39 protein-coding genes and 2 pseudogenes are annotated in these 50,311 nt (G+C 41.0%); 24 read left to right on the top strand and 17 right to left on the bottom strand.

From position 1 onward, the window contains the following. The 3 genes from QVP90_RS15505 to QVP90_RS15495 form a co-directional block, all read right to left on the bottom strand. On the bottom strand, positions 1-356 hold a 356-nt coding region (locus QVP90_RS15505), incomplete at its 3' end, for an efflux RND transporter permease subunit (RefSeq protein WP_288204707.1). Between the two features lie 15 nt (positions 357-371). Beyond that, on the bottom strand, positions 372-1,463 hold the full coding sequence (locus tag QVP90_RS15500; RefSeq protein WP_021936935.1) for an efflux RND transporter periplasmic adaptor subunit: 1,092 nt from the start codon (positions 1,461-1,463) through the stop codon (positions 372-374). Between the two features lie 7 nt (positions 1,464-1,470). Beyond that, on the bottom strand, positions 1,471-2,736 hold the full coding sequence (locus tag QVP90_RS15495; protein WP_021936934.1) for a TolC family protein: 1,266 nt from the start codon (positions 2,734-2,736) through the stop codon (positions 1,471-1,473). A gap of 896 nt (positions 2,737-3,632) precedes the next feature. Between QVP90_RS15495 and QVP90_RS15490 the strand changes: the two genes are divergently transcribed. Together QVP90_RS15490 and QVP90_RS15485 are read left to right on the top strand one after the other, a co-directional pair. Further along, complete coding sequence (locus QVP90_RS15490) at positions 3,633-4,445, top strand: TrmH family RNA methyltransferase (protein WP_021936933.1); 813 nt, start codon at positions 3,633-3,635, stop codon at positions 4,443-4,445. Between the two features lie 175 nt (positions 4,446-4,620). After that, on the top strand, positions 4,621-6,174 hold the full coding sequence (locus QVP90_RS15485; protein WP_021936932.1) for an ATP-binding protein: 1,554 nt from the start codon (positions 4,621-4,623) through the stop codon (positions 6,172-6,174). A 109-nt stretch (positions 6,175-6,283) separates the two neighbouring features. Here QVP90_RS15485 and QVP90_RS15480 read toward each other — a convergent pair. Next, a pseudogene (locus tag QVP90_RS15480) lies at positions 6,284-7,092 on the bottom strand (class I SAM-dependent methyltransferase). Between the two features lie 359 nt (positions 7,093-7,451). Here QVP90_RS15480 and QVP90_RS15475 point away from each other — a divergent pair. Together QVP90_RS15475 and QVP90_RS15470 are read left to right on the top strand one after the other, a co-directional pair. Then, the gene (locus tag QVP90_RS15475) at positions 7,452-8,627 is read left to right on the top strand and encodes a hypothetical protein (protein ID WP_021936930.1); all 1,176 of its coding nucleotides are present in this window, start codon (positions 7,452-7,454) and stop codon (positions 8,625-8,627) included. A gap of 117 nt (positions 8,628-8,744) precedes the next feature. Continuing rightward, positions 8,745-9,413, top strand: a complete 669-nt coding sequence (locus tag QVP90_RS15470; protein WP_021936929.1) for an HAD family hydrolase — start codon at positions 8,745-8,747, stop codon at positions 9,411-9,413. Positions 9,414-9,566: 153 nt separating this feature from the next. On the opposite strand, the gene QVP90_RS15465 is transcribed toward QVP90_RS15470, so the two are convergent. From QVP90_RS15465 to QVP90_RS15455, 3 genes are read right to left on the bottom strand one after another with little or no spacing between them, the layout of a single operon-like run. Continuing rightward, positions 9,567-10,934, bottom strand: a complete 1,368-nt coding sequence (locus QVP90_RS15465; RefSeq protein WP_021936928.1) for a TolC family protein — start codon at positions 10,932-10,934, stop codon at positions 9,567-9,569. Continuing rightward, the gene (locus tag QVP90_RS15460) at positions 10,931-14,062 is read right to left on the bottom strand and encodes an efflux RND transporter permease subunit (protein WP_021936927.1); all 3,132 of its coding nucleotides are present in this window, start codon (positions 14,060-14,062) and stop codon (positions 10,931-10,933) included. Before QVP90_RS15460 ends, QVP90_RS15465 begins: the two co-directional genes overlap by 4 nt. Beyond that, complete coding sequence (locus QVP90_RS15455; protein ID WP_005931248.1) at positions 14,062-15,129, bottom strand: efflux RND transporter periplasmic adaptor subunit; 1,068 nt, start codon at positions 15,127-15,129, stop codon at positions 14,062-14,064. The genes QVP90_RS15460 and QVP90_RS15455 overlap by 1 nt, the downstream gene beginning before the upstream one ends. 165 nt (positions 15,130-15,294) lie before the next feature. On the opposite strand from QVP90_RS15455, the gene QVP90_RS15450 reads away from it, so the two are divergent. The 3 genes from QVP90_RS15450 (at position 15,295) to QVP90_RS15440 (ending at position 18,024) form a co-directional block, all read left to right on the top strand. Next, positions 15,295-16,170, top strand: coding sequence for a helix-turn-helix domain-containing protein (locus QVP90_RS15450; RefSeq protein WP_007481286.1), 876 nt, complete (start codon positions 15,295-15,297; stop codon positions 16,168-16,170). A gap of 49 nt (positions 16,171-16,219) precedes the next feature. Next, positions 16,220-17,128, top strand: a complete 909-nt coding sequence (gene bla / locus QVP90_RS15445; protein WP_021936926.1) for a class A beta-lactamase, subclass A2 — start codon at positions 16,220-16,222, stop codon at positions 17,126-17,128. Between the two features lie 182 nt (positions 17,129-17,310). Then, positions 17,311-18,024, top strand: coding sequence for a DUF3784 domain-containing protein (locus QVP90_RS15440; RefSeq protein ID WP_007481282.1), 714 nt, complete (start codon positions 17,311-17,313; stop codon positions 18,022-18,024). Between the two features lie 420 nt (positions 18,025-18,444). On the opposite strand, the gene QVP90_RS15435 is transcribed toward QVP90_RS15440, so the two are convergent. Next, the gene (locus QVP90_RS15435) at positions 18,445-18,993 is read right to left on the bottom strand and encodes a 30S ribosomal protein S16 (protein WP_021936925.1); all 549 of its coding nucleotides are present in this window, start codon (positions 18,991-18,993) and stop codon (positions 18,445-18,447) included. Between the two features lie 132 nt (positions 18,994-19,125). Beyond that, a complete protein-coding gene (locus QVP90_RS15430) occupies positions 19,126-20,016 on the bottom strand; it encodes a helix-turn-helix domain-containing protein (RefSeq protein ID WP_005931257.1) in 891 nt (296 codons plus the stop codon). Positions 20,017-20,231: 215 nt separating this feature from the next. Between QVP90_RS15430 and QVP90_RS15425 the strand changes: the two genes are divergently transcribed. From QVP90_RS15425 to QVP90_RS15405, 5 genes and pseudogenes are all read left to right on the top strand, one after another. Beyond that, on the top strand, positions 20,232-21,491 hold the full coding sequence (locus QVP90_RS15425) for a TolC family protein (RefSeq protein ID WP_044094045.1): 1,260 nt from the start codon (positions 20,232-20,234) through the stop codon (positions 21,489-21,491). 50 nt (positions 21,492-21,541) lie between these two features. Further along, positions 21,542-22,450: an HlyD family secretion protein gene (locus QVP90_RS15420; protein WP_005931262.1), complete on the top strand. Its 909-nt coding sequence runs from the start codon at positions 21,542-21,544 to the stop codon at positions 22,448-22,450. Between the two features lie 32 nt (positions 22,451-22,482). Further along, positions 22,483-23,943: pseudogene (locus QVP90_RS15415) on the top strand (ATP-binding cassette domain-containing protein). A 3-nt stretch (positions 23,944-23,946) separates the two neighbouring features. Next, positions 23,947-25,050: an ABC transporter permease gene (locus QVP90_RS15410; protein ID WP_005931268.1), complete on the top strand. Its 1,104-nt coding sequence runs from the start codon at positions 23,947-23,949 to the stop codon at positions 25,048-25,050. Between the two features lie 173 nt (positions 25,051-25,223). Further along, entirely contained in the window at positions 25,224-26,396 is a 1,173-nt protein-coding gene (locus QVP90_RS15405) for an ABC transporter permease (RefSeq protein ID WP_025819190.1), read from the top strand. A gap of 197 nt (positions 26,397-26,593) precedes the next feature. Here QVP90_RS15405 and QVP90_RS15400 read toward each other — a convergent pair whose 3' ends face one another. The 6 genes from QVP90_RS15400 to uvrB form a co-directional block, all read right to left on the bottom strand. Next, positions 26,594-27,022: an Hsp20/alpha crystallin family protein gene (locus tag QVP90_RS15400; protein ID WP_025819189.1), complete on the bottom strand. Its 429-nt coding sequence runs from the start codon at positions 27,020-27,022 to the stop codon at positions 26,594-26,596. A gap of 229 nt (positions 27,023-27,251) precedes the next feature. Beyond that, complete coding sequence (locus QVP90_RS15395) at positions 27,252-27,722, bottom strand: hypothetical protein (RefSeq protein ID WP_005931277.1); 471 nt, start codon at positions 27,720-27,722, stop codon at positions 27,252-27,254. 137 nt (positions 27,723-27,859) lie between these two features. Continuing rightward, positions 27,860-28,573 carry a hypothetical protein gene (locus QVP90_RS15390; RefSeq protein ID WP_021936922.1) on the bottom strand — a complete coding sequence of 238 codons (714 nt, stop codon included), beginning with the start codon at positions 28,571-28,573 and terminating at the stop codon, positions 27,860-27,862. Then, the gene (locus QVP90_RS15385) at positions 28,570-29,370 is read right to left on the bottom strand and encodes a hypothetical protein (RefSeq protein ID WP_021936921.1); all 801 of its coding nucleotides are present in this window, start codon (positions 29,368-29,370) and stop codon (positions 28,570-28,572) included. Before QVP90_RS15385 ends, QVP90_RS15390 begins: the two co-directional genes overlap by 4 nt. Before the next feature lie 357 nt (positions 29,371-29,727). Continuing rightward, positions 29,728-30,156, bottom strand: coding sequence for a hypothetical protein (locus tag QVP90_RS15380; RefSeq protein ID WP_021936919.1), 429 nt, complete (start codon positions 30,154-30,156; stop codon positions 29,728-29,730). A 373-nt stretch (positions 30,157-30,529) separates the two neighbouring features. Beyond that, positions 30,530-32,563, bottom strand: coding sequence for an excinuclease ABC subunit UvrB (gene uvrB / locus QVP90_RS15375; protein WP_021936918.1), 2,034 nt, complete (start codon positions 32,561-32,563; stop codon positions 30,530-30,532). A gap of 135 nt (positions 32,564-32,698) precedes the next feature. On the opposite strand from uvrB, the gene QVP90_RS15370 reads away from it, so the two are divergent. The 5 genes from QVP90_RS15370 (at position 32,699) to QVP90_RS15350 (ending at position 36,587) form a co-directional block, all read left to right on the top strand. Beyond that, on the top strand, positions 32,699-33,997 hold the full coding sequence (locus QVP90_RS15370; protein WP_005931297.1) for a phenylacetate--CoA ligase family protein: 1,299 nt from the start codon (positions 32,699-32,701) through the stop codon (positions 33,995-33,997). Positions 33,998-34,090: 93 nt separating this feature from the next. Then, complete coding sequence (locus QVP90_RS15365; protein WP_007481273.1) at positions 34,091-34,516, top strand: hypothetical protein; 426 nt, start codon at positions 34,091-34,093, stop codon at positions 34,514-34,516. Between the two features lie 317 nt (positions 34,517-34,833). After that, positions 34,834-35,637, top strand: a complete 804-nt coding sequence (locus QVP90_RS15360; RefSeq protein WP_021936917.1) for an outer membrane protein assembly factor BamD — start codon at positions 34,834-34,836, stop codon at positions 35,635-35,637. A gap of 15 nt (positions 35,638-35,652) precedes the next feature. Continuing rightward, entirely contained in the window at positions 35,653-35,988 is a 336-nt protein-coding gene (locus QVP90_RS15355; RefSeq protein WP_005931304.1) for a DNA-directed RNA polymerase subunit omega, read from the top strand. Between the two features lie 152 nt (positions 35,989-36,140). Next, complete coding sequence (locus QVP90_RS15350) at positions 36,141-36,587, top strand: DUF4293 domain-containing protein (protein ID WP_005931306.1); 447 nt, start codon at positions 36,141-36,143, stop codon at positions 36,585-36,587. A gap of 136 nt (positions 36,588-36,723) precedes the next feature. On the opposite strand, the gene QVP90_RS15345 is transcribed toward QVP90_RS15350, so the two are convergent. Continuing rightward, positions 36,724-37,434: a porin family protein gene (locus tag QVP90_RS15345; protein WP_021936916.1), complete on the bottom strand. Its 711-nt coding sequence runs from the start codon at positions 37,432-37,434 to the stop codon at positions 36,724-36,726. A gap of 1 nt (position 37,435) precedes the next feature. Further along, positions 37,436-39,220, bottom strand: a complete 1,785-nt coding sequence (locus QVP90_RS15340) for a LysM peptidoglycan-binding domain-containing protein (RefSeq protein ID WP_021936915.1) — start codon at positions 39,218-39,220, stop codon at positions 37,436-37,438. Positions 39,221-39,363: 143 nt separating this feature from the next. Here QVP90_RS15340 and QVP90_RS15335 point away from each other — a divergent pair, with 143 nt between their 5' ends. The 7 genes from QVP90_RS15335 to QVP90_RS15305 form a co-directional block, all read left to right on the top strand. Beyond that, positions 39,364-40,056, top strand: coding sequence for a gliding motility-associated C-terminal domain-containing protein (locus tag QVP90_RS15335; protein ID WP_005931312.1), 693 nt, complete (start codon positions 39,364-39,366; stop codon positions 40,054-40,056). Positions 40,057-40,063: 7 nt separating this feature from the next. Continuing rightward, positions 40,064-42,889, top strand: coding sequence for an excinuclease ABC subunit UvrA (uvrA, locus tag QVP90_RS15330; RefSeq protein ID WP_005931314.1), 2,826 nt, complete (start codon positions 40,064-40,066; stop codon positions 42,887-42,889). A 30-nt stretch (positions 42,890-42,919) separates the two neighbouring features. Continuing rightward, on the top strand, positions 42,920-44,827 hold the full coding sequence (locus QVP90_RS15325) for a tetratricopeptide repeat-containing sensor histidine kinase (protein ID WP_021936914.1): 1,908 nt from the start codon (positions 42,920-42,922) through the stop codon (positions 44,825-44,827). A 237-nt stretch (positions 44,828-45,064) separates the two neighbouring features. After that, positions 45,065-45,721 carry a response regulator gene (locus QVP90_RS15320; RefSeq protein WP_007481265.1) on the top strand — a complete coding sequence of 219 codons (657 nt, stop codon included), beginning with the start codon at positions 45,065-45,067 and terminating at the stop codon, positions 45,719-45,721. Between the two features lie 39 nt (positions 45,722-45,760). Further along, positions 45,761-48,088, top strand: a complete 2,328-nt coding sequence (locus tag QVP90_RS15315; protein ID WP_005931320.1) for a carboxypeptidase regulatory-like domain-containing protein — start codon at positions 45,761-45,763, stop codon at positions 48,086-48,088. Between the two features lie 198 nt (positions 48,089-48,286). Then, on the top strand, positions 48,287-48,766 hold the full coding sequence (gene ybaK, locus QVP90_RS15310) for a Cys-tRNA(Pro) deacylase (protein WP_005931322.1): 480 nt from the start codon (positions 48,287-48,289) through the stop codon (positions 48,764-48,766). A 74-nt stretch (positions 48,767-48,840) separates the two neighbouring features. After that, the coding region (locus QVP90_RS15305; RefSeq protein ID WP_288204696.1) for a peptide MFS transporter at positions 48,841-50,311 on the top strand (1,471 nt) is incomplete at its 3' end.

Raw genomic sequence — 50,311 nt, 5'->3', positions numbered from 1 at the left:
TCGTTCAGCAGGTTGTATACTTGCTGGCGGGCGGTGAAGTCGTCCACTTGATCTTCAAACATCACATTGATCACCGATAGCCCGAAGAGGGTGGTAGAGCGGATATCCGTTTTCTTCTGTACCGGATTCATGGCTATCTCGATAGGGATGGTGATGAACTTCTCCACCTCTTCGGCGCTTCGTCCCGGCCATTGGGTGATGATGGTGACCTTCGTGTTCGTCACATCCGGAAAGGCGTCGATCGGTGTATGCTTAAAGGACACGACTCCGGCGATAACGGCTATCGTGGTACAGAAAAAGATAAAAAACTTGTTCTTCAGTGAGAAGGCTACAATGTTATCGATAAACTTGTGCATCGTCTGTTCCTCCCTTTAATCTGCATTCAGTGCGTTATACACTAACAATACGTTTTTGTTCAGAATCCGGTCTCCTTCCTGTACCCCCGATGAGAGATAACACTCCTTGCTCAGTTGCCGGTATACTTCCACCTCTTTTACGGCGAGTTTGCCGTCGGCATCCACCGTCACTACAAAGTTCTTTCCGTTTTCAAACACGAGGGCGTGCGAGTCGATGCGGGGCAGTTGCTTGTCGGACGATCTGCTGATTACGGATACGTTGGTGAACATGCCCGGTTTCAGCAGGTAGTTTTCGTTGGTGAGCTTCACACGCACGTTCATCGTTTTACTTTCGTCGTTCAGCATGTTGTACACCTTGTCTATCTTTCCGGTGAACTCCTTGCCGGGGTAGGCGAGGGTGGTAATCCGTACCGGAGCGTTCTCGTGCACCTTACTGATGTTGCTTTCGTATACATCCGCCATCACCCACACGTTTTCCAGTCCGGAGATGACGAACATCTCATCGTTCTGGTCGGAACGTATCTGCATCTCCTTATTGATATTCTTTTCGATGATGAAACCCGATACCGGCGCTTTCACTATATAAAGGGATTTGCCGGCAAGGTGGTAGATGGAGAATATTTCCGTGATTCTCTTCTCTTCCGCTTCGGCATTGCTCAGTTCCTGGCGTGCTTGCAGCACATCGCGTTCCGATGCCATGCCGGATGCGAACATATCCTGCACGGATTGCAGGTTGCGCCGGGCGATGATGAGCTGTTGTTCGGCTTCTTTTTTCTGTTTCTCATAATCGGCTACCTCACCGCTCCGGATGACGGCAAGTATATCGCCTTTGTGTACATGGTCGCCGATTTCGGCAGAAACCTCGGTCACCGTTCCCCCGAAGATGGGGAATACGCGTGCCACTTGTTCCTGATTGAAAGTGACCCTGCCGTTAAGCGTCAACTCATCGGCCACTTCATGTATGTGTACGGTGTCCACCGATACTACGTTTTGTAAACTGTCTGTAAGAAAAAGTTCCCGGGTTGTTTCTTGGGGAGCTTCTGTTTGTCCGCCACAAGCACTTAATAGCGCAGCGCAGAGGCAGGCGGGTAGTAGAATGCGATTCATATTGAGTTTAATAGTTAAATACGGTTTGTCCGACAATTGTGTTCAAATTCTCCATAGCGAGGAATACCTCTTTTTTCAGTTCGTGCAGTTGCAGGCAGGTTTCTTTGTAACTCTGGTAATAGTCGATGAACTCGAGCATGCTGATGTTCCTTTTCCGGAAGTTCTCGTTCACCCCTTCGATGAGACGGCCGAAGTTATGTTCCAGTTCATCGTTGGACGAGCGGTACAGTTCCACTGCTTTCTGCAATCGGATGTAGGCGGCATGCAGTTCCATACGTGCTTTCTCTATGGCGTATTCCTCTTCCTTGCCATTTTGTTGTATGTCGAGTTTGGCCGATTTGATGTTTCCCTGATTACGGTTGAAGATGGGTACGGAGATGCTGGCTCCTATGGCGAAGTAGTTATCAATAAAGTTTCCCGCCCGGTCGTACATCCCTTTGATGGAGAACTCCGGTGCGGCCAGCGACCGTTGTAGTTTCAGGTTTGCCTGAGCGGCTGCGACGCTGGCATGAGCCATTTTCAGATCGGGACGGATGGAAAGCATCCGGCTCATATCCGTGAAAGAGACCGTTGCCGCATCCACCTGCTTCAGAATCTCATCATCCAGCAGTAATGTTACCTCTTGACCCGTAGGAAGGCTCAACAGCAGGTTCAATTCGCCGTGCAGGCCGACGAGATTGTTTTCAAGTTCGTTCTTCTCTTTACGGAGCGATAACAGTAAGGATTCCAATCGTGAACTCTCCAGCAGCGAGATGTTTCCTTTGCTCTGTTGCTCTTTAGTTGCCTGCATCAGCAGTCCGAGGGATTCTATCTCTTTGTCGTATATCCCGATGGAGCGGGTGGAGAAGCAGATTTCTACAAAAGTCCGGTTCAGTTCGCTGCGCAAAGTACGCAATACCTCTTCAAACTGATATTCGGCTATCTCCTTGTTTACCCTTTCCAGCCGTACCCGTTTGTTGCGTTGTCCGGCCAGGTTAATCACCTGCTCTATTTCGGCAGTGGCTTCCCCCTCTTTCCCCATATCGAAGTATTTGCCGTTCAGACGATTGTACACGTTTTGTTCCAATGAGATGACGGGGTTTTCGAATAATCGTGCCTGCGTTACTTGCGCCTGAGCCATATCGATGTTGTATCTTTCGGCAATCAGTGACAGGTTGCGTTCCAGAAATATCTTTTCCGCATCTTTCAGTGATAATTGTAAAGCCGTAGTTTCCTGTGCATGCAGAAATCCGTAAACGGATAAGAGCAATAAAATAATAATCAGCCTTTTCATTCTTACTTTTAATTTTGGGGCAAAAGTAAAACTCTCCTTCCGGAAGGCATTCCGAAGGGGATTATAATACACTCAGACGAGATTAGAAAGTGATTAGAGAGCTTTAGAAGCTGCCTGGATTTTGCTCAAAATAAGCTGATAAAAACTTTTAAGAGAAAATTTAAACAGGTCGCTAGGTCAGGCTTTGTGTGGATAACAATATAGGTGGCGGGACACTACATATATTGGTGGATGACATTACATTTATTGTTATTTCTTTTATATGTAATGGTACAGGAAAGAAATTTGTTTTTGTTCCTCTTTTGTAATATCATTCCTGACAGGTACATAATTGTTGAAAAAGCAAATATAAAATTTCTCGAGAGTTGGCGATGAGGTTGATTGTGCTTCTTTGCTATTTGTGTAATCGCTTGTTGTAGAGTGATATATGAGTGATTCTTCGGTCGTTGTAAAAGTATGCTCTTTTTCTTGTGTTAACTGTATACTTCTGACGTATAGGAGTATACAGTTTTGTAGGGGAATGATATATACTTTTAGATAGCCAATCTTTATTGTTAATTTGGAATGTTAATAATGGGTTTTCTTTTTAACTGTCTATCTTCTTTTGATAATTTGAATATGGTTAATTGTATTGATGGGGTGTACGATACATATCCGAAATTACGGACTTATATGTAATAGAACTTATATTGAATAAATAATAAAAGCATTCTTTTCTTTATCTTTGTGATTTAAAAAGTTTAATAGATGTATTACGACAAAATCTGTCACTGGTACAGTCTGGTTTTTGCTTTTACAGGGCTAATTCCTGTAGAGTGCGATACGTTACTGATAACTACCAAATACCATTTATAGTGAAAATCGTATTTACCGGATAATTACTTTTACTTAAGAATATGCCTATTATTGAAATATCTTCTTTATCTCATCCTGGAGTTGAGATGTTCTGTACTCTTACCGAGGCTCAATTGCGTAATCGTATCGAGCCTGACAAGGGTATTTTTATCGTGGAAAGCCCGAAGGTCATCATTAGAGCTTTGGATGCCGGTTATGAACCCTTAGCCATTTTGTGTGAGTATAAGCATATCACCGGTGATGCCTCCGACATTATTAAACGTTGCGAAAATGTGCCTGTCTATACGGGCAATAGGGAATTACTTGCTACACTGACCGGCTACGTTCTGACACGTGGTGTTCTTTGTGCTATGCGTCGCCCCGCAATACGCAGTATGAAAGAAGTATGCCGGGAAGCCCGGCGCATCGTCGTGATCGATGGTGTTGTTGATGCTACCAACATTGGAGCTATTTTCCGTTCGGCGGCCGCTCTCGGAATAGATGCTGTATTGCTGACACGCAATTCTTGTGACCCATTGAATCGTCGTGCAGTCAGGGTATCGATGGGGGCAGTTTTCCTTGTTCCATGGACTTGGTTGGACGGTTCTCTTAGGGATTTGGGTAAATTGGGTTTCCGCACGGCTGCCATGGCACTCACGGATCATTCTATTTCCATTGATAATCCTGTTTTGGCTTCTGAGTCCAAATTAGCTATCGTGATGGGTACTGAAGGTGACGGTCTCTCACCTGAAACGATTGCCGAAGCTGATTATGTAGTCCGTATCCCTATGTCGCATGGGGTCGATTCGCTCAATGTGGCTGCTGCGGCTGCCGTCGCTTTTTGGGAGCTTCGTGATACACGGTTCAAAGATTAGTATGCATTAGCGATACCGTTGTTTAGGCTGGATGAACTTTGTCCGGACATTAATGTATACACTTCTATTTTGTAATACAGGTTCTTTGATTGTGGAAAGAGAAAAGCATTTTCTTGAAAAGATTGAAAGTAAATAGAAAATAAGTACCTTTGTTGTTATAGAAAAGGAGAGGAATATGGGCAATAAAATTTATCCTATCGGTATTCAGAGTTTCGAGAAGATTCGTAAAGACGGTTATTTTTATATTGATAAGACAGCGTTGGTTTATCAATTGGCAAAAACGGGTTGTTATTACTTTTTGAATCGTCCCCGTCGTTTCGGTAAAAGCCTGCTTATCTCTACTTTGGAAGCTTACTTTCAAGGAAAGCAGGAATTATTTGAGGGACTGGCGATCGATAAGTTGGAAAAGGATTGGATAAAATACCCTATACTGCACTTGGATCTTAATATTGGAAAATATGATGCTCCGGAAAGTCTGAATCAGATATTGAACGATCATTTGACGCATTGGGAAGAATTATATGGAAGCCGCCCGTCTGAGGTTTCTCTTGCTTTGCGTTTTGCCGGTATCATTCAACGCGCTTGTGAGCAAACCGGACAACGGACCGTGATTCTGGTAGATGAATATGACAAGCCTATGTTGCAGGCTATTGGTAATCCGGAATTGCAGGAAAACTATCGTAATGCCTTAAAGCCTTTTTATGGGGCTTTGAAAAGTAAGGATGGGTATATTAAATTTGCGATGCTGACGGGAGTCACTAAATTTGGTAAGATAAGCGTATTCAGTGATCTGAATAATCTGGATGACATATCTATGCGTGAGCCTTATGTGGATTTGTGTGGAATATCCGAAGAGGAAATTCATGCGAATCTGGAAACAGAACTGCATGAATTGGCAGTGGCCCAAAAAATGACCTACGAACAGGCTTGTGCTAAGTTGGAAGAGTGCTATGATGGCTACCATTTTGTGGAAGATACAATTGGTATTTACAATCCGTTCAGCTTGCTTAATACGTTTAAGTATAATAAATTCAGTAATTATTGGTTTGAAACAGGTACGCCTACTTATCTGGTGAAACTTCTGAAACGACATCATTATAATTTGGAACGTATGGCAGATGTAGAGACGGATGCCGATGTGTTGAATAGCATTGATTCGGAATCTACTAATCCCATTCCGGTTATCTATCAGAGCGGCTATCTTACTATTAAGGAGTATGACTCTCGTTTTGGTATCTATCGATTAGGTTTCCCAAACCGTGAAGTAGAAGAAGGATTCATGCGTTTTCTGCTTCCTTACTATGCCAAAACTACTAAAGTGGAAGCCCCGTTTGAGATTCAGAAATTTGTTCGTGAAGTGGAATCCGGTGATTACGATTCTTTCTTTCGCCGTCTGCAAAGCTTTTTTGCCGATACTACTTATGAGATTATCCGCGAACAGGAATTACACTATCAGAATGTTCTTTTCATCGTTTTCAAGTTGATGGGCTTTTACACGAAAGTGGAATATCGTACCAGTGAGGGGCGTATAGACTTAGTTCTCCAGACCGATAATTTTATTTATGTCATGGAATTCAAATTGGATGGAACTGCCGAAGAAGCGTTGCAACAAATTAATGAAAAGCATTATATACAGCCTTTTCAGACAGATAGCCGTAAATTATTCAAGATAGGAGTGAATTTTAGCGGAAAGACACGGAACATAGAACGGTGGATCGTAGAAGAATAGATAAGTGCAGGTATTTTCTTTGTTTGAAGAATACCTGCACTGTTTAAGTTCGTATCAGCGATTTACCTTATGCTTACCTTTTCCGTCTACGAACATTGACAGGAATGAATTATAGTCCTGTCTTTTTTGCAATAAAGAATGTATAACCGTAGAAATCTTTATACTTACGATACAGTTCTTCTTCAATGGATTGAAGTGCACTGAATTCTTCGGCAATTTTATTTCCTGCATATTTCTCGAGAAAAATCTTCTGTGCTGGAATTTTTAGCGCAAGATAATGTTCCGTCCAGCAGGTGGCAGGTAGAATAAATGTGGCGACGGGAAGATACCCTGCTTTGTGTATCTTGGCCACTTGATTGGGAATTGTATCTATTTCCGGATACGCATCCACCCAGAAGTCATTGATTTTCGCAGGACGTTCGTCGGTAAACCACGAACTTTCGGAAACGGCAATATATCCTCCTTTCTTCAAATACTTGCGCCACTCATTCAGTCCCCGTTCGAACCCGATATTATAGATGGCTCCTTCCGACCAGATCAAGTCTAATTCCTCGCTCTGAAATGGAAGGTTATCCATTGAACCGACAATGCCTTTCACTCTATTTTGCAAACCGAGGTGTTTGGCATTACGGTTGAATATATCGATAAAGTCGGGAAATAAATCGAGTCCGGTGATCTGTCCCTGTAACTGCCGAGCCAATACCATTCCGCCCCCCCCCGCCGTCCTCCCCCAATTCCCTCCCCGCCTGTGCCGCACCCGATATCGGCGATGAGGGATTTGTCGGTGAGACCGTCTATGAAGCTTAATGCTTTTAGGGTTACTTCGGGGCTTCCGGGCCCTTGCCGTTCCATATTGGAAAAAAAGTCACAGATTAATTTTAGTTCGAAATCGTGAATGGTTTTATTTTCGTTACTCATTGTCTTAATGTATTTTGCATACACAACGAAGCATCACAAAGCTTTCGCCATTGTATGCAGATTAAAAATTGAAATTATAAGGGTATAAAAATCACTCCCGAAAAGAATGATCCGAGAGCATACGAAAGGACAATCTGTACGTGAAACACAGATTGTTTACAACACCAAATCCGATTTAATAGTCTTTGTCATGCGGCAAAGGTACATAAAAACGAGGTAAAACCAAATTTTAACCCTATGAGTTGGATACTCTCAAGAAATATATGATGAATAAAGCAATTAAAATTTTATATATACTTCTATCGATGGATGTAAAATTTTTCACTACATTTGTATATAGTATTTAAAAAACTAATGGTATGAAAAACAGAGTGTATTTTATTATTGTTTTTATCTTTTTTTCTTGTGTCTCTTATTCTGCAAACGTAGAATGGATGAAAGGATATGTTGTGACCAACGAATCTGATACTATTTATGGGGAATTGGGTTATCGTGATGGTACAGGAGACTGGAAAGAATGCTTTTATCGTCAGCAGGGAGAGGTAGAATATAAAGTTTATTCTCCGGAACAGATTACTGCTTATGGTTATGAATCAGGGCTTCTCTTTGTCTCTGAAGATATAAAACTATTCAAAATAAAGCAACGTGTTTTTGTTCAGTCGCTTCTTTCTGGTATAATAGATCTTTATTATTTGGATGTAAAAAAATGTACGGATTTTCCCAAGGGTTATGCTGCATATATTGTAAAAGAGGCTTCCGGAACAATGATGGAGTTGTCTGATCCTTCTAAATCTGACAATAGAGACATCATAAGGCGACAGAATAAAGCTAAATTGAATTATTTGTTTTCGGATTATCCTCAATTACAGGAAAGCATAAATAAAATAGATTCAGATAGAGATCAATGGATAGCATTGTTTCAGAAATATCATGATATTATTTGTAATGAATCTGTTTGCACTAATTATGAGGAAAAGAAGGTGGCTTCCCGTTGCTTTTTAACTCCTTATATAATAGGGAATTATTGTAAGGTGGGTTTTAATAACTTCGTTGATAGGAATAGCTTTGCGCCTGGAATAGGAGTTGCTTTTTCCAGAAGTATGAGTAAATATACAGATCGAAATTTAATTCATGTTGGATTGGAGTTTTCCGGAATCTCTATATCTTCACATGAAGAAGGCTCAGAACAAATGGATTTTTCTACGTTATCTTTTATAAATTACTATACTTATGAGAATCGTTTTACACTTGATAAAGTAGCTCCATTGTTGGAAGTGGGATTTTTTCATGGTCTACAATTTGCGTGTAAGAATAAATTAGAGAGCCACTATGATTATGCTAATGAAGTAGACTATAATAAATACTATTATGGTATTACTTTGGGAGCAGGTATAGCTATTAAAGTGAGAAAAACTTGGATTCCTGTGAAGCTCCAATATAGATATTACTTTTGGGGTACAAAAGTATTAGAGGGAGTTTCTCTTCAGAAAATTAATGGTGTTTCTTTATCTATTGGATATGATTTTAAATTGTAACCTATGGTGCCAATTTTATGTTTTATATTTTTAAGATAGCATCATTTTTATTTGTATCGTGTTACGGGATATATGGCAGATTTGCTTTATATTCGCGTAATATATAATAAAAGAAGAATGAAGCAATCATTTAATTTATTCTCGAAATACCAATACCTTTTCTTTGATCTGGATGGTACCGTTACCGACCCTATGCAGGGTATTACCCGTTCCGTAGCTTATGCTTTGAATCATTTTGGCATTGTTGTGAATGATCTCCGGGAACTATGTCCTTTCATAGGTCCTCCATTGAAGGATTCTTTTATAGAGTTTTATCAGTTTACGGAAGTGCAGGCAGAAGAGGCGGTGAAGAAATACCGGGAACGATATTCGGAAACAGGACTTTATGAGAATGAAGTGTATCCGGGTATGGCCGAACTTCTGGAACAAGCTCGGCGAAAAGGATATCAGTTGATGATGGCTACTTCTAAACCGGATGTTTTTGCCAAGCTTATTCTGAAACATTTTCATTTGGACGGTTATTTTTCCTTTGTGGGTGGTAGCGGATTGGATGGTTCGCGGCATACGAAGGCAGACGTGATAGAGTATGTGATACGTGAGAATGGAATTACGGACTTAAGTAAGGTAGTGATGATTGGCGACCGGAAACATGATATAATAGGTGCGAAAGCGGTAGGCATTGATTCTATCGGTGTGCTGTATGGATATGGTGACCGGGAGGAGCTGATGACGGCCGGAGCAGATTATATTGTAGAGGATATCGAGGAACTGATGTCTTTACTTTAATCATATTCTATTTTTTCATTTCTTTCGTCCCGCACAGATATGCAAAGATAATTGGATGAGGATATAAAAACGGTAAAAGCCCGTCGGGTTGCATGCATAGATAGTGCTGCCAGACGGGCTTTGGTAATTCTTTATTTGTTATGCTCTTTTCTTTCAGAATTTGTTTTGCAATGTTCCCGATGCTTTCAGGTATTCGATATAGCTTAGGTAGAGTTGGAAATGCGCATCTACTTTAGTCTCGTAAGCTTGTTGCCATAACGCTTGTGCTTCCAAATGGTCGGATAGGTTTTCAAGTCCTACTTCATATTGGCTTTTGCTTACTTTCATGTTTTCTTCGGCCTGCTCCAGAGCACGGTTAGAAAGTTCACATTCCAGACGGGCTTCATCCAGATTGTTGGCGGCTTGTGTCAATTCCAGCAGCATCTGCTCGTTCATATTCTCTTGTTCCAGCCGGGATTGTTCTAATTTGGCCTTGGAGGCACGCACTTTGTTGCTCCGTTCGCCAAAGTGGAAAAGTGGGATACTCACATTCAGAAAGACAGAAAAACTGCCTTTATCCAGTAGTGTCTGATCGTTCAGATCTAATCCGTGAACGTAGTCATAAGAACCTTTGATACCGACTTTGGGTAATAATTCACTGCGATTTAGTTTTACTTGTTGCTGTGCAATAGCTACTTGTTTGCTCAATATACTATATTCGGGGCGGGCGGCAATGTTTGTTATTTGAACTTCCACATCTTGCTCTATCTTTGGAAAATCAGCCGATACGGCTATATCCGTATTTAGTGGTTTCCCAATGAGGTGACAGAGGTTCATTGTGGCCAGTCGTAGTGCATTTTCCGCTTTCCGGATATTCAGTTCGCTTTCATTTAGCTTTACTTGTACTTTTAAAACGTCATTTTGGGGCTTTAGCCCGTGTTTATGTGCGCTTGCAACGTTCTTGTGTAACTCTGTAAGCACAGTATTGTACATGTCGGCTACTTTTTTTATTTCTTTGGCCTTTACTACTTGTGCATACGCTTGGTCTGTTTTTAGGATAACGGTGGTTGCAGTCAGTGTTTCATTCATTTGCGCCATTTCCTTTCCTAATACAGACATTTTATAGGCAGCACTGATTTTTCCTCCCATGTAGAGTGGTTGTTCCATTTGGATACCTCCCATGTAGATTGCTCCTATTTTGTAGTTCAAATCGATACCGGGAAAATAGGCAAAGCCGCCGTTAGGCAGAAATTGTCCGGTAGCATCCGGCAAGAAAACCGGTAAGTTGCCGCTGCCGGAACTGTAACCGCCATCTGCATTGCTGTATATTCCGGTTCCATTGGCTGTAAAATTAGGAAAGAAATTACCTTTGTAGCTCTTTACGGTGTAAAGTGCACTTTCTGTTTGGCGGATGGAAGCCGCCATCTCTTTATTATACTTCAATGCCATTGCTCTGCATTGCTCCAAACTCAGCATTTCTTGTGAGAAAAGCGACGGGCAGGACAGAGAACATATTGTAATAATTATAGATATTCGTTTCATTCGTTTGTCTTTTTTATGTGAAAGAATAATGCATATAGAACAGGGATAAAAAGCAGGGTTATCAGCGTTCCGAATAATAAACCGCCCATGATGGATGCTGCCAGTGAACCAAACATTGCATCTGACAATAGTGGAATCATTCCGAGAATAGTAGTCAGAGAAGCCATCATTACCGGACGAAGGCGGCTTTGGGAGCTATCGATTAAAGCCGTAACAGGTTCTATTCCCTTATTGATTTGCAATGTGATTTCGTCCATTAATACGATGCCGTTTTTGATAATCATACCTATTAGCCCCAGTGTGCCTACAATGGCCACGAAATTGAATGTTTTCCCTGTAAGCAGCATGATAGCCACTACACCGACAAAAACTAACGGAATGCAACAGAAGATAATGAGCGGTTTACGATAATCCTTAAACAGCATGATCAGAATGGCTATCATCAGGATAATTGCCAACGGGAAGTTTTTGAATAGATATTTCATGGATTTGGTACTGGCTATCTTTTCTCCCTGCCAGCAGAGTGAATATCCGTCGGGCAACTGTATCTTTTCAATTTCACGGGCAATGGCCAGTCGTGCCTGTTCCGTTTCCAATCCCGGAGTAGGAGAACATTGTACACGCAGATTTCTTTGCCCGTTATATCGGGGCACTACGGGATCTTCCCATCTGACATCGATACCTTTACTGATTTGCTTGAGTGGGGTACTTCCCATCAGTTTTTCTACCAGCTCTTCTTTAGAAAGTGTACCGGCTTTTAACTTTACCATTGTTTCTTCATTCAATAGTCCGTTCAAAGAAGGCAATGATGAGAATACTTGTGCATTACTCAAATCTTCAATGGGATGACCTTTTTCGTCGAGGCATTTGAGATAGATATTGTTTTTGTGAATGCCTTCATAAAAGGAACCGATAGGAATTCCGCCTGTGGCAGAAAGTAAAGAAAGACTGACATCGTTCCGGCTGAGCCCCAACGCGCGAGCCGTAGGCTGATCGTATTCTATGGTAAGTACCGGAACCGAGGGTTCCCAGTCTGAAGTGATAAGACATACTTCCGGAGCCTTTTCCATGATACTGCGGGCACTGTCTGCCAATTGGCGTAATATTGCCGGGTCGGGGCCTAAGAACTGTGCTTCAATAGGATATTTTTTGAACATCAGGTTATACCGTTTTAATTTGACGTAGGCATCCGGATATTGTTGTGATAAATAATTTTGAATTTCATCCAGATTACTGACAAGCTCTTCGGGGGATATAAAATCGATAATGAGTTCACCGTATGCCAAGGAGGGGTTGGCAACACTGCGTACCAGATTGTAACGTCCCGGTGTTCCTCCTATGGAAGTCGTGATATGTGTAATCTCTTTACGGCCTTTCAGGTAATTTTCGATTTCTGCCAGATCATGGGCTACACGCGTGGAATTGGTTCCTTCCGGCAGTTTGTATTCCATATAGAGCTGATCGTAGACCATATCGGGAAAGAATCCCTGACGCATGTATCCGTAGCCGAAAATAGAAAGGGCTAACAAGCCGATCATGGCAAATACGAAACTCCAGCGATGGGCAAGGCCGAACCGTAAAGAGGTGCGTAGAAAAGCATAAATACGTCCTTTATATTCACGTTTTCCCGAATTACTGATTTCTACGTTCGGGTGTAATCCGCGGTCTGCCATCAAGGGGACATGAATTAATGCCAATACCCAACTCAGTAAAAGGGAGACTGCCAGGACTATAAAAAGATCACGGGTATAAACTCCTGCCGTGTCGGGTGACATATAGATGGGGAGGAATGCGATAATGGCAATGAGCGTGGCGCCTAGAAGTGGCATAGCTGTCTGTCGGCCAATAGCGGTCATTGCTTCCATCCGGCTCTTGCCGGCTTTGAGATCTACCAATATACCGTCGATAATGACAATGGCATTGTCGACCAACATACCCATAGCCAGTACAAATGCTGCTAAAGACACACGCTGCATTGTTCCCCCTGCAAAGTGAAGGAAGAGAAACGAACCGAAAACCGTGACAATTAAGCTGATTCCTATGATGAGACCGCTCTTAAATCCCATGGCTATCATCAGAATCAAAACAACAATGGCTACGGATTCTATCAAATTGATGATGAAAGTGCCTAATGAATCGCCTACACGTTCCGGTTGATAAAAAACTTTATGATATTCTACACCGGCAGGCAGGTGGTGACTTTGGAGTTTGGCTAATGTTGTTTCCACCTCTTTGCCTACTTTAATGATGTCTGAACCACTGGAAGCTGCAATTAGAATGCCGAGCGCCCGTTCCCGGTCGTAGAACATTTCATTACGTGTCGGGTTTTCATAGTCTTTTTCAATCTGTGCAATGTCCCGCAGGCGAAGTTGATCGTCGTCATGCCCTTGAATAAGCATTTTGCCGATATCTTCTACTGTCTTGAATTTATCGTTTACCATCACCCGAATGCGATTCTTGCCATTTTCGTAATAACCGGTATAGGTGGTTTGGTTTTGTCCGTTGAGTGTGGCAAGAACTTCGGCGGGTTTAACTCCTAAGTTGGCCATGCGATCCTGTAATAAGGATATATTGATACATTCGGCGCGTTTTCCGTATAGCTCCACCCGGTCTACTCCTTCCAAGTCGCTGACCTCTCGTTTGATCAGTTCTGCATAATCAGATAATTCGCGATCGGAGAGCCCGTCGCCGGTCAAGGCATAAAATATACCGTATACATTGCCGAAGTCATCTTTTACAACCGGCGTGCTTGCCCCTTCGGGAAGGGAAGCACGGGCATCATTTACCTTGCGGCGTAGCATGTCCCAGCATTGCTCCACATCTTCATCGTTGACGGTGCTTAGCAGTTCGATTTGTATAAGAGAAAGGTCATTGTAGGAATAACTTTCTACATTATCTATATTGCCCATAGTACGGATGCTCTTTTCGAGCACATCCGTTACTTCCAGTTCTACCTGATGAGCCGATGCTCCCGGATAAGTGGTTACTACCATGGCCAGTTTTACTTTTATTTCCGGATCTTCCAGTTTACTCATTTCATAACATGAATAAGCACCTCCAAATAGTAAAACGGTCACGAAGAAATAGATCAGATTCCGGTTCTGGAATGCCCATTTACTTATATCCATTATAGCAATCCTCCTATATTTGTTTTTGTGGAATGTGGTAAAGGTTTTACCTTTTCACCGTCTTTAATGTGATGTACTCCGGATGACACGACCCATTCGCCCGGTTGCAAATTATCTGATGTAACAATACTGTGTCCGTTGCTAAGCAAGCGTATGACAGTAATTTTACGGCTATGAACGGTGTGGTCGATGGAGTCGTAGGCAAACACGTATGTTTGTCCTTCTTTTTGTAGGATGGCACCTTGAGGAACAGATAAGGAATGTGTCGCATCCGTATCGCAATGAATAGTAACCATGGCATTCATTCCGGGAGAGGGAAGCGGTTGCTCGTTCGGAATCAATTGCAGGCGCATCGTATACAATTGGTTGGCGTTTGCTTTGGGAGTAATGCTGATATATTTCATCGGATAAACTTTATCCGGATAAATGTCGAATGTGCAGTGATAGCGAAGAAATTGTTTGCGACGGATGTATTCTGCTGCCGGAAGGTTTATTTCTACTTCGGGTGTTTCACTACTGATCATGGAGATTACAGGCATTCCTGCTCCGATGGTTTCATGCTCATTGAACAAGTGTTTTTGCACGTACCCGTCAAAAGGAGCGTATAGACGGGTATAGCCCAGCTGGTCTTTGTGGTGCTGATACTTGGATGTTATCTGTTTCAGGCCATAGACTGCCTTGTCATAGGTATTGGGAGTCGTTCCATTCTCTTGGTAAAGGGCGATTACTCTTTCTGCTTCGGCTTTGATTTGTCTGTACTCTGCTTCTGTGGCATCCAACTGCACTTGATAGTCGGTAGGATCGAGTTCTGCCAGCAATTCTCCTTTACGTACATGTGTGCCGTTTTCGACACATATTTTACGGATGGTTCCGCTTACCCTGAAAGCAATATTGATATCTTGGGCAGCTTTTACTTTTCCGGGAAACTGCAAAATAGTTTGTTCGCCGGCGGAAGTGACTGTGTCTGTTTTTACTGTCTGCAACTCTTGTTTTTCCTTTGTACGGCCGGTACAGGAAATTGATAAAAATATGCAGATACCGGATAAAATGAGATAAAATTGTTTCATAACTTAAGCATGTTGATTTGTGAATACAAAATTATTCCGACCGGACAAGACAGAAAAGGTTAATATGAATAATAAATTGTTCGATTTGTCTATTTTTTAACTGAATGATAGGTCTGTATTTGGCGATTTGTATTTATTTTGCGCTGAATATATAAATAGAAGAAAATGTTTAATCAGCAAATACCTTTTGAATTTGCGTTACTTTCCTGCGGTGATACTGCACAAGTTGTTAAAACAGGACAGATTATTTCAACAATAAATAAATGCGGATTCTTTCTTTGTCGGCAGGGAGAGATAGAAATATCTTTGCAGGAGAAATCGTATATAATAAAACGGGGTGATCTCTACATTTATATTCCTTCTACTTTGGTGCGGCTTTTACATAAAAGTGCGGATGCAGAGGGTATTATGGTTGGAGTCGATTTGGATTATGTGATCCCGATTGTCAATAAAGTGACTAATGTAGAGAATCTGTTGTTTATCAGAGAGTATCCGTGTGTTTCTCTATCGGATGAACAATATATACATTTGGAAGCTTTGCTTGAGAACTTGCAAAACAGAATCCGTTTGGAAGAGTGTTCGGATATGGGCATACAGCGCCGTCGTCTGACATTGGAACTTGTCAAATCTATGGGGCAGACTATCTGTTATGAGGTTCTGAACATCTATTTTACCAATCGACCGTTGCAACCGTTGTCGCAGAATAAAAAAGATGTGGTTTTTCAGCATTTTATGTTATCTCTGTATCGCTTTTATCGTAAAGAACGCGATGTTACCTTTTATGCCGGGTTGCAACATCTTTCCCCGCGCTATTTTTCAACTATTGTCAAAGAAAAATCGGGTAGCAGTGCTTCTCAGTGGATTATCCAGATGGTTATCACGGAAGCGAAGCAATTATTGGAAACGTCGGATTTAAGTATAAAGGAGATAGCTACGCAGCTGAATTTTCCGACACAGTCCTTTTTCGGTAAATACTTTAAGCAATATGCCGGTGTATCTCCCAAAGATTATAGGAAAGATGAGTTAGGCAGGCGCAGGTGATTGGCGGCGGAGTTATAATAATTGTAATATTAAACAATATAGAGAAAGTATGAAGAATAATATTTCATGGAAGTTCGGAATAATTGTGGCATTGTTTTTGATTATTTCGTGGCATGGATATGCCACTCATCCCCTGAAAGCTGATTTTGATAAACTGTTGCAAGATAAGCAGGCAACCGTAGGAGTAGCTGTTGTGTCTGATGGGTGCAAGACTTTTACTTACAATAATCAGCATCATTTTCCCTTAATGAGTGTTTTTAAGTTTCATCAGGCATTGGCAGTATTGAATTATCTGGACAGGAAACAATTGCCGTTGACGACGGAAATATTGATTCGAAAAGCGGATCTGCTGCCCGATACTTACAGTCCGTTAAGGGAAGCACGCCCTAAAGGAGGGTTTAAAATGTCAGTGGGTGAGCTATTGAGATATAGCGTGTCGGAAAGTGATAATAATGCCTGTGATATTTTATTTCGCTATATCGGTGGAGTTGAGGTAGTGGATAAATACATCCGTACATTGGGTATCACGGATTTTAAGATTGAGGCAACGGAGGAGGATATGCACGAAGGTTTTAGATATCAATACCTCAATTGGACCACTCCTCTTGCGGCAGTTCGGGCTTTGGAGAAGTTTTGCACGGAAACCTTGTTCCGGCATTCCGGATATAAAGAGTTTTTAGAGAAAATAATGATGGAAACCGTTACAGGGAAGGATAAATTGAAAGCAGGATTACCTCCGGCAGTTGTATTGGGGCACAAAACAGGTTCGTCTGACAGAGACGAATCAGGATTGAAAGCGGGCGATAATGATATGGGTTTTGTTCGCTTACCGGATGGAAGCCGATATAGTATAGCGGTGTTTGTGAAGGATTCCAAGGAGGATGATAAGACAAATGCTGCCCTTATCGCGGCGATTTCTCAAAAGGTATATGAATATTATAGCATGTATAAGGAATGAAAGCGCTCTTGTCATTGAGAGATATTTTTTGAGACCTTTCATTAGGAAAAGGGTATTCTATTCTGTTTTTCAAAGAATAATTCTTATCTTTCGGAAATGAAATAAGAGGTGAAATAAGGAATTCTTTGTCGATAGGAAATCGAGATAAATTTGAAACTAAACAATAGGAAACAAACTTTATTATGGAAACTACAGTGTTGATTACAGCTTTTATCCTCATTGGTCTCGGGGTACTTGTAAAGCGTTTCCCGATTCTTATTGCAGGATATAATACTATGTCTAAGGAAGAAAAGATGAATGTGGACGTCAAAGGATTGTCTGCTTTTATGTGTTACAGTCTGGTGGGTATGGGGACGGTTCCTGTACTTGCTTACTACATCTGTTTGGGACTGGGACATGCCGATTGGGCAAGTTATTGCCTTTTCCTTCCTATACTTTATATTCCGTACCTGATAGTCAAGGCGAATAAGTTCGATCACAATCCTCCTAAAAAAAGTACGAAGTACGTGGTTGCTATCAGTGTGTTTACCATCGCAGTGATTGCTGCATTTATGGCGTATGGCATGAATCCGGCTACAATAAAGATCAAGGATGACAGACTGGTCTTTACGGGGATGTATGGAATTACCAGAACTTTTGGAGAGATTGCCGGAGTTCGTTTGGTGGATTCTCTTCCTGATATCACTCTCCGGCTCAATGGCCTTTCGATCGGTGGGATCAGCAAAGGTTGGTTTAAATTGAAAGAGGGAGGTAATTGTTTACTGCTGCTTTCTTCTCGTAGCAAACCTTATATTGTGTTTACGGAAAGAACGGGGAAGGAAATCTTCTTCAATTCGACGAACGGTGAAATTACAGAAACTCTGTATCAGGAATTGAAGAAACTGATCCATCAGTAGCAGGGCAATGGCAATAAGGAAAGTAGGGACGATGAATTAACATGGTTAACGGCTTTTTCCAACTCTATTTTCTTGTGAAAAGGAAATGTATTTTATAGATGCAAAGAATAGTATTCTTATCTGTAAGGAAACGCTTTTAACAGCATGTTAAAAGCGTTTCTTTGTTACTAATGAATCATATAGTTTAAATCGTTGGAAATAAGTATTATACCCTTTCTTGATCTCTTTTCTTCCCTTGTCTACTGCTTTGTTTGGGAAGAGGAGAAGATGGGAAACTTGCTATTTTGATAACTATCTTTTTGTTTTTAGAGATAGATTATTTAGCAGAATTGTCCTATGTCATAAACATAAAAAATCCTCCCCGGCAAACCGGAGAGGATTCTTATAGTTTTAATCCCAATTTTTTGAATTTGCTTACTCTTATTCGGCAACTTCTGTTGCAGGAGCTTCTTCTGCCGGAGCAACTTCTTCCTCTGCGGGTGCATTAGCAGCAGCTTTTGCAGCTTCTTCAGCAGCTTTCTTTTCTGCCAATACTTTAGCTTTTGCTTCGTTTACTTTCTTTTCTGCTTCAAGACGTGCTTTTGCATCAGCTTTCTTAGCTTCTTCTTCTTTAGCTTTCAAAGCAGCAAGACCTGTTTGCTTGTTGTTTTTCCAAGCTTCGAATTTTGCATCAGCTTCTGCTTCACCGAATGCGCCTTTAGCTACACCACCGAGGAGGTGCTTCTTCATGTAAACACCTTCGCGTGAAAGGATGTTACGTACGGTATCGCTGGGTTGTGCACCCTTCAATACCCATGCCAATGCAGCGTCAAAATTCAAATCTACTGTAGCAGGATTGGTGTTTGGGTTATAAGTACCAATCTTCTCAATAAATTTACCATCACGTGGTGCTCTGCTGTCTGCAATTACAATTGAATAGAACGCGTAACTTTTACGTCCGTGTCTTTGCAATCTGATTCTGGTTGCCATTTTTAATAAATGTTTTTAATTAATGATTTGAATTAGTGCTACTAACTCGTAATAGCGGCTGCAAAGATACAACTTTACTTTTGATTGACAAAGTATCCTGCTGATTATTTGTGTAGTGCGATATGGAAGAGCTTATTTCTTTTGGTATTCTTGAGGTGTCATTCCGGTTTTTCTTTTGAAGAATTTACAAAAGAAAGAGGGATTGGGGAAATTTAACTGGTCGGCAATCTGATAGATCAGTAAATCGCTGTGTTTAAGCAAAACTTGTGCTTCGAGTATCACGGCTTGGTTTATCCAGTCCATCACTGTGTGGTGGCTCACTTGATGGATAACGGTATTCAGATAGCGGGGTGTGAGGCATAATTTGTCGGCATAAAATCCGACAGTGCGTTTTTCTTTGCTGTATTCGTTGACTAAGGCGATGAACCGACGGAACAATTCTTCTTGGTGCGAAGGGGCTTGTCCGGTACTGTTTCGTAACTTTCTTTGTATATACCTTATATTATATAGAAGAGCTGTGAGCAGATGTAGAACGACTTCCCGTCTAAAGACCGGTTCTTGCACAGTTTTCCAAATCAGTGAGAAGTACATGCTGATTTCATCCCATTCCTCATCTGTCGGTTTAATTACGATGCCTTGTTGCATATATGAATCGGCCAGGTCTTCTTTATGGGGGATAGGTAGAAAACTGCTGTTGGTAGCAATCATCTGAAAATCGTAGTCGGGAGAAAAATTTATGATTTGGATGATAGAATCCGGTGGAGTAACGATGATCATTTGGGGATCGATATCGTATTCTATCAGATTGACTGATATACGTGCTTTTCCGTGTAAACTGCGGATAATCCGTCCCTCTTTGGCACGATAGGGTTGTCCCGCCTTGACAAGATTACTTTCCAGTTTGGAGGAACTGATGACAATTCCGAAATCGGGGTTTATATATCGATATTCGTTGTTGTGTACAATCAGGCTATGTTTTAATTGCTCGAGCGTTATTTCAAGCGGCTCGTTTTTTTCTTTCATAATAAGACACTCGTATTTCCTACAAAGATAGGATAGAAGAGGGAAAAAATGTGATTTGTACGGGAATAATTTAATATCGGAAGAGTTTTCTTCTTTCTTGTTTTATAAAATCAAGGAAAATCGAACCAATGGAACATCATTACAAACAATTGGAACCTGGTTGTATATTCTATTTCCCTATCTTTGCCGCAAAGAAATTAATAGAGAAAAAGAGTATGAAACGAATGATTCTTTTATTGTCTTTCTTGATGGTAGTGTCATGGATGTACGGACAGATAACTTTGGAGGAGTGCCGGCAGAAAACACAGGATAACTATCCGTTGGTGAGACAATACAGCCTTATTGAAAAAACAAAAGAGTATAATCTGAATAATGCTTCGAAAGGAAATCTGCCACAGTTTTCCCTTTCCGCCAAAGCGAGTTATCAAAGCGATGTGACGGAGCTCCCTGTGAAAATTCCGGGAATAGATATTAAAGGACAGCCGAAAGATCAGTATCAAGTGATGCTGGAGCTGAAACAGAACATTTGGGATGGGGGAGAGATACATTCGAAAAAAGAGAGGATACTTGCATCGTCTGACGTGGAACGGGAAAAGTTGAATGTCGATATGTATGCTCTGAACGAACGGGTAGATCAAATTTATTTCGGCATTCTGTCATTGGATGAGCAGTTGATACAGAATCGTCTGTTACAGGAGGACTTGGAGCGTAGTTATCGGCAGATCAGTGCTTATATGGAAAACGGAATAGCCAATCAGGCTGATCTGGATGCTGTGAAAGTGGAACAGCTTAATACTCGGCAAAAACGGATCGAACTTACCTCGTTGCGACAGGCGTATTTGAAGATGTTGTCTTTACTGACAGGTGAGGAATTGGCGGAAGATACAAAACTGATGAAGCCGTTAGAGAGCGAATACTCGCTGCTGAATGAGATCCGGCGACCGGAGTTGACATGGTTCGATGCACAGAACAATCAACTCGGGATACAGGAGGAGGCTCTGAAGGTTGGCTATCTTCCCCGTTTGGGCTTGTTTGTGCAAGGGGCATATGGCAATCCGGGACTGAATATGTTGAAGGATGAGTTTGCGCCTTTCTATATAGCAGGGGTGCGCTTATCGTGGAATTTTGGAAGTCTGTATACACTGCGGAATGATAAAAAGGTGATAGCCAGTAACCGGCAACAGTTGCAGACAAACCGGGATGTGTTTCTTTTTAACACCCGCTTGCAGGCCACACAACAGAACAGCGATATTGTTTCAATGCGGAAACAGATGCAGGATGACGAAGAAATAATTCGCTTGCGTACCAATATTCGTTTGGCTGCCGAAGCGAAGGTGGCGAACGGTACCCTTACTGTTACCGATATGCTTCGGGAAATCACCTCTGAGAATATGGCCCGGCAAACGAAAGCATTGCACGAGGTACAGTTGTTGATGAACATCTGGAAACTGAAATATACGATAAATGGAGAGTGATATGCCGGTTGAGAGAGACAAATAATAGAAATAATTAAAATATACTTTATATGAAGTCAATGAAACTTATAGGAACTTTTTCCTTACTTTTAATAACTGCCGCTTGTGGGAGTGGCATGCCTGATTATGATGCAACCGGTACGTTTGAAACGACCGAAGTGCTGGTCTCCTCCGAAGTATCCGGAAAATTACTTTGGCTGGATGTAGAGGAAGGTACGGTTTTGGAGGCCGGGCAGCAGGTGGGAGTGGTGGATACCGTTCAGCTTTACTTAAGAAAAAAACAGTTGGAAGCCAGCGTGAAATCAGTTGAGGGCCAACTTCCCGATATTTTGAAGCAGGTTGCCGCTTTGAAAGAAGAGATTGCTACTGCCGAGCGTGAGAAACGTCGTGTGGAGAATCTGTTGAAAGCCGGTGCTGCCAATCAGAAACAACTGGATGACGCCCAAGCCCATCTGGAAGTATTGCAGAAACAACTCGTAGCGCAGGGATCTACTTTGCTTAACAGCCGTGAAAGTCTTACCTGGCAGAGTTCTTCGGTAGGTGTTCAAGTGGCACAGGTGGAAGATCAGTTGATGAAATGTCACATTACATCTCCCATCGCCGGCACGGTACTCGCCAAATATGCGGAAGCCGGCGAACTGGCAACGATGGGTAAGCCGCTGTTTAAAGTGGCGGATATGGAGCAGATGTATATCCGCGCATATATTACTTCCGAACAACTGTCGCAAGTGAAGTTGGGGCAAAAGGTCACGGTGTTTTCCGATTATGGAAATGATGAAAGAAAAGAGTATCCGGGCGTTGTTACTTGGATATCCGACCGTTCGGAATTTACTCCGAAAACGATTCTTACGAAAGATGAACGCGCCAATTTGGTATATGCCGTAAAAGTAGCCGTGAAAAATGACGGGTATCTGAAAATAGGAATGTATGGAGGAGTGGTGTTTGAGAAGGGGAAATAAAAGGAAAGGGGAGAATGGAGAAAGAAGATAGGATGAAGATGGAGGTGGTGGTAGATGGGGTAAGTAAACGGTATGGGAAAGTGGAGGCTTTACAGGATGTCTCTTTCTCGGTGAAGCGTGGTGAACTGTTCGGGCTTATCGGACCGGATGGGGCAGGAAAGAGTACGCTTTTCCGGATTTTGACTACGTTGTTGCTTGCTGATGGCGGTACGGTTACCGTAGGAGGACTGGATGTGGTGAAGGAATATCGGAAAATCCGGCACAAAGTGGGGTATATGCCCGGGCGGTTCTCTTTGTATAAGGACTTGACGGTCGAAGAGAATCTGAACTTCTTTGCGACGGTTTTTCATACTACCATAGAGGAAAATTATGATTTGGTGAAGGATATTTACCAGCAGATAGAGCCTTTTAAGAAACGCCGGGCAGGGGCATTGTCGGGAGGAATGAAGCAGAAGTTGGCTTTGAGTTGTGCTTTGATCCATAAGCCGGACATCCTGTTTCTTGATGAACCGACCACCGGGGTAGACCCCGTTTCCCGTAAGGAATTTTGGGAAATGCTTCGCCGGCTCAAAGAGCAGGGTATCACCATTATAGCTTCTACCCCCATTATGGATGAGGCCCGGCAATGCGACCGTATTGCTTTTATTCACGAAGGACGGATACACGGCATCGATACCCCGGAACAGATTCTGCGCCGGTTTGCCGCTATCCTATGTCCGCCGGGACTGGAACGGGAGGAAACGCATCACGACAACGACTATGTCATTGAAGTGGATAACCTCTGTAAACGATTCGGGAACTTTACTGCTGTGGATCATATTTCATTTAAAGTGAATCGTGGCGAAATCTTTGGTTTTCTTGGTGCCAATGGGGCCGGCAAGACTACTGCGATGCGTATGCTTTGCGGATTGAGCAAGCCGACTTCCGGGCAGGGAGTGGTAGCCGGATTCGACATCTCTACTCATTCTGAGGAAGTGAAAAAGAATATCGGTTATATGAGCCAGAAATTTTCTCTGTACGAGGATCTCAAGGTGTGGGAAAATATTCGTCTGTTTGCCGGTATCTATGGCATGAAAGATAAAGAGATTGCTGTGAAGACGGATGAGCTTCTGGCACGCCTTGGTTTTAGTGACGAACGCGATACGCTGGTCCGTAGCCTTCCTTTAGGCTGGAAACAGAAGCTTGCTTTTTCCGTTTCCATCTTCCATGAGCCGAAGATCGTCTTTTTGGATGAGCCTACCGGAGGAGTCGATCCCGCCACCCGCCGATAGTTTTGGGAGCTTATCTATCAGGCTGCCGACCGGGGAATTACCGTTTTTGTTACCACCCATTATATGGATGAGGCAGAGTATTGCAACCGTGTTTCTATCATGGTGGACGGGCGTATCGAGGCGCTCGACACACCTCTTCGGCTGAAGGAACAGTTTCATGCCGATACGATGGATGATGTATTTCAGCAACTGGCCCGCAAGGCTGTCCGTAAAGCAGATTAAGGAATGAAACAGTTTATAGCTTTTGTCAGAAAAGAGTTTTTCCATATTTTCCGTGACCGGCGGACGATGTTGATCCTTTTGGGAATGCCTGTCGTTCAGATCATTCTCTTTGGTTTCGCCATATCTACCGAAGTGAAAAATGTGCGTGTAGCCGTACTCGATCCTAACAATGACGTAATGACGCGTCACATCGTCGACCGGATCAATGCCAGTGAATATTTTATGGTGACCCGGTTGCTTCATTCTCCACAGGAAGTGGAAAAGGCCTTTAGGGAGGGGGATACCGATCTTGCTATTGTATTCGGTACACAGTTTGCCGACAGGCTTTATGCCGGTGATGCCGAGATACAGCTTATTACCGATGCCACCGACCCTAATATGGCAACAACACAGGTAAATTATGCTACGGGTATTATCGCTTCCGTGCAACAGGAAATGATGCCTGCCGGCGTTTCTGTTCCTACGATCGTGCCGGATGTCAAGTTGCTCTATAATCCGCAGATGAAGAGTACTTATAACTTTGTTCCCGGTGTCATGGGGCTTATCCTGATGCTGATTTGCGCAATGATGACCTCTATATCCATTGTTCGTGAGAAGGAGACCGGAACAATGGAGATCTTGTTGGTTTCACCTGTCCGTCCGTTGTTTGTGATATTATCCAAAGCAGTACCTTATTTTGTATTGTCATTCATTAATCTGATCACGATCCTGTTGTTGTCGGTTTATGTGTTGCATGTGCCTGTGGCAGGTAGTCTGTTCTGGTTGATTGTCGTATCGCTGTTGTTTATATTCGTATCATTGGCATTGGGCTTGCTTATCTCTTCGGTAACACGGACACAGGTAGCTGCCATGTTGGCTTCGGGATTGATTTTGATGATGCCTACCATGATACTTTCCGGTATGATTTTCCCCATAGAAAGCATGCCGCTCGTATTGCAGGTGATATCCGATGTACTGCCTGCCCGTTGGTACATTCAGGCTGTGCGTAAGTTGATGATCGAGGGAGTGGATGTCGCATTTGTAGTGAAAGAGATTATTATTCTGGCATTTATGGCGATAGTACTGATTACGATTAGTTTCAAGAAGTTTAAAAACAGATTGGAATGATGGAATAATGTGCCAATTGGGCAATATGCCAATTAAGAGAATGAAAGAATGAATAATGGAACAATGTGCTGATATGCCAATGTGCCAATTAGAGAAAATGAACATAATTAACCCATTAAAAGCGCCAGCCAATTGGCACATTGTCCCATTGGCATATTGGCACATTATTTACTATGATCAAGTTTCTTATTGAAAAAGAATTTAAGCAATTGATGCGTAATTCGTTTCTTCCGCGTCTTATCTTGCTCTTTCCTTGCATGATCATGATTTTTATGCCTTGGGCAATGAATCTTGAAGTGCGGAATATTTCTCTGAATATCGTAGATAATGATCATTCGGTGATTTCGCGCCGATTGGTTGATAAGATTGCCGCTTCCACTTACTTTCGCCTTACGGCTCTTCCGGATTCTTATGACGCGGCATTGAGAAATGTGGAGTCGGGTGATGCCGATGTTATCCTTGAAATTCCACATCATTTTGAAAGGAATTGTACCAGTGGAAACACTGCTCACGTATTGATTGCAGTGAATGCGGTTAACGGTACGAAAGGCGGATTGGGCAGTGCTTATCTCTCCAACATCATTCGTGATTATGCTTCCGAAGTAGTCTCTTCGTCTGCATTCTCTCCTGTAACGCTTTCTGTGCAAGCTGATGTATTGGGGGATGATACTGTCGTAGGGGGTATTCCGGCATCTTTTACTGCCGATTGCCGGTTATCTACTCTTAACTTGTATAATCCGAATCTGAACTATAAGCTTTTTATGGTACCGGCACTTATGGTAATGTTGCTTACTCTGATCTGTGGCTTTTTACCGGCCCTTAATATTGTAGGAGAGAAAGAAGCAGGAACTATTGAGCAGATAAATGTCACTCCGGTTGGTAAATTTACTTTTATTCTGGCAAAGCTGCTTCCATATTGGCTGATTGGTTTTGTTGTTCTTACTATTTGCTTTATTCTGGCATGGGTACTTTACGGCATTACTCCGGTAGGTCATTTTCTGATAATCTACTTTTTTGCGGTTTTGTTTGTATTGTCTATGTCCGGTTTGGGATTGGTTATTTCTAACCATTCTGCCACTATGCAGCAGTCCATGTTCGTTATGTGGTTTTGCATGTTAGTCCTTATTTTAATGAGTGGTTTGTTTACTCCCATCAGTAGTATGCCCGAGTGGGCACAAGTGATTACCGTATTCAATCCGTTGAAATACCTGATGCAGGTGATGCGTATGGTTTATTTGAAGGGTAGTGGCATGGCCGATTTGTTGCCGCAGTTGGGAGCCTTGCTTGCTTTTGCATTGGTGCTGAATATTTGGGCCGTAAAGAGTTTTAAGAAAGTCGAGGGATAGAGGTACGTTTTTTCGCTTTTTATAAAAAATCACCCGCGTCACAAATTATCTGAACTAACATTCCCAAAACGTTGTGTTCAACTTTGGGGGTACAGTTGGTCTGTGACGCGGGTGGATCTTATGAAAAAAGGGGAGTTTTATTATCCCCTTTTTACTGTTTATTCTATCGGTAAGATGATTCTTGTCCTTAGAACTTTTTATTTAATTTCAATCGTTCTCTCCGGTTTTTTTATCTCCTCTTCGCTAAGTTTGGGAAGATCAATAGTCAAAACACCGTTTTCAACCTGAGCAGCGATTTTTTCCTTGTCTACATTGTCCGGCAAGATCATGGTTTGTTGGAACTTGGAGTATGAGAACTCACGGCGCAGATAGCGACCGTCTTTTTTCTCTTCCTTGTTTTCAACTTTTTTCTCCATAGAAATCACGAGATTGTTATCTTCGTCGATACGGATGTTGAAATCTTCCTTTGTCATACCCGGAGCAGCTACTTCCACTTTATATTCTTTTTCCGATTCAATTACATTGATGGCAGGTGCTGTGGCGTTTGCTTTTGCCATCCATTCGTTATCAAAGAAATCATTAAAGATACTTGGTAACCAGTTTTGAGTTCTTCTAACAGGCATCATAATTTTAGTCTCCTATCTTTAAGTTAAACATTCAATTCGTTTATAACTTCCGTTCCGTTTCCGGAACCGTCGTTCATTATCGATAGGGCAAAACATATGCCAAGCCATTTTTATTCCTATATTTGACTATTTGTCATAAAATAGATGCCAAATTTTCATTATTCATGCCAATTTGTTATCTCATTTTGTTTATTTTATAAAAAATAGATGGAATTTTGATGTTTTGATATTATTTTATCAACTTAAAGCGCATTCGCAATACTTTCCGCTCTTCGTTATAATCATAACTGATAATTTTGAAAGTACCTATTTCGGACGTGTTTTCTACATGTAGTCCGATACATGCACAGACATCATAGCCTCCGATGCGGACGATCCGTAATGTTTCACTTGCGTCTTCCGGCAGTTTGCTGAGGTCGACAATATCTTTGGCTTCCTGTTGTGACATAAATTCAATGCTTACAGGCAGATGTAAACGGATAACCTCATTCACCTTCTCCTCGATGGCCTGTATCTGTTCTTTGTTCGGACAGCTTGCTAATTCATAATCACATTTACTTTTCTTTTTTTCGATGTGGGCATTGCGTGAACGCGGGCAACCGAAGGTTTTCACCATAGTAGCATTCAGAATATGTTCTACTGTATGCATGGGCGCGATTGACACATCCTGAAACTTGGGGGCTGCTTGATTTATTTCCATAATAGATAAGTTTTTATTTTTAAATATAAGGACAAAAGTACATATTTGATTTCATTTTTCTGTTAAACTCACTTGTATACATCATAAGAGGGCATTTCTGTTTGTTATGCTTGTCGGGTTTAACTGACTCTTCCATATTATTTTAGTTTTTTGTAGAAATACGAAATAAGTTTTTCCAGCATATTCTTCTTGGATGGATTTGAAATAGGCATATTTTCATTAAGATCATGGCTTTTGCCTGTTTCGTGTTCTTGAATAGGAGTATTAATCCATTGTTCAAGGTAATTTAGTGTGTATTTATACCAATCTTCTTTTGTTAAAGCTACATCATTCCAATACCATTGGGTACCGTAGCTTTTTAGTTCTCCTATGGCATTTGATAACAGATAAAAGTCGCATAAGATACTATTGTATTCAGTGTCTATGTATAGTTGTTCCAACTTGAACAATACTTCCGAGATCTTTTCTTTATTTGGTGATTGAACAGCCTGTTTTATAAGGTAGGTGCTATATATTATGAAAACCCGGTCAGTGATATTAATCTTGTTTAGGTGTAGCTCTTCAAATATTTTATTTGTTAGGGCAGTGAATTCAAATGGATTACAATGAATATCTTCTCCTGCCAATATAATTAGGTTTTCGGTTTCGTATCCTGCCTGAAGCATTTCGATTGCCCAGTTTATCCATTGAATGTTTATGTTGGAATTTTGCTGTTTATAGAACAGAATTTCAGCAGTCATAGGGACTTTTTGTAGTAAGTCGTTTAGGGTTGCTTCGGTCTCACTTGTATACATAGGCGGATGCTTTTGCTTATTGGGGTCGTTGTGTTCCGGTTGTCGTTCGGTAATCATGATTTGTTGTTCTTTACTTTATTTCTAACTTTTATTATTTCAAATATAGCATTTATTACTAAAACACAGGTGAAAGATGCTACGATGAGAATGGATATAATGCTATTCGAGAAAAGTTTATATATCATCCAGTAAAAGCCGATAAAGAAAACAATGATAAAAATGAAATAGACAATAGAAGCATATTTGTTACGACATATTTGTTCCAGCCTTTTTCGAAATGAAGATTTTTGTTCCCATTTATTGTAGATTTTGCTATCCGGCTTTTTAAGCCATTCATCAAAATATGCTCTTACATACTCTTCCTTATTTTTTAGATCCATGCCTTTCCACAGAGATTGTTCTCCTTCTTCTCTCAGCTCTGTGTAGGCCACATAGAGTACATGGAAATCATATAATAAATAATAATAAGTATTCAGAAACAGCTGATTGAGTTGAGATAATATTTCATATACCTCTTTATTGAGTGTCAATCCCTGCTTTAAGATATAGATGCCATAGTATTTATAGATTGTGAAAGTATCATCCAAGTCGATATTTAGTTCATCAAAGATGACATTGATAAGTCCAATTGATTTTATTTGATCATCTGTCTTTTTATGACTCAAAGCAATGATGTGTGCGTTAATATAGCCTGCTTTCAAAAGCTCGGATGCCCATTCGAACCATTCGGTAGTAATTTCCAGATCCGCATATTCGGTTGATACCATATAGTATGCGATAGCGGCTGTTGATGGTACTTTCTCGAAAATTTGATTAGAGGGTATGTTATCCTCTGTTGTATCTATATTACGCATTGCTTAATTGCTCTGTTATTAAATATGGAATATGACTCTATTCAAATATATCAAGGTTCGTGACATTCTTGAATATGAATTTAAGGTGCTTATCCACTTCTCATTGTCGCTGTTTGTCTTTTTAGAAATGATTGCAGTTTTCTGCTTTGCTTTAAACATTGATTTTCATGTTATAAGCATATTCTTCAGCACTGTTTTTGGCTTTTTGGTGATTGGTTTTGCTACATATGATATATATATTGGCACAACGGCCTATTTCATACATCAGCAATCGTTCCAAATAATACTTTCTTGCACTTTCCTTTGTAAATTCGAAGAACCAATCTTCGTGTTCCTTTTGAGGAGTTGATGCATAGCCTAGCCTTTATACCATGTTAATTGTCGATTTGTTGGTTTCTTTTTACCTATCATCAACTTGTTGTTTTTAGAGAAGGGGTACAATATAATAACATAGACTCCGCTGCCAACTATAAACTCTCTTTGGTCATGATTATTATATGGATTTTTTTTTCTTAGCCATATATGTGTCAAAGGAGCGACGTCTTCGGTGGGTAGCTGTTCTAGCACGCTTTTTATATCGTCTACCGTTATTGGGAAATAAAAATCTTTGGATGGATTTTCTTGCATGTAAATAGGACATTCGTCCAATGGGGAGGGGCACTGTAATGAATGTAACCTTCTCAAAATATTGTCTTTCAGTTTTACCCGCATCCGTCCTCCTTTGAGGTCACCGAAGGTTCGGCTTTTTTTCCATGCGGTTTGCTTTTTACTTTGGAGGTGTCTCATGGTATTGCATTTTTAGAAAGAATATGTGTATGACAAATATAGGATCATTCTATGAAGAAAGCAAACGAATGTGAGAAAAGTTAAGATTGCAAAGCTGGCTTTTGAAGATGATAGTGGTGAATAGGTATTTTGAAGCAGCGTAAAAATATGTCCCGGAACTCTTTGATTTTTTTGTGGAGGAAGTAAACGTCTGAAAATAAAAAAAGGAGCAACGCCTTGCTCCAACCTTTTGTTAACCTTAAATCTAATACTATGAAAAACACAGTGCAAAGATACGGCCTTTGGGGATATCTGCAAATTTTTCGACTTTAAAACTATGTTTTATAACATTGATTAAGATTTGTATTTCTGAAATTAAGTTCTATTGAGAAAATTATCCCCATTTTTCCTTCATCAGATCTTCTAACTTCAGCAATTCGTCGCGATATTGTGCCGCTTCGATGAACTCCAGTTTCTTAGCAGATTCTTGCATAAGTTTTCGTGTGCGTTCAATACTTTTTTGCATTTGCGCTTTTGTCATGTATTGAACAACAGGGTCAGCTGCTATATTTGGACTTAATGGCTCTACATAGGCACGTTGTTCTTTTAGCATGGTTTCTGTCTCAGTATTGTTTCCACCGAATACGGAAAGATTACGGGCCTTCTTTATTTGCTGTGGAGTGATACCGTGTGCTTCATTGTAAGCTAATTGCTTTTCGCGTCTGCGATTGGTTTCATTAATGGTAAGCTGCATGCTTTCCGTTATTTTGTCGGCATACATGATGACTTTTCCATTTACATTTCGGGCAGCACGCCCGGCGGTTTGTGTCAATGAACGGTGCGAGCGGAGGAACCCCTCTTTGTCCGCATCGAGAATGGCAACAAGTGATACTTCGGGAAGATCTAACCCTTCACGCAACAGATTTACGCCGATAAGCACATCATATATTCCTTGACGTAGATCATCCATGATTTTTACCCGTTCAAGCGTATCGACATCGCTATGGATATAGTTACAGCGCACATTGTTGTTTAGCAGGTATTCCGTCAGTTCTTCTGCCATCCGTTTGGTCAGAGTAGTGACAAGCGTGCGCTCTTCTTTTTCAATGCGTATCTGAATTTCTTCCATCAGATCATCGATTTGGTTAAGACTTGGACGTACCTCGATAATCGGATCGAGCAGACCGGTAGGACGTATCACTTGTTCTACAATGATGCCTTCTGAATGGATAAGCTCGTAATCGGCAGGAGTGGCACTTACGTATATTACTTGCTTGGCCATCTCTTCAAATTCTTCGAATTTTAACGGACGGTTATCCATCGCTGCGGGTAGACGGAAACCGTATTCTACCAAGTTTATTTTTCGTGCACGGTCGCCTCCATACATGGCACGTATTTGTGGAACACTCACATGGCTTTCGTCTATTACGATAAGAAAGTCATCGGGGAAGAAATCCAACAGGCAATAGGGACGTGTGCCAGCGGCGCGCCCATCGAAATAACGAGAATAATTTTCGATGCCGGAACAGTGTCCCAATTCACGGATCATTTCCATATCGTAGGTCACACGCTCATATAGTCGTTTGGCTTCGTATTCTTTTCCGATGGATTCAAAATAGGCGACCTGCTTGGTGAGATCCTCTTCTATTTCGTGAATAGCCCGTAAGGTTGCTTCTTTGGTGGTCATAAAAAGGTTGGCGGGGTATATTTTGTATGCCTCGAAAGGAGCGGTAGTAACACCGGTAATCGGGTCCACTTCTTCTATTCCGTCAATTTCATCTCCCCAAAAAGTAACCCGTAGGATGTTATCGGAATAGGCCAGATAGATATCCACCGTATCTCCTTTGACACGGAAATTACCTCGGTTTAAATCCAGGTCGTTACGTACATATAGGCTGTCGACGAGACGGCGCAGAAAGACGTTGCGATCCATCATACGCCCGCGCTCTATTTCTATTACGTTATTATAGAAATCCGAAGGGTTCCCCATACCATAGATACAAGAGACGGATGAAACCACTACCACATCTTTTCGTCCCGAAAGTAGAGAAGAAGTGGCGGCAAGGCGCAGTTTGTCTATTTCATCATTGATGGCAAGATCTTTTTCGATATACGTATCGGAACTGGGAAGATAGGCTTCCGGTTGGTAATAGTCATAATAAGATACGTAGTATTCAACGGCATTGTTTGGGAAAAATCCTTTGAACTCACTGTATAGTTGGGCTGCCAATGTCTTATTATGGCTCAATATCAGTGTGGGTTTATTGATATTGGCTATGACATTGGCAATCGTAAAAGTCTTTCCGGAGCCTGTAACTCCCAGCAGAGTTTGGCCCGGTAGTCCTTGTTTCACCCCTTCGGTGAGCTGTGCAATGGCTTCAGGTTGATCGCCTGTAGGTTTATAAGCGGATGTTAATTCAAAATTCATGTTCTGTTTTAAAAAGGAAGGCAATATTCGGGAAAATAGTTGAGATAAACAAGTCTTTTTTTCAAATAAATCCTTTACTTTGCAACAGTTTATTATAAAAAACAGAATAATACAAATAGAAATACAGCGAAAAACATGATTTGGAATGAAAGTATCGAATGCATGGACCGGGAGAGCCTTCGCAAGATTCAAAGTATACGGCTCAGGAAAATAGTAGAGCACGTTTATCACAACACACCTTTTTACCGGAAGAAAATGCAGGAGTTAGGCATTACTCCTGACGATATCAATAGTATTGACGATATAGGAAAACTGCCTTTTACTACAAAGTATGATTTACGGGATAATTATCCATTTGGACTTTGTGCTGTGCCGATGAGTCAGATTGTACGTATTCACGCCTCTTCGGGAACTACCGGAAAACCGACGGTGGTGGGGTATACTCGTAAAGATTTGTCTACGTGGTCGGAATGTTTGTCGCGTGCTTTTACAGCTTATGGAGCGGATAGTTCGGATATTTTTCAAATATCTTATGGTTACGGACTCTTTACCGGTGGGCTTGGTGCTCATGCGGGGGCTGAAAATATTGGGGCGTCCGTCATTCCTATGTCAAGCGGAAATACGGAAAAACAAATAACGTTGATGCATGATTTCGGTTCGACTATGCTGTGTTGCACTCCATCTTATGCGCTTTATCTGGCTGATGCTATTAAAGATTCCGGTTTACCTCGTGAAGAGTTTAAATTGAAAGCCGGTGCTTTTGGAGCCGAACCTTGGACGGAGAATATGCGTCGTGAAATAGAGGAGAAGTTGGGCATTAAAGCTTATGATATATACGGGTTGAGTGAAATAGCCGGTCCGGGTGTCGGATATGAGTGTGAATGCCAGCATGGTACACATTTGAACGAGGATCATTATTTCCCTGAAATCATCGATCCTCATACGCTGCAACCCGTTAAACCCGGACAGACAGGAGAGCTTGTCTTTACACATCTTACGAAAGAAGGAATGCCTTTATTGCGCTATCGTACTAAAGATCTTACTGCTTTACATTATGATACATGTTCTTGTGGACGAACGCTGGTGCGTATGGATCGTATTTTAGGACGTAGTGATGATATGCTGATTATTCGTGGCGTAAATGTATTCCCCACTCAGATTGAGTCCGTCATTCTTGAAATGCCGGAATTCGAGCCGCATTATCTGTTAACTATCGATCGCCAGAACAATACTGATACGATGGAGCTGAAAGTGGAAGTGCGTGAAGATTGTTATTCGGATGAGATTAACAAGATGCTCGCATTGAAGAAGAAGTTGACTTCTCGTTTACAAAGTGTGTTAGGGTTAGGTGTGAATGTAAAGCTGGTTGAACCACGTAGTATTGAACGCAGTGTGGGAAAAGCAAAGAGAGTAATTGATAACAGAAAACTTTAATTTGATTACAGATGTGTGAGTTGCAAACGATCAAATGTGTTTATTTTGCATGATTGGCAACTTTGTTATTTGTAAATCGTAACTTCAAATATTATGGTAGCAAAACAACTTTCTATCTTTTTGGAAAATAAGTCCGGCCGTTTGACGGAAGTGACTGAGGTACTGGCGAAAGAGAATATTAATCTTTCTGCTCTATGTATTGCCGAAAATGCTGATTTTGGTATTTTGCGTGGTATTGTGTCCGATCCCGATAGAGCTTATAAGGCTTTGAAAGAAAATCATTTTGCAGTTAATGTGACAGATGTAGTAGGGATTAGTTGCCCGAATGTGGCCGGGGCATTGGCTAAGGTGCTGAGATATCTGTCTGATGAAGGGGTATTTATTGAATATATGTATTCGTTTGCCAACAATCAAACAGCTAATGTTGTGATCCGTCCCAACGATATGGAAAACTGTATCCGTGTATTGACGGAGAAAAAGGTAGATTTATTGGCAGCGAGCGATTTGTATAAGCTGTGATTTTAATAGATGAATAGATGAGTAGTAAGTAGTCAAGTAGTTAAGTAGTAAGTAGCTGATAGTTCTTGTTGGATAATTGTAGAGTGGAAATTTAGTTTTGTAGTTATTGATAGGGGAATTGGACTATCATAACTCATAAGGAGTCTAATCATTTGCTATTGACTAACTTACTGCTACTTGACTACTTACTACTTGACTACTTACTACTAACCTACTTATCTGCTTACCACCTCCCAACTCCTATTTTATATTAAAAAACATTGATTAATTGGTTAATTCGGTACGATTCTGTAACTTTGCGCATTATTTGAAATAGAATGAAGAAAAATATCGTTATAACTCTGCTTGCAGCTGCTACGCTTTCCTCGTGTGGAGAGTATAATAAATTGCTGAAAAGTACTGATTACGAATACAAGTATGAGGCAGCTAAAAACTACTTTGCCAAAGGGCAGTATGGGCGTTCGGCTACATTGTTGAACGAGTTGATTACCATTCTGAAAGGTACGGATAAAGCGGAGGAATCCCTTTACATGTTGGGTATGAGTTATTATAATCAAAAAGACTACTCTACCGCAGCCCAGACGTTTATAACTTATACAAATACTTATCCGCGTGGTACATTTGCCGAATTGGCCAGTTATCATGCCGGTAAAGCTTTATTTTTAGATACGCCGGAAGCACGGTTGGATCAGTCGGGTACTTATACGGCTATTCAGCAATTACAGACATTCCTTGAATATTATCCGGCAAGTTCTAAAAAGCAGGAAGCACAAGACATGGTTTTTGCTCTTCAGGATAAACTTGTGTTGAAAGAGTTTATGTCAGCTAAGTTATACTATAATTTGGGTAATTATATGGGGAATAATTATGAGTCGTGTGTAATCACTGCTCAGAATGCACTGAAAGATTATCCTTATACTGACTATCGCGAAGATCTTTCCATTCTTATTCTTCGGGCTAAATACGAAATGGCGGTTAATAGTATAGAAGAAAAAAAGATAGACCGTTACCGTGAAACGATTGATGAATACTATGCTTTTAAGAATGAGTTTCCGGAAAGTAAATATTTGAGAGAAGCTGAGAAGATATTTAATGCATCAACCAAAGTAATAAAAGATTAAATTATAAATAGATTTATGGATTACAAAAAAACGAATGCTCCGTCTAATACTGTAACGCGTGACATGATGGAACTGTGCGCAGATACAGGTAATGTTTATGAGACTGTGGCTATCATTGGTAAGCGTGCCAATCAGATTAGTGTGGAAATCAAAAATGACCTTTCTAAGAAGTTGGCAGAGTTTGCTTCTTATAATGATAATTTGGAAGAGGTTTTTGAAAACCGGGAGCAGATTGAGATTTCCCGTTATTATGAGAAATTGCCGAAACCGACATTGATTGCTACTCAAGAGTATATCGAAGGTAAAATTTATTATAGAAATCCGGCTAAAGAGAAAGAAAAATTGCAGTAAAGGAAAACTGTAAATAAGGAATAGATAAGAATAAAATAGTCAGGTAGTAAGTAGGAATTATATTCTTATTATTACTTGGCTATTTTTTTAGTCACTAATTTTTTATTGACTATCGACCGTCTGACTACTAACTTCTAATTACTAAAATAATTATGATTCAACGAATTCAGAGTGTTTATTTACTGCTTGTTACCGGTTTGTTGATAGCAAGTATGTGTTTGCCTGTGGGCTCTATAATCGACTTTAACGGAGCAGCGAATGTGTTTAAACCGTTAGGACTTATGATAGGTGAGACGTTTCAGTCTACATGGGGACTTTTTGGGATATTGATGTTGGCTGCTATTATTGCATTTGCCACTATTTTCTTGTTTAAGAATCGTATTTTGCAGATTCGTATGGTTATATTCAATAGTCTTTTACTGGTAGGATATTATCTGGCTTTTTTAGCTTTCTACTTTGTGCTTCGTAGTGACGATACATCTTTTCAGTTCCATTGGGCATTGTGCTTTCCATTGATAGCTATTATACTGAATTATCTTGCTATGCGTGCAATTGGCCGTGATGAGGCTATGATACATGCGGCTGACAGATTACGGTAAAATAAACGGTAAGTTACGTGTATTTATAGTTTTTTAGTTTTGTTTGAAAATACAGAAAGTCCGCCATATCTCTTAGAGATAACAGCGGACTTTCTGTATTATATATAAATTCTTTTGGACTTCTTCTTTGTGTCAGCTATTTGGTTATATCAAACAAATAGGTAAGTTTTATCGATATAGTGTTATGGGCAGCGCGGGAAAAATCATCTTTCTTTCTGGTCTTATAAAAATCGGCTAACCCGAAATAGTATCTGCCTTCTAACAGGAAATTGCCGGCTCTTTTGGTTCTGATCTCGAGTCCGCCACCACCTGCAATTCCATAGTCGAATTTATTTTCTATCTTTTTTCCGTATTCTGGTCTTATGGCTATTTGCTCAGCAGTCCAGCCGTCTGCTTTTTCCGATTCGTTGATTAGGAAAGCTACCTGTGGCCCCAAATTGATAAAAAACTGTACGCCCTTGTCTTTGCCAAAAGCCAAATGAGCAAGAAATGGAATTTCTAAATATGTCATCTCCCGGCTATAACTACGGCTTAAATCTTTTTGTCCGTCAGCTGTTTCAAATAGGGCTTCCCAACCACGCTGTGATATGTTTAATTCAACTTGCGCACCACAGATCATTGCAAAATATTTTTCGGAAATATAACGTCCAGTCAGACCGGCTGTGATGCCCATAGGCATGTTTTGTTTGATCTTTGGTTCGAAAGTCACTTTATTGAGGTTAACGCCACCGTTGACGCCAATAGAGAAATTATGTCGCAATTCGCCTATTTGTGCCATTGACGGAAAGGCAATGCCTGACAATAATAATATGATAACTGCTATTATTGATTTTTTTTTATTAATCATCTTATTCAAAATCAAGTTTTACTAATTCAAAATTCTTGGTAAAACGGACGAAGAATACTTTCTTATTAATGAAACCGCCCCAGTTGTTAACTCTTTGGAATTTAAACCCGGTTTGTATAGGAGTCAAATCCATTTTAGGCAGATTTTTTTCCAGTTCGGAGCCGTATTTAGCCAGTCCCTTCAAGAAGAAAAAACCGGTATCAAACCCAAGCATACCGTACTGCGGATAGTTTACGGTCATGTCTTTACTGTACCATTTATGGTAAGAGTTGATAAAGTTGATAGCTGCTGGAAGCATATTGTTCGTGTAGAACGAGGAATAAAAATAAGTGTCCAGTTCAAAGAAACTGTCTAAATGGTTTTTGGTATAAGTTTGCCATTCGGGATAGCCGAAAAGGTGAATGTTGACGTCCGGGTTTTCCCTTACCAGCATGGTTAATTGGGGGATGATTTTGATAAGTGTCACATCACTGCCGGAAGTGGGAATAAAGATATTCTCTTTATCATTTCGGAGAACCTCTTTCATGTTTTGTGCCGTTGCTGATTCGGACAGCGTTTTAACGGAGATTCCTTTGTTGCTTAATTCCTGTTTCAACCCTTTGATAAATTCGGTTTTATCTTTTTCTACTGCCGTAGCTTCCAATATTATTATATTGGCGTCCGGAAATTGGCGTGTAAAATGTTCGTATACTTCAGAGTACAGATAAGACTGTGGAGTATTGATTTGATAAATAAAGGGGTTGTTGAATACCTCCTCTTCTTTGGAAGAGAAAGGGATAACCATGCGGATATCGTGTTTTTTGGCAAAGGTTGCCAGCGTTTTCACATGTTGTGATTGTGATGGTCCGAAAATGATATTCATGTTTTTCATTTCCTCCTTGGCGAGGATTGTGTTCAGTGAAGCCTTGTCGTCTCCACAGTTATAAACATAAAGATCGACAGAAGTGCCTGTACGTTTCAGGCTATCCACGGCGATAAGAAATCCTTCGTAGTATTCGATCATCCGTTTGTCCTGCAAAAAAGGAAGTAAGATCGCTGCTTTTACAGTACTTATTTTTTCCGGAGTTTCTTTATTGGCAAGGAATAATTCTCTATCGGTAGGGGGAATGGGGTTTCTGTTTCCTGGCGATGTCACCGGCTTTTCCGATGGATAAGGAATACATAAGAATTGTCCCTTTTTCATTCCTTGTTTTAATTCCGGATTGGCGTTGATAAGTTCTTGTTCACTGATTCCGTATTCACGGCTGACACTAAAGATCGTTTCACGACGCTTTACTTTGTGCATCTCTTTGCATCTGGACTGAACAGGGCCTTGAATCGTATTGGTTGTTTTCTCTGTGTCTGCATTATTTGGCTCTTGTGAGTCGGCAGTTGCTTGTGCGGCTTCTTCGGCAGAAGGAATACGGATCACTTGACCGATGCGAAAGTTTTCCGCACTCAGTCCGGGGTTGGCTTCACAAATAGCCTTAGCCGATATATTGTATACAATTGTCAGTTTGTATAAAGTCTCTCCAGCTTGGATTGTATGGAATATTTCGCTTTGTTGGGCAGTTTTCTTTTGAGGAATTTTGATCGTTTGACCTGCGTATATTTTTTCATCACATCCGGGGTTTAATCTGATGATGTCGGCTTGGCTTACTCCATACATACTGGATATGGAATATAGACTTTGTCCCTTTTCAATAGTGTGAAGGAAGTAGGATTGATTCTCTTGAGCATAAAGGCTCATACAAGAGATACTTATAAAAAACAGAAAAAAGAGTATACGACTGATTATCGGTTTCATCAATTTTTAAACTATTGGTTCTTAAAATCAGGCAACAAAGGTACGAATTCTGCTATATATCTGCCTAATAATTGCGTTAAGAAAATAATATTGTGTTTCTTTAATACCATAATTCGAGCGGAAACATTAATTTTGCAGATGTTATGTCACTACGTATATTATCTTATATCGTGCTATTATGCATCGCCCTTCCTTTCTCAGAAAGCAAGGCGCAGATCAGCTTGAATCCTGTAGGCATAGTGCTGAAGGAGAATGGAGTTGAACCGGAAGAGACCAAAACGCTTGAAGCGGGTGGAGAAACCTACCAGGGAGCTGCCCCGCTTGAAATTCGCTTTATGGCTAATATAGAGTCACCTTCTGCTACATTGCGTTATGAATGGAATTTTGCATACGATGCAGAATTTACGGATAATTACCTGCCACCGCGTTATGATGAAGAGACCACTGTACCCTTTGATACTTCAGGAACATTTTATGTCCGGTTGCAGGTGAGTGATACGAGTGTGGAGGACGGTCCGACTTCGACTTCGGACATTTTTGTAATCCAGGTACCCGAATCGGAGCTGAAGATTCCGAATGCTTTCTCACCCAACGGAGACGGTATTAATGACATTTTTAAGGTGAAGCATAATTCATTGGTCAGTTTCAATGCGGTAGTGTTTAATCGCTGGGGACAAAAAATGTATCAGTGGGGATTTCCGGATATTGATAAAGGATGGGATGGGACATCGAATGGGCATCAGGTTCCTGCCGGTGTCTATTTCATTGTCATAGAAGCCCGTGGATCGGATGGAGTAGTGTACAAACATAAAGGAGATATAAATATACTTAGGTAAAAAGAATATGCAGGAAACAGAATATATAAATGTATACGGTGCGCGTGTACATAATTTGAAAGATATTGATGCTGAAATTCCCCGTAACAGTATGACGGTGATTACCGGACTGAGCGGAAGTGGTAAATCCTCGTTAGCATTTGATACGATATTTGCCGAAGGACAGCGACGGTATATTGAAACATTTTCGGCTTATGCCCGTAACTTCTTGGGTAACTTGGAACGCCCTGATGTAGATAAAATCACCGGATTAAGTCCGGTAATTTCCATAGAACAGAAAACAACGAATAAAAATCCCCGATCTACGGTGGGAACGACAACGGAGATATATGATTACCTCCGTTTGCTTTATGCCCGCGCGGGAACAGCTTATTCTTATCTTTCGGGAGAAGAGATGGTGAAGTATACTGAAGAACAAATACTCGATCTTATTCTGAAAGATTATAAGGGAAAGAAGATTTATATGCTGGCACCGTTGGTTCGTTCACGCAAAGGACATTATAAGGAATTATTCGAACAGGTGCGTAAGAAGGGATATCTATATGTACGTGTAGATGGAGAGGTGCGCGAAGTGACGCACGGCATGAAACTGGATCGTTACAAAAATCATGATATCGAAGTAGTGATCGATAAGATGGTGGTAACTGATAAAGATGACAAACGTTTGAAACAAAGTGTTGCCACTGCTATGAGGCAAGGAGATGGTTTATTACTGATTCTGGATGTGGCGACTGAAAGTATCCGTCATTATAGTAAGCGGCTGATGTGTCCTGTTACCGGATTGTCTTATCGGGAACCGGCGCCGCACAACTTTTCGTTTAATTCTCCGCAAGGAGCCTGTCCGAAGTGTAAAGGGCTCGGAGTAGTAAGCCAGATTGATGTGGACAAGGTAGTTCCCGATCGCAGTATGTCTATCTATGAGGGTGCTATCGCCCCATTGGGCAAGTATAAGAATGCGATGATATTCTGGCAGATAGGAGCATTGCTTGAAAAGTATGAGGCTACGTTGAAGACTCCTGTTAAGGATTTGCCGGATGATGCCATTGATGAAATCTTATATGGTTCGGATGAAAGAATCAAAATAAAAAGTTCTCTGATCGGAACTTCTTCCGATTATTTTGTGACTTATGAAGGCGTGGTTAAATATATTCAGATGCTGCAGGAGAAAGATGCTTCGGCCACTGCCCAGAAATGGGCGGAGCAGTTTGCACGTACTACCGTTTGTCCGGAATGTAAGGGAGCACGATTGAATAAAGAAGCATTGCATTTCCGCATTCACGATAAGAATATCAATGAACTCTCCAATATGGATATCAACGAGCTTTATGACTGGTTGATGAAAGTAGATGAATTCTTGTCGGATAAACAAAAGAAAATCGCTGCTGAAATATTAAAAGAAATACGTACGCGCCTGAAGTTTTTGTTGGATGTAGGACTCGATTATCTGGCGTTGAACCGTAGTTCGGTAAGTTTATCGGGAGGGGAAAGTCAGCGTATACGTTTGGCTACGCAGATAGGTTCGCAGTTGGTGAATGTACTTTATATTCTTGATGAACCGAGTATCGGGCTCCATCAGCGGGACAATCTGCGACTCATCAATTCGTTAAAGGAATTGCGCGATATGGGGAATTCTGTTATTGTGGTCGAACATGATAAAGATATGATGCTTGCAGCCGACTATGTGATCGATATGGGGCCGAAGGCCGGCCGGTTGGGAGGTGAAGTCGTGTTTGCCGGTACACCGCAGGAAATGTTGCAAACCAATACGCTGACTTCCCAATATCTCAACGGGCAACAAAGGATTGAGATTCCTGCCAAGCGCCGTCCCGGTAACGGTAAGTCGTTATGGCTTCGCGGGGCGAAAGGGAACAATCTGAAAAATGTCGATGTGGAGTTTCCATTGGGTAAGTTGATTTGTGTAACCGGTGTCTCCGGCAGTGGTAAATCCACTTTGATTAATGAGACCTTGCAACCGATTCTTTCACAAAAGTTCTATCGGTCTTTGCAGGATCCGTTGGAATACGATTCTATCGAAGGGTTGGAGAATATAGATAAAGTGGTGAACGTAGACCAGTCACCATTGGGCCGTACCCCGCGTTCCAATCCGGCAACGTATACCGGTGTCTTTTCTGATATTCGTAATCTTTTTGTCGGCTTACCTGAAGCGAAGATACGCGGTTATAAACCCGGCCGTTTCTCTTTTAATGTATCCGGCGGGCGTTGTGAGGCATGTTCCGGAAATGGCTATAAGACGATTGAAATGAATTTTCTGCCGGATGTGTATGTACCTTGCGAAGTATGTCATGGTAAGCGTTATAACCGTGAAACCTTAGAAGTACGTTTTAAAGGAAAATCCATTGCTGATGTGCTCGATATGACGATCAACCGTGCTGTGGAGTTCTTTGAAAACGTGCCGCAGATTCTGAATAAAATCAAGGTGATACAGGATGTCGGACTGGGATATATAAAGTTAGGACAATCGTCAACAACCCTTTCCGGTGGTGAAAGCCAGCGTGTGAAATTGGCTACCGAGCTCTCGAAACGCGATACGGGCAAAACCCTTTATATTCTTGACGAACCCACTACCGGGTTGCATTTTGAAGATATCCGCGTACTGATGAATGTGCTGAATAAACTGGTAGACAAGGGAAATACGGTTATTGTGATTGAACATAATTTGGATGTAATCAAAATGGCTGATTATATTATCGATATGGGACCGGATGGGGGTAAAGGCGGCGGTGAGTTATTGAGCTTCGGTACTCCGGAGGAAGTTGCGAAGAGCAAGAAAGGATATACTCCGAAGTTTCTTCGCGAGGAACTGGCCCTTTGATCGGATTCCCAAAGAACACATACCCTGAAGATGAAGAATTATTTATTTGTTTTATCGTTATTATTGGTTTGTTTTCCGGTATCTGCCAACGATGATGCCTTGTTGGACAGTCTGCGTTTGAACTTGGAAACGGCTGAGGGAAAAACAGGGAATGCCTTGGCCGAAGCCTATTCGGATTTGGGGGATTATTACATGTATAAGCAGCACGATTCGGCTTATTATTATTTTCAGAAAGGCATAGATCATCTTCACAATCATACCGATTTCTGTTATTCCGGATTGTTGAGTAATATGGCTACCTATTATTACTCTATAGGGGATATAGATAAGGCACTTTCTTCTTATCTTTTTGCTTTGCAAGAGGCCGTGAGATTAGGGCATGATGAGATTTCCACTTTAGTATCTTCGTCACTCGGAGTGATTTATCGTAGAAAGGAGATGCCGGATTCTGCTCTTTATTATTATAATAGAGCGCTGGAGTTTGCGGAACATCAGAATGACTTTGCAACTATTGCCAATTTATACACTAATATTGCGGTGTTGTATAGTGCTACTTCCCGTTTGTCGGAGGCGATTCCTTATGCAGAAAAGGCAGTAGGATTTTCTCTGAAAGGAAATGATCCTGTTCAGACGGTGTATAGCTACTCTGTTTATGGTTCTTTGCTGATAAAGAATAAGGAGTGGGAAAAAGCTTCGCAGATATTGAGAAACGGGGTGGCGGAGTCGAAAAAGATGCAGTCATCACAACTTGTAGTGAAGTGTATTACTCCTTTGCTGTCTGTCTTTGATTGTTTGGGGCAGGCCGATTCTGTAAAATATTACATGGATATAGCAGAGAAAGAACTTCCTGAGTTATCTCCCAATGCGATAGAAGTACTCGGTTTTTATGAAGTAAAAGGAGAACTGTTTAACAGATACGGGCAATATCGTGAGAGTTTGGAAGCTCTGAAAAAGATCGAAAATCTGCGCGGAAAGAATCTGCATACACCGCTCGATCTGCTTTATTTCCGGTTTGCAAGCAATTATTATGGCTTGAAGGATTTTACTTCTGCATATGTGTATATGAAAAAGGCTTATCTGGCAAAAGATTCCCTGTTCGCCGGTGAGGTACAAAAGCAATTGTCTGACATGACTGTAAAATATCAGACGAAAGAGAAAGAACTTGAGATAGCGCAATTAAAGCAGATTCAAACCGAGCAGCATGCTCTGATGGTAAAAAGAATTTTTTATCTTGTACTTTTCTTATTGGTCCTGATTGCAGCGTTTCTCGTTTTGCTGTATAAGAAAAAGGCTTTGGAGAAAGAAACTGATCTTCGTCTGGCACGTCAGTATATCGATGGATTGGAGAGCGAACGGAAGCGTCTGGCAAAAGAACTTCATGACGGAGTATGTAATGACCTGTTGGGCATACAATATTACATGCAGACATCGGATGCCATAGGGAAAGAAGTACAGCAGAAGCTTTTTCCTATGATTGAGCAGACTCGTACGGATGTTCGTTTCATTTCGCACGAATTGATGCCTCCTGCTTTTCAATATGCCAATTTGAATGTGATGTTGGAGGATTATGTCGAGCGGCTCGGCAATGTACACCAGCTTATTCACTTTCATTATTTTTCTTTGCCGGAGCAAGCAAATTGGGAACTTGTTTCCTGTCAAAAAGCATATGAACTTTATCGTATCGTGCAGGAAGTGTTAGGCAATTCTTTGTCTCACAGCAAAGCTACTGAAATTGAAATAATCTTATCGATGATCGCAGAGGAGAGGAAGATTGTATTGACAGTTTCTGATAATGGTAAGGGGGCATCGGTTTCACTTGCCAGTGGTAACGGTATCGGATTGCGAACGGTGGAAGATCGTGTAAAATGCATTGATGGTGTTTATTCGTTGACTTCAGATGCTAAGGGAACTTCTTTTATTGTAGAAACGGGGATTTAGAGCTTGTTTAAATTTTGCTTAAAATAAACTGATCGATATTTTTAAGAGCAAAATTAAAACATTGGTACTTAATGAAAGGATACAAGAAAGAATGCATCAATCGCTTTTCAATGTCATAGTGCAGCCAATTGGTACATTGGCATATTATTCATTCTTTCGCTGATTTTTCACGGTTTTCCGTGAAGTGTGTTTTTACTAATATTCATTACTTTGCAGATGAATAACGAAGGACAGTAAATGAGTGAAACCAAGAAAAGCATATTATTGGTCGATGATCATGATTTAATTCTTCAAGGCATTAAATACATTGTCGATCAGATACCGGAAATAAATCAACTTTGTACAGCTTCTTCTGCAGAAGAAGCTTGTCGGTGTATTTCCAGCCAGCCTTTTGATCTTTATATCTTAGATGTCGAACTTCCGGATGCGTCCGGATTCGAGTTGATCGACCGCATCCGTGAAAAGCATCCGGAAGCCCGCATTATAATCAATACCATGCATGATGAAATGTGGAACATCAGCCGCCTGCTTCAGATGAAAGTATCTTCCGTTATCCTTAAATCTTCCAATATACAGGAAGTAAAACAGGCGATCCTTACTGTATTATCCGGTAAACAATATTTTTGTGATCACTTTGAGTCTTTATGCCGTAAACTTAAAAATACGGATACCGGAATATTTCCGAATGATGTGCTCACTACTCGGGAGATGGATGTATTGCAGGCTATTGCCGATGGGTTGAATACTAATGAGATAGCTGAATTGTTACATCTGTCGGATAACACGATTGAATCTCACCGCAAGCGGCTGATGCTGAAATTGAATGCTCGTAATGCAGTGGATCTGGTGATGAAAGCCATTTCCAAAGGCATTATTTCTCTGAAGAAACGCTAAATATTATATTCTGTATTATACACTAAAATTACATGATTTATGAAACACAATTACTCAACGTTCTGGCTAAGCGCCTGCTTTATTCTATGTTTGCTATTGTGCGGTAATGTATCTGCACAGCCGGTCACATCCTTTGAGGTCCAGCGCCCCGATTTCATGTCCGAACCTTATGAATTGCATTTAATGCTTCGTGTCCCGACTTCTTCGGATACGGAAGTTGGGCGGGAGTTTTACGCTGCATACAATTCTGAAACCGGAAAATATGAGATTCATGATTTGGAGGAATCGGCGGATTTTCTCATTAATGTGTATTACTCTTACTGGCAGCAATATGCCTATATTTTGCCTTATTCGTTTGTACAGCGTGTGACAGTAGGGGAAACCATGAAATTGGATCTACGGAATGTATACCATCAGTGTAATGTTACCGTGAAAGATTATTATGGTAATCCGTTTTCGAATGCTTCTTTGCAGGAATATCCTTACGGAAACAGTTACCAGCTTGATCAAGAGGGACAATTGCGATTCTATATGCCTAATGGTACCTATGATTTTTCAATTTCCGCTTCGGGCTACTCTCCTTTGAAAAAAAGCATAACAATGGCAGGAGCCGATCGTAATGTGACATTCACGCTCGATGATTATAGAAAAGTGAACTTTAAGGTTACGGATCATAAAGGAGACGCAATGGCGTATGCCAATGTAATGGTAGAGGAAGACAGAAGTTCTTTCTCTGTACAGACGAATGAAGAAGGGGAAGCGACTATGTTTCTAACTGATGGTAATTATGAAGTTTGTCTGTCGGCTACCGGATATTGGAGCTTGAACAAAGAACTTGTGGTGAACAGTGCTACTGAAACGGTAAGTCTTTCTTTTGAAGGATACAAACATTTATCTTTCAAAGTGAAGAATGGTGAGAATATGGATATTCATGTGAGTCATTTTTATCTTTATACTCAAGGTGAGGATTATTCTTCTTCCATTTCCGGTGATTCTTATTATATGCCGGAAGGGCTTTATATGTACGAGGTTAATTTTAATGCTACTTCTGCACAATATGGTTTGATTCAAGTCGGTAATTCGGATATAGAAAAGACATTTGATTTCAGTGGTTATAAAAAAGCAATTATAGAGTGTAGCCAGGATGTCAGATTTATCAATGTGTATGATCCTGCAAAAGAAGAATATGAGCCGATATGGAATATTTCGTTTCCTGATTATGCTGGTCCGGAAGGAGGGGAGACACCGGGGCAAGCGGACAGAACAGCTATCGTTTATCTTCTTGCCGGAGAATACGAAATCAATGGGCATGATACTCCTCAAACGGGTATGAAAATCCAACTGAACCAATCGGAACAGCGTTTCATTTATAATACACAAGCTTTGAATCTGCTCGATGTGGAATTGAATTTTATCAATTCGCCCGTTGATACTGACGAACTTAATTCTTGGTATGCCTATTTTATTCCTAAGGGATACAAGGGGAGTATATCCGGTAGTTCGTACAGTTTGCAAATACCTGCCGGTGAATATTCTTATACAGTTGAACATGATGCATATAATGGTTATGGCTTTATGAAAGAAGGGAATTGTAAAGTGGATGCTGCCAATCGTGTGTTGAATGTGGATTTGAAAGATTATCATTGTGTGAGTTTTAACGTATCGACTCCTGATGGTGTTGAAGTGGAATATCCGATCGTGGAACTCTTCAAAGATGGCGAGCCTTTTATGTCGGGAGAAGGGAGAGAGTATTTATTTGAAAATGGGAATTATAAAGCGCTGGTTTGGGATGAAGATGAGACAGAAGTTTTCCAAAAATGGGTATCTTTCACCGTATCCGGTAAAGACCAGATCATAGATGTGCGTTTTGAACATGCTAATACTTCTCTTGTTTTCACAGAGGTAAGAAACGAGAAGTTCGAACCGGTAGAAAATACAGATGTGGTCATCGCAGGAAAGACACCGGATTATGTGCATAAGAATTACGCTTTGTTTACGAGCATTCCTTGTGGTAAGAATAATTATACAATTTCTATTGGCGGGGCTCAAGTGCAGGCCGGTACAATAGAGATAAAAGCGGACGAAACGCTCGATATTACGTTCTTTATCAATTCTTCAGCAACCAGTATAAATGACCGGACGGAGGGAAAACTGTCGATGATACAGCAGGGTAACAAGTTACTGTTACTTTCGGAAAACGGAGAGCCATATTCGGTTTCCATTTATAGTGTAAATGGAAATAAAATGTTGGAAAAAAGGATGAATGGAGATGGCGAGCTTTCTGTAGAATCTTTCGGAAGCGGTGTTTATATTTTGCAAATAGTGAAATCCGGTCATGTGAAAACGTTTAAATTTGTAAAGAAATAAACTGGTAAATATTTTTAAGAGGAAAGTTTAAACAGGCTCTAAGTATGATTCCCCCGACAAAAACGTTATTTTGTTTTTGCCGGGGGATTATTTTTTCTTAATTTTGTTCCTTTAAAACAGATATTCAGTCTTATTTGAATTTTACTCAGCATTGTTTTGAGGAGAATTTAAACGAGCTCTTAATTAGACTCGATAGTTATGAAAATAAATAAAACAAATGCCGCCCGTCTTTTGGATAAGTCAAAAATCTCTTATGAGTTGATTCCTTATGAAGTGGACGAGAATGATTTGAGTGCAGTTCATGTAGCGGCTAATCTTGGTGAGAATATAAGTCAGGTGTTTAAAACGCTTGTTTTGCAGGGTGATAAAACCGGGCATTTTGTCTGTGTCATTCCCGGAGATAAAGAGGTGAATCTGAAACTTGCTGCTAAAGTATCCGGCAATAAAAGTTGTGATATGATACCGATGAAAGAGCTTCTTCCTACCACCGGGTATGTTCGGGGAGCTTGTTCGCCTGTAGGGATGAAAAAGCATTTTCCTACTTATATTCATGAGACCTGTCTTGAATTTCCATATATTTATGTAAGTGCCGGCCAGCGTGGGTTACAGATAAAGGTTGATCCGAACGATTTAATAAAAGAAATACATGCTGAAGTTTGCATCTTGTTTGTTGAATAATTCAAAAAAAGTATATATTTGCAGAAACTATACCAAAAAAAAGTAAACCATTATTAATTAAATATTTATATCTTATGTTTAGTAAACACCCTAAAGGGCTGATAGCAGCCGCCTTAGCCAATCTTGGCGAACGCTTTGGCTTTTATACTATGATGGCAATCCTCGTTCTTTTCTTACAAGCAAAATTTGGACTGGATGGAAAAAGTGCCGGATTTATCTATTCTACATTTTATTTTTCTATTTACATTCTTGCCCTTGTAGGCGGCATTATTGCTGATAAAACGCGAAATTATAAAGGTACGATTATGGTAGGTATTGTTTTGATGGCATTAGGCTATCTGATGCTTGCCATTCCTTCTAAAACTCCGGTAGACAATCAGACTTTATTTTTGGCTATCACTTGTATCGGGTTATTTGTTATTGCTTTTGGTAACGGGCTTTTTAAAGGAAATCTTCAGGCATTGGTCGGGCAGATGTACGATAATCCGCAATATTCTGCTATGCGTGACTCCGGTTTCTCCCTTTTCTATATGTTTATTAATATCGGTGCTATTTTTGCTCCGATGGCTGCTATCGGTGTACGTAACTGGTGGTTGTCTACTTTCGGTTTTGCCTATAATGCCGATCTTCCTGCGCTGTGTCACGGACAGTTGGCGCAGACACTTACTCCCGAAGCCATAGAAACTTATACGAGGCTTGCTTCGGAATCATCGTCAGTGCCTGTTACCGATCTGACCGCTTTTGCAGCCGATTATTTGAACGTATTTACTACCGGATTCCATTATGCTTTTGGTGTTGCTATCGTGGCTATGGCAGTTTCGCTTCTCATTTATGTATTGAATAAGAAGAACTTTCCTGATCCCAGCAAGAAAGTGGAAGCCAATAAAACTACCGGAACTTCTGCAGCCGTTACGGAGATGAGCGCCCAAGAAGTGAAGCAACGCATTTATGCTCTGTTTGCTGTATTTGGTGTTGTTATTTTCTTCTGGTTCTCATTCCATCAGAATGGTTTGACATTGACATTCTTTGCAAAAGAATACACTGATCTGAATCTTTTCGGTATGCCTATTTCCGCAGAGTTGTTCCAATCGCTGAATCCTTTCTTTGTGGTATTCCTTACTCCGGTAGTTATGGCGATATTTGCCCGTCAGCGTGCCCGTGGATGTGAACCGTCTACTCCCAAGAAGATTGCTATCGGTATGGGAATTGCTGCTTCGGCATTTGTTGTGATGGCTGTCGGTTCTTTCGTTTCCAACTTACCTTTGCACAAAGAAATTCTTGAAGTAGGAACGTCTCCGGTAAAAGTAACTCCATTGTTGCTGATGGTGACTTACCTTATCCTTACGGTTGCCGAATTGTATATTTCTCCATTGGGTATTTCGTTCGTATCTAAAGTGGCTCCTCCTAAGTATCAAGGAATCATGCAAGGTGGTTGGTTGGGTGCTACCGCCATCGGTAATCAGTTGCTTTTCATTGGTGCGGTATTATATGAGACAATTCCTATCTGGATGACATGGACCGTGTTCGTTGTTGCATGTAGTATCT

The organism is Bacteroides sp. CAG:189, from assembly GCF_000432295.1.
Classification (GTDB): domain Bacteria; phylum Bacteroidota; class Bacteroidia; order Bacteroidales; family Bacteroidaceae; genus Bacteroides; species Bacteroides salyersiae.
Note: the sequence above shows the minus strand (reverse complement) of the source record. Positions and strands in the feature narration are given on the sequence as shown.

Coding starts and splice junctions, on each gene's coding strand:
- QVP90_RS15500 (WP_021936935.1), bottom strand. CDS start 1,463: ATGAATCGCATTCTACTACCCGCCTGCCTCTGCGCTGCGCTATTAAGT.
- QVP90_RS15495 (WP_021936934.1), bottom strand. CDS start 2,736: ATGAAAAGGCTGATTATTATTTTATTGCTCTTATCCGTTTACGGATTT.
- QVP90_RS15490 (WP_021936933.1), top strand. CDS start 3,633: ATGCCTATTATTGAAATATCTTCTTTATCTCATCCTGGAGTTGAGATG.
- QVP90_RS15485 (WP_021936932.1), top strand. CDS start 4,621: ATGGGCAATAAAATTTATCCTATCGGTATTCAGAGTTTCGAGAAGATT.
- QVP90_RS15475 (WP_021936930.1), top strand. CDS start 7,452: ATGAAAAACAGAGTGTATTTTATTATTGTTTTTATCTTTTTTTCTTGT.
- QVP90_RS15470 (WP_021936929.1), top strand. CDS start 8,745: ATGAAGCAATCATTTAATTTATTCTCGAAATACCAATACCTTTTCTTT.
- QVP90_RS15465 (WP_021936928.1), bottom strand. CDS start 10,934: ATGAAACGAATATCTATAATTATTACAATATGTTCTCTGTCCTGCCCG.
- QVP90_RS15460 (WP_021936927.1), bottom strand. CDS start 14,062: ATGGATATAAGTAAATGGGCATTCCAGAACCGGAATCTGATCTATTTC.
- QVP90_RS15455 (WP_005931248.1), bottom strand. CDS start 15,129: ATGAAACAATTTTATCTCATTTTATCCGGTATCTGCATATTTTTATCA.
- QVP90_RS15450 (WP_007481286.1), top strand. CDS start 15,295: ATGTTTAATCAGCAAATACCTTTTGAATTTGCGTTACTTTCCTGCGGT.
- bla (WP_021936926.1), top strand. CDS start 16,220: ATGAAGAATAATATTTCATGGAAGTTCGGAATAATTGTGGCATTGTTT.
- QVP90_RS15440 (WP_007481282.1), top strand. CDS start 17,311: ATGGAAACTACAGTGTTGATTACAGCTTTTATCCTCATTGGTCTCGGG.
- QVP90_RS15435 (WP_021936925.1), bottom strand. CDS start 18,993: ATGGCAACCAGAATCAGATTGCAAAGACACGGACGTAAAAGTTACGCG.
- QVP90_RS15430 (WP_005931257.1), bottom strand. CDS start 20,016: ATGAAAGAAAAAAACGAGCCGCTTGAAATAACGCTCGAGCAATTAAAA.
- QVP90_RS15425 (WP_044094045.1), top strand. CDS start 20,232: ATGAAACGAATGATTCTTTTATTGTCTTTCTTGATGGTAGTGTCATGG.
- QVP90_RS15420 (WP_005931262.1), top strand. CDS start 21,542: ATGAAGTCAATGAAACTTATAGGAACTTTTTCCTTACTTTTAATAACT.
- QVP90_RS15410 (WP_005931268.1), top strand. CDS start 23,947: ATGAAACAGTTTATAGCTTTTGTCAGAAAAGAGTTTTTCCATATTTTC.
- QVP90_RS15405 (WP_025819190.1), top strand. CDS start 25,224: ATGATCAAGTTTCTTATTGAAAAAGAATTTAAGCAATTGATGCGTAAT.
- QVP90_RS15400 (WP_025819189.1), bottom strand. CDS start 27,022: ATGATGCCTGTTAGAAGAACTCAAAACTGGTTACCAAGTATCTTTAAT.
- QVP90_RS15395 (WP_005931277.1), bottom strand. CDS start 27,722: ATGGAAATAAATCAAGCAGCCCCCAAGTTTCAGGATGTGTCAATCGCG.
- QVP90_RS15390 (WP_021936922.1), bottom strand. CDS start 28,573: ATGATTACCGAACGACAACCGGAACACAACGACCCCAATAAGCAAAAG.
- QVP90_RS15385 (WP_021936921.1), bottom strand. CDS start 29,370: ATGCGTAATATAGATACAACAGAGGATAACATACCCTCTAATCAAATT.
- QVP90_RS15380 (WP_021936919.1), bottom strand. CDS start 30,156: ATGAGACACCTCCAAAGTAAAAAGCAAACCGCATGGAAAAAAAGCCGA.
- uvrB (WP_021936918.1), bottom strand. CDS start 32,563: ATGAATTTTGAATTAACATCCGCTTATAAACCTACAGGCGATCAACCT.
- QVP90_RS15370 (WP_005931297.1), top strand. CDS start 32,699: ATGATTTGGAATGAAAGTATCGAATGCATGGACCGGGAGAGCCTTCGC.
- QVP90_RS15365 (WP_007481273.1), top strand. CDS start 34,091: ATGGTAGCAAAACAACTTTCTATCTTTTTGGAAAATAAGTCCGGCCGT.
- QVP90_RS15360 (WP_021936917.1), top strand. CDS start 34,834: ATGAAGAAAAATATCGTTATAACTCTGCTTGCAGCTGCTACGCTTTCC.
- QVP90_RS15355 (WP_005931304.1), top strand. CDS start 35,653: ATGGATTACAAAAAAACGAATGCTCCGTCTAATACTGTAACGCGTGAC.
- QVP90_RS15350 (WP_005931306.1), top strand. CDS start 36,141: ATGATTCAACGAATTCAGAGTGTTTATTTACTGCTTGTTACCGGTTTG.
- QVP90_RS15345 (WP_021936916.1), bottom strand. CDS start 37,434: ATGATTAATAAAAAAAAATCAATAATAGCAGTTATCATATTATTATTG.
- QVP90_RS15340 (WP_021936915.1), bottom strand. CDS start 39,220: ATGAAACCGATAATCAGTCGTATACTCTTTTTTCTGTTTTTTATAAGT.
- QVP90_RS15335 (WP_005931312.1), top strand. CDS start 39,364: ATGTCACTACGTATATTATCTTATATCGTGCTATTATGCATCGCCCTT.
- uvrA (WP_005931314.1), top strand. CDS start 40,064: ATGCAGGAAACAGAATATATAAATGTATACGGTGCGCGTGTACATAAT.
- QVP90_RS15325 (WP_021936914.1), top strand. CDS start 42,920: ATGAAGAATTATTTATTTGTTTTATCGTTATTATTGGTTTGTTTTCCG.
- QVP90_RS15320 (WP_007481265.1), top strand. CDS start 45,065: ATGAGTGAAACCAAGAAAAGCATATTATTGGTCGATGATCATGATTTA.
- QVP90_RS15315 (WP_005931320.1), top strand. CDS start 45,761: ATGAAACACAATTACTCAACGTTCTGGCTAAGCGCCTGCTTTATTCTA.
- ybaK (WP_005931322.1), top strand. CDS start 48,287: ATGAAAATAAATAAAACAAATGCCGCCCGTCTTTTGGATAAGTCAAAA.